The sequence below is a fragment of the Enterococcus sp. AZ171 genome, from assembly GCF_051714005.1.
In the GTDB taxonomy this organism is placed as follows: domain Bacteria; phylum Bacillota; class Bacilli; order Lactobacillales; family Enterococcaceae; genus Enterococcus_B; species Enterococcus_B pernyi.
On record NZ_JBIORA010000001.1, the window covers coordinates 1 to 57,671 of the forward strand.

Genomic DNA, 57,671 nt, shown 5'->3' on the forward strand with positions numbered 1-57,671 from the left:
ATGGTATCCCTCGATGCTTTATGGACTGAATTAAAAACGACTTATCAAAAAGAACTGTCTCCAGCAAGTTACAATACTTGGATTGAGACAGCACAACCTAAATCCTTAGAACAAAGCCAATTAGTGGTGACTGTTCCAAGCAAGATCCATAAGGAATATTGGGAAAAAAATCTCGCAACAAAGATTGTTGAGGTCGGCTACATGTTAACGGGAAAAGAAATCATTCCACGTTTTGTAACCGGTGAAGAAGCGGAACAAGAAGAAGTAGAAGAAATCAAAACAATGAAAGTTCCCCCAATCACACCAATCAAAAAAGCGATGTTGAATCCTAAGTATACCTTCGATACATTTGTAATCGGAAAAGGTAACCAGATGGCTCATGCCGCTGCCTTGGTCGTTGCTGAAGATCCTGGTTCGATTTATAATCCATTGTTCTTCTATGGTGGTGTCGGACTTGGTAAGACTCACTTGATGCACGCAATTGGTCATCAAATGTTGTTAAGTCAGCCAAATGCGAAGGTCAAATATGTAAGCAGTGAGACGTTTGCCAATGATTTTATCAATTCGATCCAAAATAAAACGGCCGAAGAATTTCGCCAAGAATATCGAAATGTCGACTTACTATTAGTCGATGATATTCAATTTTTTGCTGAAAAAGAAGCAACTCAAGAAGAATTTTTCCATACCTTCAATGCGCTCTACAATGAAGGAAAACAAATCGTCCTGACGAGTGATCGTTTACCAAACGAAATCCCAAAATTGCAGGAACGTCTCGTTTCTCGCTTTGCTTGGGGACTTTCAGTAGATATCACGCCACCTGACCTTGAAACAAGAACAGCTATTTTGAGAAAAAAAGCCGCAGCAGAACGCCTAGAAATCCCTGATGATACCTTAAGTTATATTGCGGGACAAATCGATTCCAACATTCGTGAACTAGAAGGCGCTCTTGTACGTGTTCAAGCATTTGCTACGATGAACAGTGAAGATATATCAACTAGTTTAGCTGCTGACGCTTTAAAGACATTGAAATCTGGCAAAGGTCACCCGCAACTCTCGATTTTGCAGATCCAAGAAGAAGTTGCAAAGTATTACCATATTCAATTAAAGGATCTAAAAGGAAAGAAACGCGTCAAATCGATCGTTGTTCCTCGTCAAATCGCTATGTACTTGGCTCGGGAATTAACCGATAGCTCGCTTCCTAAAATCGGCGCTGAATTTGGTGGAAAAGATCATACAACTGTCATCCATGCGCACGAAAAAATCCAGCAACTGATCGATTCAAGTGTCAGCATGCAAAATGAAGTATCAGAAATCAAAAATTTCCTATTAAACTAAAAAGATGCTTGATAGAAAGAAAAACGCCTTGTGGATAAAATTAGAAATCATTCAAAAGTTATGCACATATTTTCCACAGCTGTTTTTTCTTTTCTCTTCTAGCATTTTTATAGTTTTCCACAGTATCAACAGTACCTAATACTTTTATTACTTTATTTACTAATAATAAAATAAATATATGGCAAAGGAGATCTACAATGAAAGTAACCTTAAACCGCGCAACATTTATACAAGAATTGCAAACTGTTCAGCGTGCGATTTCAAGTAAAACGACAATTCCTATTTTGACTGGGGTTAAAATCACCCTCAATCAAGAAGGACTGACTTTAACAGGTAGTAATGCAGATATTTCAATTGAGACATTTCTATCTGTTGAAAATGAAAAAGCGCAAATGCAAATTGAAACAACAGGAGCCATTGTTCTACAAGCTCGCTTCTTCAGTGAAATCATTCGTCGATTGCCCGAAGAAACCTTTACGCTAGAAGTGTTAGAAAACAAACAAGTGGCCATTACTTCAGGGAAAGCGAATTTCTTAGTGAATGGGTTAGATGCGGATAATTACCCTCATCTTCCTGTTGTAGAAAGTCACAACCAGATGAAATTGCCTGTACATGTATTGACCAAATTGATCAATGAAACAGTGTTTGCTGTTTCTCAACATGAAAGTCGCCCAATTCTTACAGGTGTTCATTTCATTTTGAAAGACAACTCGTTATTAGCAGTAGCAACTGACTCACATCGTTTGAGTCAACGAGTGATTCCGATCGAACAATCAGCTGATCAATTCGATATCGTGATTCCTGGAAAAAGTTTGACTGAATTATCACGTTCATTGACAAATGAAGAAGAAATCGTAGAAATCAGTATTATGGAAAACCAAGTATTGTTCAAAACTGAAAATATGTATTTTTATTCACGTTTGTTAGAAGGGAATTATCCCGATACGAATCGTTTGATTCCTTCAAGTTTCAATACCGAAGTTGAATTTTCTGTCCCAAGCTTTTTAGCAGCGATTGAGCGTGCCTCTTTGCTCTCACATGAAGGACGCAACAATATCGTTCGTTTGTCGATCCAGCCTGATTCTGTTGTTCTATACGGTAATTCTCCTGAAATCGGAAAAGTAGAAGAAAGCTTGAATTATACGACTAGCACCGGAGATCCGCTGGATATTTCCTTTAATCCGGACTATATGAAAGCTGCTTTGCGTGCATTTGGCGATATGAGTATCAAAGTAAAATTCATTTCTGCCATTCGTCCATTTACGTTAGAACCAACGGAAGATGGGGTACAATTCATCCAATTGATCACTCCAGTACGCACAAACTAAAATACTAATTGAAAATAAACTGAAAAATAAACCATTTTAAACAGAAGGCCCTAAAATCAATTTTAAGGCTTTCTGTTTCTTTTTGTTCAAATCACCTTTTTTCATTTAAATCCGCTCATATGGAAAAATATATGGATAAATTTGTTTTCTTGCGAAAAAAAGGGTATAATAAAGTATACTTTTAATAATGAAAATGAGGGATGAAGAGTGAAACAACAAGTCATTCTAAAAACTGAGTTTATGACGTTGGGTCAAATGCTGAAAGAAGTCACCGTCATCGGCAGTGGTGGACAAGCAAAATGGTATTTAGCAGAAAACACGGTTTTGGTTGATGGCGAGCCAGAAAATCGTCGTGGACGAAAGCTTTATCCCGGTATGATGATCGAAGTTCCAGAAGCAGGAACTTTTTTTATGGTAAAAAAAGGGAATAACGATAATGAGGCTGAATAAGCTGCACCTCAAAAATTATCGAAACTATCAAGAATTGCAAATTGATTTTTCCAAAAACCTCGTGATTTTTTTAGGAGAAAATGCCCAAGGAAAAACGAATCTTTTGGAAAGTATTTATGTGCTTGCAATGACAAGAAGTCATCGTACAAATAGTGAACAAGAGTTGATTGGATGGAACGATGAGCAGTCGATGATCCAAGGGGAGATCACAAGAGGAACCTCTAAGATCCCGTTAGAGATCCAACTGTCTAAAAAAGGACGAAAAACAAAGATCAATCATATCGAACAAAAGAAGTTGAGTAGTTATGTTGGACAATTGAATGTCATTTTATTTGCTCCTGAAGATCTTTCTTTAGTGAAAGGAAGCCCACAGATCCGACGCAAATTTTTAGATATGGAATTAGGTCAGATCAATCCAATCTATCTTTACGATCTTGTCCAATATCAAGCAATCCTAAAGCAGAGAAATCAGTATTTGAAGCAATTGAATGAGAAAAAACAAACGGATTTACTTTATCTTGATATTTTATCTGAACAACTAGCAGAATTTGGTAGCAAAGTACTAAAGGCAAGAGCGCAGTTTATCAAGCGTTTAGAATATTGGGCAAATTCTTTACATCAACAAATCACGCATCAAAGAGAACAGTTGGCAATCGAATATGTGACCGCCCTCTCTTCTTTAGACACTATGACAGTTCAAGAAATCCAGTCACAATTTTTAACGTTGCTCGAACAAAACAAAAAGAAAGATCTCTTTCGAGGGACAACGACTGTGGGTCCCCATCGAGATGACCTTTCTTTTTTTGTCAATGAAAAAAACGTGCAAAATTTTGGTTCTCAAGGTCAACAGCGAACAACGGCATTAAGTGTCAAATTAGCAGAAATCGATTTGATCAAAGAAGAAACAGGCGAGTATCCGATCCTATTACTGGATGATGTAATGAGTGAGTTAGACGACCAACGTCAACTCCATTTACTTGAAACGATTGAAGGGAAAGTACAGACATTCTTAACTACTACCTCCCTGGATCACGTTAAAAATAAAATGACTGTTGAACCTGAGATTTTTTATGTTCAGCAGGGAGAAATAAAAGGAGAATAAACATACATGACAGAAGAAAGAAGTTTAGTCGAGCGCGCAAAAGAATATGATGCCAGTCAGATTCAAGTGCTTGAAGGTCTTGAAGCCGTTCGGAAACGTCCGGGGATGTACATTGGTTCAACAAGTTCAGAAGGACTTCACCACTTAGTATGGGAAATCGTCGATAATTCGATCGATGAAGTCTTGGCAGGATTTGCGACAAAGATCCAAGTCATCATTGAGGAAGACAACAGTATCACTGTCATCGATGATGGTCGTGGGATTCCGGTCGATATCCAAGCGAAGACTGGTCGTCCAGCTGTAGAAACAGTGTTTACTGTCTTGCATGCGGGTGGTAAATTTGGCGGAGGCGGCTACAAAGTATCCGGTGGTCTTCATGGGGTTGGTTCGTCCGTTGTGAATGCACTATCGACACTATTAGATGTCAAAGTGTACAAAGATGGCAAGATCTATTACCAAGAATATCGTCGTGGGGCGGTAGTCGATGATTTGAAAGTCATCGGTGACACTGATTTAAGTGGAACGACCGTTCACTTCATCCCAGACCCAGAAATTTTTACAGAAACGACAACTTTCGACTTTAATAAATTGGCGACTCGTATTCGTGAGCTGGCTTTCTTGAATCGTGGGATGAAAATCTCAATTGAAGATCGTCGCGAAGAAAAGCCTGTCGTGAAAGAATACCATTATGACGGTGGAATCAAAAGCTACGTCGAATATTTAAATGCGAGCAAAACAGTGATTTTCCCAGAACCTGTTTATTTAGAAGGGGAGCAACAAGAAATCACTGTCGAAGTTTCGATGCAATATACAGACGGTTATCATTCCAATATCATGAGCTTTGCCAACAATATCCATACGTACGAAGGCGGAACACATGAATCAGGATTTAAGACAGCTTTGACACGGGTCATCAATGATTATGCACGTAAGCAAAAATTGATGAAAGAAAATGATGATAATTTAACAGGTGAAGATGTGCGTGAAGGATTGACAGCAGTCATTTCGATCAAGCATCCAGATCCTCAGTTTGAAGGACAAACGAAAACAAAATTAGGAAACTCAGAAGTACGTACGGTCACTGATCGTTTGTTCAGTGAGCATTTCATGAAATTCTTATTGGAAAACCCAAGTGTGGGCCGTCAGATCGTCGAAAAAGGATTACTTGCCTCTAGAGCCCGCTTAGCGGCTAAACGCGCGCGTGAAGTGACGCGGAGAAAAGGAGCATTGGAAATCAGTAATTTACCTGGTAAATTAGCCGATTGTTCCAGCAATGATCCTGAAAAAAGTGAATTGTTCATCGTCGAAGGAGATTCAGCCGGTGGTTCAGCAAAGCAAGGACGAAGCCGTGAATTTCAAGCGATTTTACCGATCCGCGGGAAAATCTTGAACGTTGAAAAAGCAAGTATGGATAAAATTTTAGCCAACGAAGAAATTCGCTCACTGTTTACAGCGATGGGTACAGGATTTGGTGAAGATTTCGACGTGTCCAAAGCACGTTACCATAAATTAGTCATCATGACCGATGCCGATGTCGATGGTGCCCACATTCGTACGTTGCTATTGACGCTCTTTTATCGTTATATGCGCCCAATCGTGGAAGCCGGCTATGTTTATATCGCGCAACCACCGCTATATGGCGTTAAACAAGGAAAGAAAATCACATATGTCCAACCAGGGAAAAATGCCGAAGAAGAGTTGAGAAAAGTCATCGAATCACTACCAGCAACACCAAAACCAAGTGTTCAACGATACAAAGGGCTTGGTGAGATGGATGATCATCAACTATGGGAAACGACGATGGACCCAAGCAAACGTATGATGGCTCGTGTCAGTGTAGATGATGCGATTGCTGCCGATGAAGTATTTGAAATGTTGATGGGCGATCGAGTGGAACCTCGTCGTGCATTCATTGAAGAAAATGCTCACTATGTTAAAAATCTAGATATTTAATCATGAAGGAGGAAGAAAAATGAGTGAAGAAATCAGAGAAAACATCCATGATGTCAATCTAACTAGCGAAATGAAAGACTCCTTCATAGATTACGCCATGAGTGTCATTGTCGCTCGGGCTCTACCAGATGTTAGAGATGGATTAAAACCAGTTCACCGCCGTATTTTATATGGGATGAATGAACTAGGTGTCACACCAGACAAAGCACACAAGAAATCAGCCAGAATCGTGGGGGACGTCATGGGTAAATACCATCCCCATGGTGACAGTGCGATCTATGAGTCAATGGTTCGGATGGCGCAGCCTTTTAGCTATCGCTACATGTTAGTAGATGGTCATGGAAACTTTGGGTCAGTTGATGGAGATGGCGCAGCTGCGATGCGTTATACTGAAGCCAGAATGAGTAAGATTGCGACAGAAATGTTACGTGATATCAATAAAAATACGGTCGATTTCCAAAGCAACTACGATGATACGGAAAAAGAACCAGTTGTCTTACCGGCACGTTTTCCTAACTTGCTAGTCAATGGTACGACAGGGATCGCAGTCGGAATGGCGACGAATATTCCCCCACATAATCTGACAGAAGTTGTAGCAGCGATTGATCTATTGATGGAAAATCCAGATGTGACAACCAATGAATTGATGGAAGTCTTACCTGGGCCTGATTTTCCTACCGGCGGATTAGTCATGGGGAAATCCGGCATTCGTCGAGCGTATGAAACAGGAAAAGGTTCAATCACTGTTCGAGCAAAAGTAGAAATCACGGAAATGCCAAATGGAAAAGAGCGGATCTTAGTCACTGAATTGCCATATATGGTCAATAAAGCGAAATTGATTGAGCGAATTTCAGAATTGCACCGTGACAAACGAATTGAAGGGATCACAGATCTAAGAGATGAATCTTCTCGTGAAGGAATGCGTATCGTGATCGATGTGCGTCGTGACGCGAGTGCCTCTGTCATTTTGAACAATCTCTACAAATTGACATCCTTACAAAACTCATTTGGTTTCAATATGTTAGCAATCGAAAAAGGCGTACCGAAAGTTCTAAGCTTGAAGCAGATCCTTGAAAATTATATCGAACACCAACGCGAAGTTATTACACGTCGTACGGTCTTTGAAAAAGATAAAGCAGAAGCAAGAGCACATATCTTAGAAGGACTACGAATCGCCTTAGATCATATTGATGAAATCATCGCGATCATTCGTGGGTCCAAATCAGATGAAGAAGCGAAAAACGCGATGATCGAGCGCTTCGATCTTTCTGACCGACAATCGCAAGCAATCTTAGATATGCGTTTACGCCGTTTGACTGGTTTGGAAAGAGAAAAAATCGAAAATGAATACCAAGAATTATTGAAACTCATTGAAGATTTAGCTGATATTCTTGCTCGCCCTGAACGAGTAACAGAAATCATTCAAACCGAACTTGCTGAATTGAGTCAACGATTTGGCGACAAACGTCGTACAGAATTACTGGTCGGTGAAGTCTTGAGTTTAGAAGACGAAGATTTAATCGAAGAAGAAGAAATCGTGATCACATTGACGAATAATGGCTATATCAAACGTTTAGCCAACAACGAATTCCGCGCACAACGTCGTGGGGGTCGAGGCATCCAAGGAATGGGTGTTCATAACGATGATTTCGTGAAAAATCTTGTTTCTTGCTCCACACATGATACATTGCTGTTCTTTACCAATAACGGAAAAGTGTATCGTGCGAAAGGATACGAGATCCCAGAGTACGGACGTACAGCAAAAGGGATTCCGATCATCAACTTACTGGGCATTGATTCAAGTGAGAAGATCCAAGCAATCATCGCAGTAACTGGTGAAGCAGAGGAAGGACATTACTTGTTCTTTACTACACGCCAAGGAACAGTCAAACGTACGACTGTCACTGCTTTTGCCAATATCCGTAGCAATGGGTTGATTGCGATTGGTTTGAAAGAAAATGATGAATTGGTCAACGTCTTATTGACTGATGGCCAATCAAACATCATCATTGGTACACACGATGGCTATTCTGTGACTTTTGCAGAAGATGCCGTTCGTGATATGGGACGTACAGCCTCTGGGGTTCGTGGGGTTCGTTTGAGAGAAGACGATTACGTCGTTGGAGCAGCCTTGATGAATGAGGATCATGAAGTCTTGATCATCACAGAAAAAGGTTATGGAAAACGTACCAAGGTTTCTGAGTACCCTGTCAAAGGACGTGGGGGTAAAGGGATCAAAACTGCGAATATCACTGAGAAAAATGGTCCATTAGCTGGATTGACGACGGTGACAGGCGAAGAAGATATTATGTTGATCACAGACAAAGGTGTCATCATCCGCTTCAACGTTTCAACGGTTTCTCAGACAGGTCGGGCAACGCTAGGCGTGCGCTTGATCAAGATGGAAGCAGAAACGAAAGTGGTGACCATGGCAGCAGTAGAACCAGAACCTGCGGAAGAAACGACTGTCGAAGCAGAGACAGTTGATGTGGAAACAGATCATACAGAAGAATAGAAATAGGCGTAAAGCAAAAGTGAACGTCTAAAATCAAAACTCCCAAGAATAGGTAAAACTATCTTTGGGAGTTTTTGGTCGTCTCAAAAGAAAAAATTTGGAAAACAAAGAACAGCAGCTTGCTTTTTTAGTGCGTTGCGTGTATAATTGAGGATTGTGAGTAGTCTAATTTATTAGAAAACTCTCCTTGCTCTTGGGAAAGCTGAGAGCCGAAAGTCCATAGGGAGGTGAAAAATCAATGGAAAACACGAAATATGAAATCATGTATATTATTCGTCCAAACATTGATGAAGAAGCAAAAACTGCTTTAATCGAACGTTTCGATTCAATCTTGAAAGATAACGGAGCTGAAGTTATCGAATCAAAAGATTGGGAAAAACGCCGTTTAGCATACGAAATGAACGGTTACCGTGAAGGTATCTATCACATCGTTAAAGTATCTTCTCCATCATCAGCAGATGCAATCAACGAGTTTGATCGTCTTGCTAAAATCAATGACGATATCGTTCGTCACATGATCGTAAAAGAAGAAGCTTAATTATTGTTTCACATGGAACAATCAAACGATGAGAGGAGATGACCATTTTGATTAATAACGTTGTACTAGTTGGACGTCTGACAAAAGATCCAGATTTACGATATACATCAAGTGGCACTGCTGTAGCAACGTTCACTTTAGCTGTCAATCGTAACTTCACGAGCCAAAACGGCAACCGTGAGGCGGATTTTATTAATTGTGTGATTTGGCGAAAATCAGCAGAAACACTAGCAAACTATGCACATAAAGGAACTCTTTTAGGTGTAACTGGTCGTATTCAAACGCGTTCTTATGATAATCAACAAGGACAACGTGTGTACGTAACAGAAGTAGTTGCTGAAAACTTCCAATTATTGGAAAGTCGTGCAGCATCTGAAAACCGTCAACAAAGCGGTGGCTACCAAGACACTGGTCAATCGACAAATAATTTTGGCGGAAACGGCGGAAACAATAACTATAATCAAACATCTCAATCATCCAACGGTATGCCTGATTTTGATCGTGATTCTTCTGATCCATTCGGATCAAGCTCAACGATCGACATTTCAGACGATGATTTACCATTCTAAACGAATTTGATAGGAGGGAAATAGAATGGCACAACAAAGAAGAGGCGGACGTAAACGTCGTAAAGTAGACTACATCGCTGCTAACCATATTGAATATATCGATTATAAAGATATCGAATTACTAAAAAGATTTATCTCAGAACGTGGTAAAATTTTGCCACGTCGTGTAACAGGTACAGGCGCTAAAAACCAACGTAAAATTACGATTGCAATCAAACGCGCACGTATCATGGGATTACTACCATTCGTTGGCGAAGAATAATTCGCTTTAGGAATGATTCTGTAGGAATACCCAATCGTTTCAAACCATTACAGAGGAAGTTATGACTACTGTCGTGACTTCCTCTTTTTGTTCCATTTAGGTGTTTAGTCGCTTACATGACATGAGTTATGGTAAAATTAGGCTAATCAGTTACGGGAGGAAAGACATGGATAAAGAAAAAATAAAAGTAAGCCCGAGCCCTCTGCTCATTCTTTTATTGATCCTTGCAGAAGTTTTGGTTGTATTATTGATGCCATTTCGCTTGATCAGTGCGTTGTTCATCCTGATCGTGAATCTATTTTGTATTCGTTATGGTTTAAAGATGAAACGGTGGTTGACTCTAAGGAATCGTGACAAGATCCAACAAGCTTCCACAGTTGCGGAATCCAATTTGAATTATGTTTCTGAGATCATGCCAGTCGGAATCATCTCTTACCAACCAGCGACACAAACCATTGATTGGCTGAATCCTTTCGCATTGAATGTGAAAGACCAAAGCTCTTTATTGGAAGCAGACTTGTTAGAAACTTTTTTTTCAGCAAAAGAAAAAAAGAAAAATCAAGTCTATTTAGCTGACAAAACGTTTCAATTTGAATTGGATACGGTGAAAGGGGTCGTTTATTTTATTGACGTGACCCAGAACCAACTACTGAAGATCCATCAAGTGAATAGCCAGCCAATCATCGGGATTCTTTCAATCGATAACTATGCAGATACGGTCGATAAATTGGATGAAAAAGAAGTTTCTTATTTGAACTCCTTCATTACGACACTGATTTCTGACTGGATGAATGAATATCATGTGTTTTTTAAACGAATCAATTCAGAGCGCTTTTTCTTTTTTGGACAGATGAGTGACTTAAAGAAAATGATGGATAAGAAATTTGATCTCTTAGATCGCTTACGAGCAGAAGCTGAAAGACAAAACCATCCGTTGACCCTTAGTATGGGAATTGCCTATGGACAACAAACACTAGAAGAAATCGGTAGCGAAGCTCAAAATAACTTAGATATCGCTTTGGTTCGTGGTGGGGATCAGGTCGTGGTGAAAGAAGTTCGTGAAGGAGCGAAACCTACTTACTATGGTGGGAAATCAGCAACGACCATCAAACGTACGCGCGTTCGTTCACGGGCGATGAGTACTGCTTTACGCAAAATTTTTGATGAAACAGGCGATGTATTTATTATGGGGCATCGCTTCCCTGATATGGACGCTATCGGTTCAGCCGTTGGAGTCAGTTGTCTGGCGCGCTTCAATCAGAAAAAAGCCTATATCGTCATCGATGAAAAAGAAATCATTCCAGATGTGGAACGCTGTTTAACAGAAATCCATAAAGAACCAGAGTTGGAGATGCAATTGATTACGCCAGAACGCGCAATGGAGCTTAAGAAAGACAAGGATCTACTCGTAATGGTCGATTACCATAAACCATCGCTATCGATCTCTCAGAGCCTTTACGAGCAATTTGATAAGATCGTGATCATTGACCATCATCGTCGAGGCGAAGAGTTTCCAAGCAAACCGCTCTTAACGTATATTGAATCTTCTGCGTCTTCTGCCTCTGAATTAGTCACAGAATTAATCCAATACCAAAGTAGCCGAACCAATCGGATCAGCCGTTTAGAGGCGACGTTGTTGTTAGCTGGCATGACCGTTGATACGAATAACTTCAATGTGCGAACGACAGCACGTACGTTTGATGTTGCAAGCTATTTAAAGACTTGTAGTGCGGACGCATCCTTAGTACAATATTTATTGAGCTCTGATTTAGCCACTTATTTAGAAATCAGCCACTTGATCGCCCACAATGAACAAGTGACGGAGGATATTGTGGTGGCAGCAGGGACGGATGAAAAAGAGTATAATAGTGTTATCGCAGCAAAAACAGCAGATACGTTGCTCTCAATGGTCAATATCAACGGCGCTTTCGTCATTACGAAACGGACGGATGGCTTAGTTGGTATCAGTGCCCGCAGCACAGGAACGATCAATGTCCAATTGATCATGGAATCCTTAGGCGGTGGCGGACATTTCACCAATGCGGCAACACAACTGGAAAATGTGACTGTAGAAGAAGCAAAACAACAACTGCTCGCTGCTATCCAAGAAAATATGAATCAATTATATAAAAAGGAGTAGATGAGATGAAAGTCATTTTCTTACAAGATGTTAAAGGCAAAGGCAAAAAAGGCGATGTCAAGGAAGTTCCTACAGGCTATGCGCAAAATTATTTGATCAAAAACAATCTGGCAAAAGAAGCAAATAAAAGCAGCATCAGTCAGTTAGAAGGACAGAAAAAAGCCCAAGAAAAACAAGAAGCAGAAATTCTTGAAGAAGCCAAAAAATTAAAAGAATTTCTTGAAAAAGAAGAAACAGTCGTGGAATTAAAAGCCAAAGCAGGAGAAGATAGCCGTTTATTTGGCTCGATCCCATCGAAACAAATCGCTGAAGGCTTGAATAAGCAATACAAAGTAAAATTAGACAAACGTAAAATTGAGTTGAACAACCCAATTCGTACGTTAGGCTATACCAACGTACCTGTGAAACTACACCATGAAGTAACTGCAACGATCAAGGTACACGTTGTCTCTGAATAAACGAAAAGAACATGTGACGAAATCACTTCGATAAATCAGCCGCAGAGGACAAAAATCGCTTTCGATTATTTTTGACTTTTGCGGCCTATTTTCGAAGGAAGAGCTTTTGGAACAGATGTTCATTTTAGGGATGACTTTTCTGCCATTTTCTTGTAAAATGAAGCAATTGAAAGCAAGGAGCGATAGAATATGAGTGAAGTGTGGCAGGATCGAATTCCACCGCAAAATATTGAAGCTGAACAAGCGGTTCTAGGTTCTGTTTTTCTAGACGCTGAAACGATCATCGATGCCATGGAGTACATAGAACCGAAAGATTTTTATCGTCGGGGACATCAAATCATTTTTGAAATCATGATCGAATTGAATGACCGTAGTGAAGCGATTGATGTCGTGACCGTCAAAGATCGTTTGGAGCAACGAAATCTCTTGGAAGATGCTGGTGGAGTCAGTTACTTATCTGATTTAGCTTTAGCTGTACCAACGGCAGCGAACATTGTCTACTACGCAAAAATCGTGGAAGAAAAATCATTGCTCCGTAATTTGATCCAAACAGCAACAGGGATCGTGACTAGAGGATTTGAACAAGGAGAAGAAGTCCAATCCATCTTAGATGATGCGGAACGTAGCATTCTTGAAGTATCAGAAAAACGTAACCGTAGCGGGTTCTTATCTATTGCGGAAGTCTTGAATTCTACGATTGAAAATATTGACCAACTCGCGCAAAACAATGAAGAGATCACAGGTTTGCCAACTGGTTACCAAGGATTAGATAAAATGACTGCTGGCTTCCAAGCAGAAGAGCTGATTATTTTGGCTGCACGTCCGGCAGTAGGGAAAACAGCCTTTGCCTTGAATATTGCCCAAAATGTTGGTACAAAAACGGATCGTTCTGTAGCGATCTTCAGTCTAGAGATGGGGGCAGAATCACTGGTCAACCGGATGCTTTGTGCGGAAGGTTCGATTGAAGCGAGTCACTTACGTACGGGACAGCTGTCCGAAGAAGAATGGTCCAATTTGATTGTTGCGATGGGTAGTTTATCGAAAGCAAATATCTTTATTGATGATACACCAGGGATCAAAATCTCTGAGATACGAGCAAAATGTCGGAAACTTGCACAAGAAAAAGGAAATCTAGGCTTGATACTCATCGATTACTTGCAGTTGATCGAAGGAAATGGGAAAGAAAACCGTCAACAAGAAGTATCCGATATCTCACGTCAATTGAAAAAACTAGCGAAAGAATTAAAAGTTCCCGTCATTGCTCTTTCCCAGCTTTCTCGTGGAGTGGAACAACGCCAAGATAAACGGCCTGTCTTAAGTGATATCCGTGAGTCTGGTTCGATTGAGCAGGATGCGGATATCGTGGCATTCTTATATCGTGATGATTACTACGAACGTGAAGGTGGCGAAGATGGTGATGCGCCAGAACCACAAAACGATAATGTGATCGAAGTCATCATTGAAAAAAACCGGAGTGGAGCAAGGGGAACGGTCGAATTGCTCTTTATCAAAGAATACAATAAATTTTCCTCGCTTTCTCCGCGAGAAGAATATTAGGACGAATAAATCTGAATAAATCAAACATCGAGGTCGGGACAGAAGTGTTTAGCCTCGAGAAATAAGGTGCCAGCCACGAAAATTGTTCTTCAAATTTTTGTGGCTGGCGCTTTATTTTTCAAAGAGGTTATTTCTATTCCCACCGTTTATTCGATTTTTGGTGGTGCGAGAGGACGAATGTCCGGAGATGGTTTTTCAAACTCAGTCAGGTCAGGCGCCTACTTGTTAGTAACCAATGGAACATAGAAAATTATAATGTTCGCTTTTTAAACGTTTTCTCTAAAATATATTAAATATCATTCGATTTTAGTTGAATAAAGTTTGAAGTATTGTTACAATAATTCAGGATTAAATAATATTAAATGAGGTGTTCAAATGTCATCTGTAGTAGTAGTGGGTACACAATGGGGCGACGAAGGGAAAGGAAAAATTACTGACTTTCTTAGTGAAAATGCTGAAGTGATCGCACGGTACCAAGGTGGCGACAATGCGGGACACACAATTAAATTCGATGGTGTTACGTATAAACTGCACTTGATTCCTTCGGGGATTTTTTACAAAGATAAAATCAGCGTGATCGGGAATGGTGTAGTAGTCAATCCGAAATCTTTAGTCAAAGAATTGGCTTATTTACATGAAAAAAATGTGACGACAGATAATTTACGTATTTCTGATCGTGCGCATGTGATTTTACCGTATCATATCAAATTAGACCAATTGCAAGAAGATGCAAAAGGAGAAAATAAAATCGGTACGACCATCAAAGGGATTGGCCCTGCTTATATGGACAAAGCCGCTCGTGTCGGAATCCGTGTAGCCGATTTATTAGATAAAGAAATTTTTGAAGAGCGTTTACGAGTGAATCTAGACGATAAAAACCGTCAATTTGTGAAAATGTTCGATTCAGAGCCAATTGAATTTGAAGAAATCTTTGAAGAATACTACGAATATGGACAACAAATCAAACAATACGTGACGGATACATCAGTTATCTTAAATGATGCGTTAGATGCAGGAAAACGTGTTTTATTTGAAGGCGCACAAGGTGTGATGTTGGATATCGATCAAGGAACGTATCCGTTTGTTACCTCATCAAATCCAGTGGCTGGTGGTGTGACGATCGGTAGTGGTGTCGGACCTTCAAAAATCAATAAAGTGGTCGGTGTATGTAAAGCTTACACTTCACGTGTGGGAGATGGCCCATTCCCTACTGAATTGTTTGATGAAACAGGTCAACAAATTCGTGAAGTCGGTCGCGAATATGGTACAACGACTGGACGTCCACGTCGTGTCGGCTGGTTTGATACAGTCGTGATGCGTCACTCAAAACGTGTGTCAGGTATAACGAATCTATCATTGAATTCGATCGATGTCTTGAGCGGTTTGGAAACAGTGAAAATCTGTACAGCATACGAATTAGACGGTGAACGAATCTATCATTATCCAGCGAGTTTGAAAGAATTGAACCGTTGCAAACCAATCTACGAAGAATTGCCAGGTTGGTCAGAAGACATTACTGCTTGTCGCACACTAGCTGAATTACCAGAAAATGCTCGTAACTATGTAAGACGTATCTCAGAGCTTGTAGGCGTGCGTATTTCAACATTTTCAGTAGGTCCTGACCGAAACCAAACAAATATCTTAGAAAGCGTGTGGGCGCAAATCTAAGCCTTTCAGTGATGATTCGCTAACAGGAACATTCTTTAAGAATGAGTGGACCACTGAAATCACGAGAAATAAATGAAATCGGGACAGAAGTGTTTAGCCTCGAGAAATACGGCGACAACCACGAAAATTGTTTTTCTAATTTTTGTGGTTGTCGCTTTATTTCCCAAGAGATTACTCCTATTGCCATTATTTATCGGTTTTAGGGCGACACACAAAAATGAATGTGACTTTTGTTTTAGACTGATCGTGTTCATTTAAGCGTTCGCTTGATTGGCTTGTACCAAGTACAACGAATATAAGAGCTGAAGTTATTTAAAATTAAAGGAGTTTGCTATAATAGACTGCGATGAAAAGTGGAGAAAAAAAGGAGTTGGAACGAATGTATCAAATAGTCACAGATTCATGTTGCGATCTGCCCTATCAAGTGTTGGCAAATGCAAATGTTGATTTTTTATCCATGGAGATCCAGATTGGTGAGGAAATACGAATCGATGATCTGGGAAAAACATTTGATTATGAAGGGTACATCCAACAGTTACGTGAAGGAGCAATGCCTACGACCTCACAAATCAATGTGGGTCGCTATTTGGAGTTCTTCCGTAGCTATGTGGAGAAAGATATCCCAGTCTTGTACGTTGCTTTTTCGAGTGGCATGAGTGGTTCTTACAGCAGTGCCTTACAAGCAGTCGAATTATTGAAAGAAACCTATGAGGACCCGCAAGTTCATGTGTTTGATACGAAAGCCGCAAGTATCGGGGAAGGACTACTTGTATTAGAAGCTGTTCGTTTGAAAGAATCGGGTTATTCTTTGGAAGAAACATTGGCTTGGTTACAAAATAATTACCTAAAAGTTCATTCTTGGGTAACCGTTGATGATTTAAAACATTTAGAACGTGGAGGACGCATCTCTAAAGCAAGTGCTGCTATTGGTAGTCTGTTAAGCGTGAAGCCGATCATTACCGTTGAACCAAGTGGTCATTTGAAGAATGTCGATAAAGTGCGTGGTAGAAACAAATCCATTCAGAAAATCGTGGAGGAAACGGTCAAAACGATCGTAGCTCCATTGGAACAAACGGTGTATATCGCTTATGCCGGAGACCTAGAAAGTGCTGAGAAAGCCAAAAAATTATTAGAAGAAAATATCAAAACAAAAGAAATCAAACTCTATCCCTTAGGACCAACGATCGCCAGTCATACAGGCTATGGGTGTATCGCCATCTTTTCAATGGGTGTGAGTCGATAAAAAAGAAAAACAGCTGTACAACGTAAGACTACTCACGTTGTACAGCTGTTTTTATAGTTATTTTTGGAATATTTAGTTCCACAATTGTTCTAATTGTTTTTGGATGTCTTTGTTCTCTAAGAATTCATCATATGTCGTATCTGCACGATCGATCACGCCTTTATCAGAAACAGCAATGATACGATTTGCTAACGTTTGGATGAATTGGTGGTCATGAGAAGCAAATAGGATCGAACCTGAAAATGCCATCAAACCATCATTCAACGCAGTAATTGATTCTAAATCTAAATGATTCGTTGGGTCGTCTAAGACAAGGACGTTTGCTTTTGAAAGCATCAATTTAGAAAGCATGCAACGTACTTTTTCGCCCCCAGAAAGAACATTCACGGGCTTTAGTACTTCCTCTCCAGAAAACAACATACGACCTAAGAAGCTACGTAAGAACGTATTGTCGTCTTCTTCTTTACTTGCATATTGACGTAACCAATCAAGAATCGTTAAGTCCGTATCGAATTCCTTCGTTGTATCCTTTGGTAGATAAGCATTGCTAGTTGTTACACCCCAACGGACAGTACCGGTATCAGGTGTTAGATCGCCCATGATAACTTTAAATAGCGTTGTAGTTGTTATATCGTTTTCGGCAACGAATGCTACCTTGTCTTCTTTGTTTAATGTAAATGATATATCATCTAAAATCTTTTTACCATCTATTGTCACACTAACGTTTTCTACCTGTAGTAAGTCATTTCCAATTTCACGCTCTGGTTTGAATCCAACGAAAGGATAGCGACGTGAAGAAGGTTGGATATCATCCAATGTGATTTTTTCTAACATTTTTTTACGGGATGTCGCTTGTTTTGATTTTGACGCATTTGCACTGAAACGTGCGATAAAGTCTTGTAATTCTTTGATTTGTTCTTCTTTTTTCGCATTGGCGTTTGCTTGTAACTTAGTTGCTAATTGGCTTGATTCTAACCAGAAATCGTAGTTTCCTACATAAAGCTTGATTTTTCCAAAGTCTAAATCTGCCATGTGGGTACATACTTTATTCAAGAAATGACGGTCATGGGAAACAACGATCACTGTATTCTCAAATTCGATCAAAAATTCTTCTAACCAGTTGATCGATTGGATATCTAGTCCGTTTGTCGGCTCATCTAAAAGTAAAACATCTGGTTTACCGAATAGCGTTTGTGCAAGCAACACTTTCACTTTTTGGCCACCAGTTAGTTCGCTCATCAATTGATGATGCAACTCTTCAGGAATATTCAATCCTTGGAGTAAAACGGCTGCTTCTGGTTCTGCTTCCCATCCGTTTAATTCTGCAAATTCGCCTTCTAATTCTGCCGCACGAATCCCATCTTCATCTGTGAAATCTTCTTTCATATAGATGGCATCTTTTTCTTTCATTACTTCATATAAACGTTTATGACCCATGATTACTGTTTCCATCACAGTATATTCTTCATAGTCATAGTGGTTTTGTTTCAAAACAGCCATACGTTCATCTGGACCTAATGTGACAGAGCCTGTTGAAGGTTGCAAGTCACCTGATAATACTTTAAGGAATGTTGATTTACCTGCGCCATTTGCTCCAATTAAGCCATAACAATTGCCGGGAGTGAATTTTATATTAACATCATCAAATAGTTTGCGATCTGAAAAGTGCAAACTTACATCATTTACAGTAATCAATTTTTTTCCTCACTTTATGTTTATAATATTTGCCAAGTCTTCTAGAATTATATAGGGGAATGTTGAAAGTTTCAAGGAAATCAGTAATTCTTTACGTTTCACGTGAAACAATCAAAAGAAGAAAAGAGATAAACCGTTTTTTTACAACTAAAGCATTTTCATAAAGGCTAAATTTTTGAAGTTATTTAAATGGGGGCGTAAGATAGAAATAGATTAGAAGAAAGTAGGGATTAAAATGAAAGAAAGTAGAAAAATTGATTGGGGTTCACTTATTTTGGGGATACTATTTGTTTTAGTTTCCTTGATTTCTTTTCGCGATCCAGTAGGTAACTTAGTTGCTATCGTTATTGTATTTGCTATTTTTGCGATCCTAAAAGGATTATTTGAGTTATTTCTACGTAGTCGAGTAAAAGAACTGACAGGATATAAAGGGAAGATGCCGATAGTGATTGGGATCATTGATTTATTGATTGGGATCTTTTTCATTTTCAATATTGGTGCGGGGGTAGTTGCACTACCATTTGTCTTCGCTGTTTGGTTTATTATTGATTCTGTTTTGGCTTTATTTACTGCTGATTTATTCAGAGGAATAAGCGAAGGACATTATTGGTTTACAGTGGTCATCAATGTATTGGGTATCTTACTAGGTATTATTTTATTATTCAATCCTTTATCCTCTGCGTTGACGCTAAGTTTTTTAGTTGGATTTTATTTTATGGTCGTTGGGATCAATCAGATCGTTTATGCGTTTAGATGATTAGTAATAAAATAAGTGTATGAAATTTGAAAAAGATCCACCTCAAATCCTATCAATTTGAGGTGGATCTTTTCTCACTAAGTTGTGGTTTACTGGACTTTTACAACTGTTTAGAAAGATGATGCGTATATATTTCATGAAGCACCGGCATATCATGTACTTCGTATTTTTCTTTGAAGCGCTCAATTTCTTCTTCGCTATACTTTCTTGGGTCTAAGTGTAAGTCTTCGACAGGTAAGGGCCGTTTGTTGGGGATCTTGACGTCGATCACGACTGGTCGATCAGATTTCGCCGCAGCATCTAAGGCAGGGCGTAATTGTTCGTAGTGTGTGATCGTGAAGCCATCGGCACCTAAGGCTTCGCAGGCTTTCCCAAAATCAGCTTGTTCAAGGGAAACACCAAATTTTTGTTGTTCAGTATCTTCTTGTTCTGCTTCGATAAATCCGAATGAATCATTTGAGAAAACGACATTGATGATTGGCAACTGATAGCTGACTTGAGTCAAGATATCTTGCATCACCATGGCAAAACCGCCGTCTCCGCTCAAAGTAAAGACTTGTCTCTCCGGAAAGCTTAATTTAGCGGCGATTCCGCCGGGTATACCATTTCCCATCGTCGCAAACCAACCCGAAGTAGTGTGTAACTGCTCACCAGTCATGTTCAGTAAACGAATCGAATGAATGGTCGTATTTCCAACATCTGTCACAAAAATAGCATCACGTTCGGCAATTCGGTTGATTTCTTTATAGACCGCTTCTGGTCGAATCGATTTCTCCGTGGGTTCTTCAAAGGACGTTAACCAACGCCGCCAATTGCGAAGATTTTCTTGATTGGCTAGATACCAAGCATCTTCTGTGCGTTCGTTCCCCAATTCAATCAGTTTTTCTAACGTTGTTTTACCATCACCTAAAATAGCTAAATCGGTATGATGACGGCGGCCGAATTTGGCGGCATCAATATCGACTTGGATAAAAGCAGCTTCTGGATTGAAAAAGGTTCGCCCAAAAGGAAAGTCACTTCCTACAAATAAAATCAAATCGGCTTCTGCTAATGCTTCATTCGCAGGTTTTGTCGCTACCCGACCTGCAAATCCAAGAAAATTTTTGTCTTCATCTGGCACGATTCCTTTTGCTAAAACAGAGGCAACCACGGGCATTTTGAAATATTCGGTAAATTTCTTGATCTGATCATAGCCATGACGAACACCTTGACCGATGAACAAGACAGGTTTTTGAGCTTGTTCGAGATAAGGAAGGGCTGCTTTCACGTCTTCAATCTCAGGGAGGATCACCCCTGTTTTGTACGTAGAAGCATTAGAAACATCCTGCCACTCGATTTCTTCAAAACCAAAATCAACTGGGATCGTCACAACAGCGACTCCTTGATGTGCATAAGCTGCCTTGATCGCTTCATCAACGACATAAGGTAAACTTTCAGGTGTCATGACTGTCCGATTATAAACACTAACATCAGCGAAAATTGGATTTTCATTTAATTCTTGAAAGGCAGTATAATTCATAGAAGTCGAAGCCACTTGCCCTAAAAGGGCGACAACTGGGACGTGATCCATTTGAGCATCGTAAAGTCCGTTGATCAAATGAGTGGCTCCAGGACCAGCTGAGCCAAAGACAGCTCCGACTTTTCCTGTTAATTTGGCATCCGCTGCGGCAGCTAACGCGCCTACTTCTTCATGACGTACTTGGATATAATCGATTTGGTCTTTTTCATGGTACAACGCATCTATAATGGAATTGAACGAACCACCCGGAATCCCATAAATATGATCAACTCCCCAGCTTTCAAGCACTTTTACCATGGCAATACCGGCATTTATCGTTGACATTTTGATCCACTCCCTAAAAAAACAAATTATATTTATTGTCTAAAGTATAAATCTTCCTTATCAAAAGCCCAACTAAAGCGACTTTCAACCAAGTAGAGTGAAGTGCCAGTAATGTGTGAAACTATGTTATAGTGGATTCAAAATGTTAGGAGGAAGAGTATGCTGAAAATCGGTATTATGAGCGGTGCTTCGATCGTGCCACGTGTTGTGGAGGGGATCAAAGAAAGTGGCGTGGCACAAGCTGTAGCGATTGCGACACGTCGCTTAGAAAAGGCGCAACAGTTAGCCACAGAGTTAGGCATTCCAAAAGCGTATGGCAGTTACGAAGCGTTACTTTCTGACAACGAGATAGAACTGATTTATATTCCATTGATCAATCACTTGCATTTTTCAGCCGCGAAAGCCGCGATCCAAGCAAAGAAACATGTGCTTTTAGAGAAGCCTTTTACGCTACATTCGGAGCAAGCACAAGAACTCTATGCCTTGGCTAAGGAGCACAAGGTTTTTCTCATGGAAGCACAAAAAGCCCTATTTCTACCTGCGATCGAAGACGTAAAAAAAACCATTGGATCAGGAAAAATCGGTCAAGTAAAATTAGTCGATATTCGTGATGCTCGACCGGGTTCTGAAAAAATCCCTTGGTTTTGGAAGATGGAACAAGGAGGTGGCGTATTGATTTCCAACGCCTCTTACCCATTAAGTGTCAGTCAATATTTATTTGGTACAGGATTTGATGAATATAACGGCTTATGTGTAGAACATGGAGAAGGTCTGACGGATGAAGAGTGTATGGTCAACCTGAAGAAGAAAGACCTTTTCATCAGTTTATTCCTTACGACAAAAATGGATTTTACTAGTACGTATACCATCGTTGGAGAAAAAGGCACGATCATCATCCCTAACTATTGGAAAACAGACCATTATACGATCCAGATGAACAACGGAGAAGTGTTAACAAAAGATTTTCCAATGGATAGTGAATTTGTCTTTGAGATCCGTCATGTCGCCGATTTACTTTCCTCAGGTAAGAAGCAAGATACGGTGGTCGATCCAAACATGACGATTACAAATGTTCAAGTCGTTGATGATCTTTACCATAAGTGGTTTGGGAATGATTGGAAAAACGTGAGGGGATAACCGCTTAGAATAAAGGATCATCAGATTAATAGTAGAATAGTAGTCACATTTTTGGCAATATGCTAGAGTAAGAATAAAAAGGTGAAAGGGGAATTGTATGGTTGATTGGTTACTGAAGCTAGAACCTTGGCAGCAAGCGTTGACGGGTACGGCGTTTACTTATTTTATGACTGCGCTTGGGGCTGGCTTAGTTTTTTTCTTTAAAGAAATCAAAAAAGATGTACTCAATTTGATGTTAGGTTTCGCTTCGGGTGTGATGATCGCCGCCAGTTTTTGGTCTTTATTAGATCCGGCAATCACAAAAGCAGAAGAAAATGGTGATATTGCTTGGCTTGTGGTGAGTATTGGTTTTGGGCTAGGGGGATTATTTTTATACATTGCCGACAAAACCTTACCACACATGCATTTTGGTCCAGCACACGAAAAAGAAGGCTTACCAACACATTTAAAACGCACGATTTTGCTTGTCTTTTCCATTACCTTGCATAATATTCCAGAAGGTTTAGCAGTAGGTGTTGCATTTGGTGCAGCGGCAACTGCAGATAATCAAACGACTGCGGTGCTAGCAGCGATCTCTGTTGCGTTAGGGATTGGTATTCAAAACTTTCCAGAAGGTGCGGCTGTTTCGATTCCTCTCCGACAAGAAGGATTAAGTCGAACAAAAGCCTTTGTCTATGGGCAAGCTTCAGGAGTGGTTGAACCGATTGCTGGAGTCATCGGGGCAATCTTAGTGACAAAAGTTGCAGTCTTACTGCCTTATGCCTTAGCTTTTGCTGCGGGTGCAATGATTTACGTCGTCGTGGAAGAACTGATTCCTGAAGCGCAGCAAACACTTTCAAGTAAACGACACTATGCAGTTTTTGGTGTTATGACTGGTTTTATTATAATGATGATCTTAGATGTAGCATTAGGTTGAATGATATATCATTTAAAAGAAGTAAAAAAAGAGGCAGAAATTTTCTGCCTCTTTTTGTTTTTCATTTAGGAAAATAGTATTAGTAGTATTTTCTTTGTTGCGTGGTGCGAGTGATCCAACGGACTAACCAAATCGCAATGGCTACTGGAATCAACAATTTAATACCTAACCATAATAAACCACTGATCACGCCAACGAATAGATTGAGGACAAAGCTAGCTACGACGAAACCTACCACCCAGAGCCCGATTTCTACTTGCTACTTTGGTGTGAAAAGGTTGCTTTTTTGCCCTTATTACGAATAAAATGAAGCGAAAGGAGAGGAAAGTCATGCCGAAAAATCGACTAGAGGCCTTTACAGACGCCGTGATCGCTATTATTATGACTATTTTAGTGTTGGAGCTACATGAACCACACTCAGATACCTTGGAAGCGTTAGTTGCACTTGCGCCACGTTTTTTTATTTATATCATTAGTTTCTTTACCCTGGGCATTTATTGGAATAACCACCATCATTTGTTTCAAGCCGTCCACAAAGTGAATGGGCGAGTGCTCTGGGTGAATAGCTTTTTTATTTTTTTCCTGTCGCTGTTTCCATTCGTTACTTCATGGATCAGCGAATACAGTAACAGTCTTGTTCCTGAAATGACCTATGGTATAGTGATATTAGGAGCTAATCTCACGTATTATTTGTTAGCAAGGACATTAGTTGCCTCAGAGGAAGACGAGAATGCATCTATCAAAGAGTTGTTTGGCAATTATCGTAAATCCTACGTATCTATTGGTTTGAATGTCGTGGGATTGATTCTCGGATATTTGATCGCGCCCATCGCAGTATTAATAGTCAATGTCTTGATTTTGGTTACTTGGTTGATCCCAAGTCGTAAAATTGAAGCATACTATCGCTAGATACTTGAATAACATAGTCAATCAAAAGACACAGAATAGTTAGGAAATACTCCTTTCCTGTTCTGTGTTTTTTTGTATGCTTTTGACTCGTTTAACGATTATAAAAAAATTTAACAGAAACATAAGTAAAAAATAAAAAAACAATCGAATTTTTTAGGCACAATGATAGTTAAAGAGGGATGCATATGAGAAAACGAAAAAAATTTTATCCAGCAATCATTACAAGTTTTATTACCGTACTTATTTATGTAGAGCAATCGAGGTGTAATTTGCTCGTTCTCCTGTTGTCAGTTTTACTTACTGTCATCGTCACGTTTAAAGGATAGACGATACAAAGAAGTAAACAAACTTGAGCTCGATCGGTCACAAGGTCAAAGATGACGGATTTTGTGGACAAATAGAAAGAGCTAATGAGTTATCCACTGTGGATAACTCATTATTAAATCAAAAATTTAGATAACAAGCACATTTATTTTTTGTTGTTATTTTAAATAACATAGATAAAACGATACTAAAGGATGGACAGATATTCGTTGGATCTCAAAAAAAATGCAAACTGAAAGGAAGAGGAATTTCTTCGTTTCAGTTTGCTTTTTTGTAGTATAAATATAAATCTATATTTACCCCCACAGGGTATGTCAGCGTGTGTTGTAAGGTTCTCCTTCAATGGATACATTGTTTTTATAGGCAAAGTAGCGATCATTTTTTTTCGCAATGCCAAATGTATCAGAAACATGAATGTTTTGTGGAGAGAATTTTATTGCTGGAATCGAGAACGATTGCTCTTTTGGATCAGTTACTCTGATTTCAAACGATAGTTCATTTTCATCTTCTTTTGTTAGTACGATATGAGGTGTATCATTAAAATTGATTTCTGTTACTTCGTAGATGCCTAAAAAATCGACCGAGTCACCAATGCTTTTCAATAACTGATTTTTTGTAGGAACATATTCCATTTTAATTTCGTCTGTTTGGATCATTTCAGCTTTGGAGGTAACATCTCGAACAGGAGAATTCAAAAAATGAATAAAAGAAAATAAACCGACACATGCAAACAAGCTACTGATAATTAAAATAATTTTCTTCATTTTCCTTACTTTTTGTCCTTTCTGTGTTCTCCAACGTATATGTCTGATGTTAAAATCAAAAAAACTTTATGTAACAATAAATTTTTTTTTTTTGTTATTAAAAATGATTTCTTTCATAGTATAAATTTAAAATACAAAAAAATAAAGCAGATTTCACAAATTCTTTGACTAGATGAAAAGCTTTTAATTTTAGATAGCTAAAACTATCTATATTATTACAAATAATGGTGGTTATTATTAATTAATTATAATATTTAATTAGTTATTTAATGATTGATGGGAATTTCTGTCTGTTTAAGCGATGAAAATTGGTGTTATACTAGATAAAGTAAATTCGTTTAAATTTTTCTCTGGAAAACTCTCCTTTTACTTCTAATAGTTGATTTCTTTGATACTTCTTATAATAGACAAGACATCCTTAAGGCGAAAACGATTTTTATATACATTTCAAAATAAGGAGGTTTTTTATGGTTAAATCTTATTTTACATTTAACAAAATTCAAGAAAATCCATTTCGTATCATGAATCTGATGGTGCTGATCTTTCTCGTTTTATGGATCGGTTACATCAATCATAATTTTTTGATTTCAAGTTTCTCTTCTCTAGGTATCTTTACCTTCTTTTACTATCAGAACATTCCGATGAAGCAATTACTAAAGCGCCTATTTTTGATTGGTTGCGGTCTATTACTGGCTTTTACATTAGGGCTATTGTCGACGTATGTCATCTGGCTTGAACCATTTGCTGTTGGAGCAGTTGCTTTTTTCAGTCGGTTTATTTTGCGTTTGTTCCATATTTCTAAACCAGGGGGCTTATTCTTTGCGATGTTAGCGGCTATGGGAACGAGTATGTCCGTTCCATTTTCTCATTTGCCGACAGTAGCTTCTTTTTTCTTTATGGGTGTTGTGTTTGCTTTGATTGCTGCATTTCTAACGAAAAAAATGGATTCGCGCCCGGAACAGGAAGTGATAAAGGTATCTTTGAAGGAGCGTTTTCACCAAGAACCTTTAGTGATCATTGATTCGATTTTTTACAGCGCTGCATTATTCCTTTCCGTTTATGTGAGCCATGGCTTGAACATGAAAAATCCTTATTGGCTTACACTGTCTTGTGCCTCGATTTTATTAGCTGAGAATTTAGATGCGATGAAACATCGGCAAGTGCAATATTTGATTGGTTCGATGTTAGGGTTGTGTTTATCGGCTGTCTTATCACTGATTCCTTTTTCCCAACTTGAAACGATTTTTTTAATTACGTTTCTTTATGGTATTTCTCAGTTTTTAGTTGCCCGAAATTATGCAGTGGCGAATATTTTCTTGAACCCCATGGCATTGATGCTTTCGACATTGGTCAGGAACACGTACTTGATCTCATTGATCGAGTATCGTTTTATTGGTATCGTCATCGGTAGTTTCATTGGTCTAGGTGTAGCCTGGGTAATGAATATCGGTCTGCAACATTACTTAGCAGTTGTGAAAGAAAAATATGAAACATAACAAAGAAAGGCGGTCACGACAATGAAGTCGGATCGCCTTTCTTTGTTCGTTACTAAAGCTGTTCCCCATTGGTTTCAATCACTTGTTGGTACCAAGCAAAGGAATCTTTTTTCAAACGTTGTAAGGTTCCTTTACCGGTATTATCCTTATCGACATAGATCATGCCATAGCGTTTTTCCATTTCACCACTTCCAAAGCTGACGATATCGATGATTCCCCAAGGTGTGTAACCAATTAATGGTACGCCATCTTCAACTACTGCTTTTTTCATTTGTTCGATGTGTTCTCTTAAATAATTGATCCGGTAGTCATCATGGATCTCATTTGAATCAGTTAACTGATCGTAGGCACCAAAACCATTTTCAACGATAAACAGGGGGAGATCATAACGCTGGTACACCGTATTCAATACATAACGTAACCCAACAGGATCAATCGGCCAGCCCCAGTCAGAAGCAGTAATATAAGGATTTTTAACTAGTTTTGCTGAAGGAATATCTTCTGTTTGTCTGCCCTCAACATCGGGAAGAGTTGTGATCGTTCCCGACATATAATAGCTAAAACCGATATAGTCAACAGTTCCTTGACGTAAAATTTGTTGTTCTTTCTCGCTAATATCGATTGTGAGCCCTTTTTGTTCCCAATACTTTTCTGTGTAGGTAGGGATTTCTCCGCGTACATGGACATCACTGTAGAAGAAACGACGTTCATTTGCTTTGACTGAAGCAATCATATCTTCTGGCGCACAGGAGTAGGGATAGATTGGAACGTAAGCCATCATACAACCAAACTGAAAATTGGGATTGATCTTTTTCCCTTCATTGACAGCCCAAGCACTGGCAATCAGTTCGTTGACCCCTGCTTGGAATACTAAGGCCTCTTTATCTTGGTCATCTTCAATGATCATGGCTGAATTGGTCCAAACATGAACGGGCTCTTGTCCGTCCGCCTGATTATTGATTTCATTGAAGGTCATCCAGTAAGTTACTTTGTCTTTGTAACGGTCAAATACGCACTGAGCAAATTTAACAAATAAAGGAATGACCGCTTTATTGGCAAAGCCACCAAAATCTTCATAAATGGCATAAGGAATCTCAAAATGAGACAACGTAACTACCGGTTCGATCGCGTTTTTTAAGCATTCATCAAAAAGATCATCGTAAAATTTTAATCCTTGTTCATTCGGTGTTTCTTCTTGACCAGTAGGAAAGATCCGACTCCATGAAATGGAAGTGCGTAGACATTTTAAGCCTAGTTCTTTAAATAATTGGATGTCTTCTTTGTAACGATGGTAAAAATCAATGGCCTCGTGATTTGGGTAATATTCCCCTTCGATGATGCCTTTAGTGATCTTCCGCGGAATCCCATTTCCGCCAGCAGTCATAACATCAGCGATACTTGGACCTCGTCCATCAATATTCCAAGCACCTTCTGCTTGATGAGCAGCAATTGCGCCTCCCCATAAAAAATCTTTGGGTAACTCTCTATTCATACAAATTCCTCCTAAGTTTCAGTGATTCTCAAGTTATATCTCTGTGCGTTGTGCGCGGTTGGAAGCCATGACAAAAGGTAGGTAAATCAAAACGGAAATCGCTAAACAAAGTACGCCTATTACAATTCCCATGATATTCCCACCAGTTCCTAAAAACAAATTGATGATCCCTGGGGTGGTCCAAGGTAAACCAATCGCTGGTGATGGCATGATTGGCCAGACGACTGTGACGAAGTAACCGACCAGAATATTGACCATCGGTGTTAAAACAAAAGGAATGATCATAATTGGATTTAAGACGATCGGTAGTCCAAAAATCATCGGTTCATTGATTTGGAAAATACCTGGTACAAAAGATAGTTTGGCGATTTCGCGATATTCAGGTCGTCGTGAAGCAATAAAAATCGCAATGATCAAGCCTAAGGTCATACCCGTTCCACCCATGTTTGCAAACATATCATTCAAGATGCCCCAAGTTTCCTTGTAAGGGACATCCCACAGCGAACCACCATCATTGATGAATTGGAGATTGGCTAAGTCTTGCTCGGTAAAAATCGCTGAACGAACAGCATTCAATGTGTTTGGACCATGAATACCAATAGAAAATAGCAGTGTCTGAATAAAAGCTAAGAGTAGGACACCAAACACATTCCCACCTAAGTCACGTAAAGGTGCTTGGATACCGGCATAAATCAACTCGTTGATTCCTTCAGGCGCGATCATCAAGACGAAGAAGTTGATCAAAGCTGACATAGAAACAACGATAATGATTGGGATCATCCCAGAAAAAGAGCGAGAAACAGCTGGTGGAACGAGTTCAGGCATCTTGATTTGTAATTTCTTGACTTTGAATAATTTCGGTAAGAATTCGCCAACCAAGCAAGCGACAATCATCGCAACGAATAAACCTTGAGCACCCAAATATTGCGTCGAGATGACATTCATTTCATCGACTGCAAAAGAAGTAGGGTAAAAAATCATAAAGCAAGCGACACTAGTTAGCCCAACTAAGGTTGCATCAGCTTCGAAATGTTTTGCCAAAAGCTGAGCAACTAAAAAAGCAATAAACAAACTCATGATATTGATTGTGCGATTTGCTACAGAAGCAAGGACTTGTTGCGCACTTTCTAAATTTGGAAAAATACGTGAAAGTTGAAATAATTGCACGATAAAACTGTCTTTTGAAAATAAAATATTATTGACTAGGATGACTAATGAAGAAGAAATCGTCAATGGAAAAATAAGCATGAATGCATCTCGAACGGCTGCAATATGTCGTTGGTTGTTTAACCGTGTTGCAATAGGAACAAGACTTCGATCTAATAAATCATTGAATTTTTGCATAAGAATAACACCTTTCGCTATATGATGGATTCATTATAGCGAAAGGTGTGAAAGAAAAGTAAGCGCATTCTTATTTAGGATAAAAATTTGGAACAATGAAAATTATTTCGTGGTAGGAACATAGTGTTCCAAATTGAGTGGTGAATCATTCATCCTCTAAATAACCGATCAGTGTTTCAAGAATCGCCATGGAAGGTAGCTGACTAGTCAAATCAAGAAAGATGTCTTTCCGTTCTTCTTTAATGGCATAGTCAATTGAGTAATCACACAATTGGGCCAATGAACTTTCTTTATGAGCGGTAATACAATACTTATGCACGCTATCCGCATGAGCTAAACCTGAAATTACTTCGATCAGTTCTTTTGTTTCACCTGAAACACTCAAAAAGACTAACGCATTTTTTTGATCTGGACGCAAAAAGCTACGAATCGGATAAGTCAGTTCATCTAAGCTAATACAAAAGTAACCGATATTCGCTAATTTTCGTGCCACATATTGCGCTAATGCTCCCGAAGCCCCCATGCCCATAAATAGGATAAAATCAGCTTGACGCAATGTTTTTGCCATTTTTTTGATTTGATATTCAATATCGGGATGAAAAATCGTCATGTTCAACTGATTGATTCGTTCTTCTAACATTAATTGCTTGTCATCTGTTTCATAATGGGCTTTTTCCAAATGGTTTTTAATATAAAAACGAAATTCCGGAAATGAATCAAAGCCGACTTTTTGGATAAAACGAAAGACAGAGGTTGACGAAACATGCGCATCCGTCGCAATATCTCGTACCCGCATATAAGGTATTTTCTCAAGGTTATTAACGATAAAGCGGTAAATCTCTTGTTCAACGGCAGACAATTTATTTAAGTTAAGACTTTCAAAGATAGCCATGTGTTTACCTCAAGATTCTTTTTCTTTAGAGTATAGCACGATGGAAAGGGTTTTTCTAAAAAAATTGGAAATGGCATCGTGAGAAGACTACATATTGAACCGCTTCTCTAGTTTTTGTTTGTGGTGATGAATGATTTCTTCGAAGGATAGGTCATATTTATCAGCAAGAATCAGAACATTATCTAAGACATCACCCAATTCCTCCATCAGATTTTCCTTGTAAAAATCAATTGTTTGTATAGATTCATCCGGACGATCACGACCGATTTCGAGACTTCGAACCGCTCTTGAAACTTCGCCAACTTCTTCAGTTAAAAAGCCGATACGGATAAATGGATCGTAGTCGTACCACTTTCTTTTTTTATAAAAATCAACCACCCAGTCGTTGTATTCTTTTATGTTCATGTTGAGGTTAACCACCTTTCAATTATATAATAGCATAAGCTGAAAAAAAATTTGGAAGGGGTTTCGGAAATAAAGATTGCAGTCTATTGCGGAGCAAGTAAAGGGAATTCTCCAGAATTTGAACGAGTAACGAGAAGCTTAGGTGAGTGGATCGGAAAGAATGAGTATCAGTTGGTTTATGGTGGTGGAAACGCTGGTTTGAAGGGGATTATTGCTGATTCAGTACTAGGATCTGGAGGGAAAGTGACAGGTATCTTGCCTGACTTTTTGGCAAAACGAGAACTAGCAAAAAAGATGTCACCTCTTTGATGATCGTGTCGTAGATGCACGAACGGAAACAAAAAATGATTGAATTATCAGATGTCTATATTGCGTTACCAGGTGGCCCAGGAACCATCGAAGAAATTACTGAAGTAATCTCTTGGGGGAGGATCGGGCAACATGTCAATCCGTGCGTGTTAATGAATTACAAAGGATTTTTCGATCCTTTAAAGCAGCAGTATCAAGCCATGGTCAATCAAGGCTTTTTAACAAGAGAAGAGTTCGATAAAATTTTGTTTGCGGATGCGCTGACAGAAATTCAACCTTTTGTAGATCAGTATATCCCGCCTAAAATCAGGGAGTATAAATAAAATCAATTACATGAATGCTCCTCTTTCACAACGACTAAAATAGTTGGCTGCGCCATCCAGGAATATTTCTCCCGTTTAGAAAAAATTACTTTGATGTCCCATTATTTTATAGGTATGCTTCTTTTACGATCGTTTTATATTTACCAGAGAAAAATTGACAATTACTGGTATGTCCTATAAAACGAAACTATAAATTTAACAGAAAAAGGTGATGAATCCGGCATATCAGATGTTATATAATCAGTAACATGGGTATGACTGGAAGCGAGTAAATAAAATCAATTCAATAGGTAAAAAATTTAGCTGAGACACAGCTTTATTTAGCGTACCTATGTATTTGATTTTATTTTACTCGCATCTTCGCCTTATGCAGGGAAGCCGTAGAGTAAAATCTACGGCTTCAGACTGTAGACAAAAAGGAGTGGCTTAATTGCCAACTCCTTTTTATTAGTCTTTGTAGAAATTTGAAATAAAAAGCCATAGGCTTTTTTGCTTTCCATAGCCATGAGGCTAGTTTTTTTAAATTCATGGCAGCAAACGTAAGCATCGTGTGCGTGGCGACTTTTTCGAGACCTCGATATTTTGTCCAACGCATACCATGCTTTTCTTTTGCATCTGCAAATATTCGTTCAATAGTTTGTTTTCTCTTTTTATAAATTTCTCTATTCAACGCCGTATGGCGTTGGTGTTCAAGTTCATCCATAAGATCCGCCCAAACATGTCGAGTTACTATTTTTTGATGTTTTGTACTCAAAGTACAGTTTTTAAGTAATGGACAACTCCTACAGAATTTTGGATTTGATTTATAGGTTCGATAACCATCACGAGTGATAGTTGAAAATAACAACGGTTGATTATTGGGACATAAATAGCAGTCAAAATAGGCATCATAAACAAAGTCTTTTTTACGAAACATTCCTTTTACTCCATGAGGTACAGTATATGGAAGAATCGGGTAGAGTTTCAAGTGTGACAGAAAATGAACAAATTTAGGCGTCTTATATCCTGCATCAGCGACAACACGCTTTATATTTGGAAAAGCTCTTTTCGACTGTTTGACCAGATCGATTGCGACTTGGCTGTCATGTACATTTCCTGGTGTGATTAATGTAGATAAGATAAAACCATTATCTTCACAGGAAGTATGCGCGGAATAAGCAAATTGTTTTTCTCGTTCACCTTTAACATAGTAACCACTTTCTGGATCTGAATGACTTATTTTTTGAAGACTCAACTCACTTTCTGTGTCCCATGTAAAAGGACGTTTTCCTACAGCAATACGTTCTTTATTTATTTCATCTTCTAATTCATCTTGATAAGCTTTAGCTTGACCGTAGGTCATTTCTTTTGTGAACTTATGTTTATTGGCATTTGCCTTAATATGAGTAGAATCAATATAAAGGTTGTCTTCCGTAACGAAGCCAGCTTTTACAGCTTGTTCTAGAATATGAGAGAAAATGTCTTCAAATAAAGTTGTTTCTCTAAATCTTCGAACATAGTTTTTACCAAAAGTAGAGAAATGCGGGATAGGATCCTCGAATGAATAACCTAAAAACCAACGATAAGCAACATTTGTTTCAACGTCTTTAATGGTCTGTCTCATCGAACGGATACCAAATAAATATTGGATAAATACTAATTTAATTAAGACCACTGGATCAATACTGGGACGACCATGGGTCGAATACGTAGATTCTACAATGGGATAAATGAAATCAAACTGAATCGCAGCATCAATCTTTCGAACTAAGTGATCTTTAGGTACAAGATCATCAATTGTTAACATAGCAAATTGATTTCTACCTTCAATCGATTGTTTTCTCATCATTAGAATCACTCCCAGAATAGTTTATACAATGAGTATAAAACAAAAAAACTGCAAACAACACTCCAAATTTAGGAGTTTGTCTACAGTCTGAAGCCGTAGAGTAAAATCTACGGCTTTTTTCTTTTGTTCAAATTTATAAAAAAAATGAGGAGATGGAAAACAATGATTGAAACACTTTTAAACAAACCAACACTTTATCAACAAACGAAAGGCGCATTTTGGGATGATCGTCACATCTCAAAACAAATGTTACAAGCACATCTTGACCCTGAATTTGAAGGCGCAAGTCGAAAAGCTGGGTTTATTGATGAATCTGCTCGTTGGATCAATACAGTAATCCCGCCGAAAGCCTATCCAACGTTATTAGATATTGGCTGTGGTCCGGGAATCTATGCAGAAAAATTTAGTCAATTAGGGTATGAAGTAACGGGGCTTGATTTTTCTAAGCGTTCGATAGCATATGCCAAAAAATCTGCGGAAGACCAACAGTTACCGATTACGTACCATTATGCAGATTATCTGACAATGGATTTAGATAAACAATACGATATCATCACAATGATCTATTGTGACTTTGGAGCGTTATCTGCGAGTGATAGAAAAAGATTATTAGAAAATATTTATCAGCATCTAAAACCGACGGGGAAAGTTTTATTGGATGTTTTTTCGATGGCAAGTTATCAATCATTTGAAGAAAAGCGAGTTTGGGATACTTGTCCAGACGGAAGATTCTGGACAGATGAACCTCATGTAGCATTACAATATAATACAAAATACAACGAACATGTAACTTTAGAACAAACGACGATCCTTACCGATTATGAAAACAAAAATTATTATCTATGGATGACGTATTTTACAAAAGAAACTCTGCAAAAAGAAATGTAAGCTGCTGGTTTTGTTGTTAGTGGGTTTTACGGGGATGTAAAAGGAAGTCCTTATGATGAGAACTCGCCGACACTAGCAGTAGTGTTAGAAAAGAAAGAATAACAATTTTACTATTAGTCCAAAAGGAAAATATCTAGCGTAGATAAAAGCAGGAATCCACAAAAGTCGTTCATCGGATTTTTGTGGATTCTTACTTGTTTTTTGAAGAGGACGGAGGATAGATCTATACAATCGTTTCTACACGAGAAGAGATTTGAATGAACTTATTGGCAAAATTTTTATTTTTCTTGTCATGAGAGGTGAATAAAATGATTTTATTTTGTCTTACGTTCATGAGTGTGTCAAAGATGGCATCCGCAGAGTCTTTGTCGATACTACTCGTACTTTCATCTAGAATCCATATCCTACTGTCTTGGAGTATCATACGGGCAATGAACACGCGTTGTTTTTCGCCCCCCGACAGGTTTGCGCCATTATCAATGATTAAAGAATCCCAGTCTTTGTTTTTAAAAATCGGAGCAAGAAGTGTTGAATTTCTCAGCGCTTCTTTTTTTTCTTCTGAAATCGGTTGACCAAGAGTGATATTGTATTCAAGTGTATTTGAAAAGAGCAAAGTTGTTTGAGAAAGATAAGTGATTTGTTCTCTGACTTGCTTTCCATTCAACTGATCAAGAGGGAAGTCGTTGATATAGATACCATTACTTGCATAAAAGCTCAAGATGGCTTTTATCAGCGTCGATTTTCCAGAACCTGAAGGGCCTTCGATATAACAAATATCTCCTAAATTCAGTGTTTCAGTCAATGACAAATGGATTCTTTTCGCATTTAATGGCATCGTGATTTGCGGATCGGTAAATTTGATGCTAGTGATTGGATCAATTGGTGTGCCGAATAAATCTTCTTGATGAAGTTCTAAGTTTTCTTGAACAAATTGTTGGTTTGCTACGACTGTTCGATAATCGACATTGATTTTGGATAAATCAGAAAGGGAAGTGAAGAAAATGGGCATTAATATACTAACTACCATCATATTATTCAACTGGAGCTGTTGGTTATACACCAAGTAGCTGATCGTTATAAAAATAATATTTTGAGAAAGTTGGTTGATGAATGAGACAGTATAACTAGTGATTTGAGCAAATTTATTTGTTGCTGCCAAACTTGTGTACATTTTTTTGAGTGTTTTTGAAGTTAGTTGTTTGACAGTATCAAAGCTAGGTAACATTTTAAATTGTTCTGGATTACCCAAGAGCAAAATCAAATCTTTTTGAGCATTGGCATTTTCGTCTTGCATCGTTTTGATTCTTTGATTGAGTGTTTTATTGATAAAAAGATAAGAGAAGATGTTAATAGGGATCAAAAGAAGCGTAATCAGGAAAATAGTTGAATCGAGGGTTAAAAATATACCTAACACGATAAGAATAGAGATGGCTGATTTCAGTACTAAAAAGAAGCTGGTCGTCATAAACATATAGGAGGTATCCACAATTCTGAAAATTCGAGTGACTAGATTACCAGATTCTAAATTGATATATTTCTCAAATTTCAAAGTATATATTTTGGCTAACAAATCGGAAATTGAGTTCAAATTGAATTTTTTTGCAAAATTTTCTCGGTAAATGATCAAACAAACCTGAAAAAGATAAGAGAGTGACATGGCACCAATTATTAGGAAGATAATAGGAAAAATAGTGGTTGACTGATAACTATTGATACTATTAAGGATAAAGGGAGCAATCAAGGTGGTTAGTACGGTTACTAAAACTAATAACATAGATATAAATAGATATATGTAGCCTTTCTTTGAAAAAAAATTCATTTTCCATTACACTCCTTAAGTACGTGGTTGACAAATCATTATAAAGAATATTATACTTTTATTAGGAAAAAATGGAAAGGTTATTTTTCTCTTTTTTTCATAAAATTGTGAGTGTGTAAAGACAGAAAAATTAGGTAGTTACTTAACAGAATTTATGTTGTTTCGTATGCTCATGCTGATTTTTTGATATGGTTTGAAAACGTAAAGGAGGAATAGTAATGTTCAAAAAACCTGAATTGAAAAGAATTACAGGTACATACGCAGTTCCATGCGACTGTGGGATTATTTCTGGTCAAGGATCGTAAATAGAGATGAGACGATGACAACATGTCTTACCTCAAGAAATAAGCTGAAGATTACGGAAATTGTTCATGCGATTTTTGTGACTTTCAGCTTGTTTTTGAAAGGGATTTCAAATGTTTGCTACTTATTTTTGGTGCAGAAAGTGGGCGCTCCCTTCGGTTTACCCTGCGAAAATGAACTTGTGGTTTAAAAAATGAGGTGATTTTATCCGAATCAAAGAGAATCTTCATGCCTATCGATTCAATGAACAATTTATTGTACATAATGTCCTACGTAGTACATGGATATTAGTTGATCAAGAAGAATTAAACAAAATAAAAAAGCAAGATTACAAACATCTACCAATGGCAACCAAGAAAAAGATGGATCTGTTTCAAATCCTTTTAGAAGACCCGATTGAAGTAGAAAAAACGGAGCATGGAATACCAGAGACAGCTTATTTGGTTATGACCCATCAATGTAATTTGAAGTGTGTTTACTGCTATGCAGAAGCCAGTCCTGAAAAGGAATATGAGGATAGTTTAAATTTTGTCGAATGGATCGACGTTCTCAATCAATTGAAGGATTGCGGTGTAAAGAAAATTATCTTTACTGGCGGTGAGGTTGGGTTAAGTAAGGATGCGCTAAAATATATCGATTATGCCAAAAAAATTGGTCTAACTATTGGTTTGATCACGAATGGGACTTTAGTGCGGAATGCAAAAGATGCAGCGTTTCTAGCTGAAAGATGTGCTTCGATCACCATCAGCTTAGATTCGATCGACCAAGTCGCAAATGATAAAAATAGAGGAAAAGGCTGTTATCGCATAGCAATGAGAGGGATTCAAAATCTATTAGACTTGAATTATCCAAATATTGCAGTCAATACGATCATTACCAATAATAATTTCAATAATATTGACGAAACGGTGGAATTTTTAAAGAAGAATAACATCAATTATAAATTAGGCGGATTCAGTGAACTAGGACGTGCAAAAATGGCAGAGATTTCTTTAACTGAGAGTGAGAGAACGGAAATCGAGTTAAAACAAAAGAACAAAAATCGTTCACCATTTTTAAAACCTTTCACCATCAAAGAATCCTGTGGACTTGGCGTTGGAGAATTTGCAATCAATCCTGTTGGTGATATATTTGCCTGTAAACTGTTAGAAACTGCTGACTACAAACTGGGAAATATTAGAGAAAAGCAACTTAGCGAGGTTTTTGGCGAAGAGAATATTGCTTTTATTCGCTCTCAAAGCATCAATCATTTAACAAAATGTAATGATTGTTCATTCCGTTACTTATGCGGTGGAGGATGTCGTGCACATCATTATTATGCAACCAATGATACCCAAGGTGTAGACGAAGCAGAGTGTAATTTGATCAAGGAAATCCTAAAGCATCAAATGGTTCGTAGCTGTACAAATGAATAACGAAAAGAGTGGAAGACATGAAACTCAATGAGCACATCACTTATGAAAAAATGGGTAATGACTTATACATCATGGTCGAGGATGAACGTTTTGTTTTAGACAATGACGTAGCAATTGATATATTTAATTTGTTAAAGGCTGAATCGACGAAAGAAAACATAAAAGCCTTTGTGCGAGACAAATATCGTTTAGATCAAGAATTTACAGATGATGAAAAAGATAGTTATGTAGAGGAATTTTTGACCGTACTTAAAATTAATGGAATTATGATTGGATCTTGAAGATCGTTGAATCTAGCAAAATAAGCAGCAACCGATCAAATTTGATGGGTTGCTGCTTATTTTTTCGAGAGGAGACCGATTTGTTCTACTCTCGTTTTTAGTGATGCTGAAAGTAGCACGCCATTGACACGTATGGACGAAAAGTACTAAAAACTACTTCCTCAAACAATTTTTAGTCCCGATTGTTTCATCCACAATAATTGTATTCAGGATAGCAGTCCTTCGTTCGTTTATCAATAATCTAATTTTTGATACAATATAAGATAACGAACCAATCTATATTGTATTACTGAGCTATCCATTATCCAAAGTATAACATCTTTTTCCTTCCGCTCTATTTATTATTTTTTCTCAAATTAAAAAAATAGTATACTAAATCAATTTGTTTTTAGATTTGATAAATTATTGAGTTCACTCATAAAAAAATATATTTCAATCTCAAGATAGACTGGTCGAAAATGAATAACCAAGCTATCTTTTCTAAAACTACTAGTACAGAAATAAAAACAGTGTATATTTATCTGTGAGTAAAAAAGTTGCTTTTTCCTTTCTTTTAATGGATTATAAAAATAGATGTTTTTGTACTTTATTTACTCTTTTAAAAATTCAGATAAATCTTTTATTAGCAATAAAATTAATACAGTTTTTTTCTTTGTGTTATTCTTTTAATTGCATGTATAGACTGGAGGAAAAATGTGATCGAGCTAGTAAATGTGTCGAAGCAGTATGAAAAGACCAAGTCGTTGCATAAGATTAGTTTTACTGTAAAACAAGGGGAAGTGATCGGGATCGTTGGGAAAAGTGGTTCTGGGAAATCGACCTTGTTACGTTTATTGAATTTGATGGAAACGCCTACTGAAGGCACAATCAAACTAAATGGTGTAGATGTTCAGTCATTATCAAAAAAAGAGCGCCGGCAGCAACAACAAAAAATAGGCATGATTTTTCAACATCATAACCTACTTGAAAATTTACGTGTTTATGAAAATGTTGCATTACCATTGAAGTTACAAAGGAAAAAAGAGCCTAAAAAAATCAATGATCTACTCGATTTTGTTGGCATGAGTCATAAAGCAGAAAGCTATCCAGTCAAACTTTCTGGCGGAGAAAGACAACGGGTTTCTATTGCAAGAGCGTTAAGTAGAGATCCGCATTTGTTACTTTGTGATGAAGCAACGAGTTCTTTAGATGAAGAAAATACAGAAAGTGTGGTTCGCTTATTACATAAAACACATGCCGAGTTTCAACCGACTATTTTTTTTGTTAGTCATGAACTGGAAACGGTCAAACGCTTATGTAAACGGATCTTAGTCATGGAAAATGGGCATCTGATCGGTGAATTGATGAATGACCCAAAACAGTACGAGGAAGAGGAACTAACTTATTTTGAAAAAATAAAAAGGAGTTTGACTGATGAACTTGCCCACAGCATTGATTGAATATTGGCCGTCTCTAATCAATAGTTTGAAAGAAACGGGCATCATGATGGCGATTTCCATGTTCGTTTGTGTGTTGGGAGGTTTGCCAGTAGGATTAGGTCTATATTTGACAAATCCCAAGGTCAGAGGGACACACCCTTGGTTATACTGGTTACTCAACTTCATTGTGACAGTCGTTCGCTCGTTTCCTTATCTTTTATTAGTGATTGCGTTGATCCCAGTGACGCGATCAATTTTAGGAAAGGCCTTTGGACCTGTTCCTTCATCTATACCACTTAGTATTGTAGCAGTCGCGATTTTTGCTCGTTTAGTGGAGCAAGTGTTGTTAGATGTCCCTGAAGAGATCTATGCCTTATCGAATTCATTAGGCGCTTCCAGATTTCAATACATCTGGCACTTCTTATTTGTTGAAGCGCGAAGCGGCTTAGTGTTGGCTTATACTACGACAACAGTTAGTATGATCTCTTATTCCACCGTCATGGGTGTCGTAGGTGGTGGCGGGATCGGTGATTTTGCTGTCCGTGTCGGCTATCAACGGTATGAGTATGGTGTCATGTATGTTGCTATTGTGATCATGATCGCTTTGGTCTTCATTTTACAAATGTTTGGAAATTTTGTTGCACAATCATTAGATAAACGAAAGTAGGAGAAAAGTTATGAAAAAGTTTTATTTATTTGCGTTTGCTTTAGTTGGAGTTCTAGTTTTAGCAGCCTGTGGTGGAAGCAATGAAAGCGCAGAAAGCAAAAAAGAAATCACTGTAGCGGTTCAATTGGAATCCTCAAAAGATATTCTAGAAATTGCCAAAAAAGAAGTAGAAAAATCAGGCTACACAATCAATATCATGGAAGTCAGTGATAATGTTGCTTATAATGATGCCGTCCAACATAAGGAAGCAGATGCAAACTTTGCGCAACACGAACCCTTTATGGAACGATTCAATCAAGAAAAAGACGCTGATTTAGTAGCTGTCCAACCAATCTATTATTTTGCTGGCGGATTTTATTCAAAAGAATATGATGATGTCAATGATTTGCCAGAAAACGCAAAAGTCGGTATTCCTAGCGATCCAACAAATGAAGGTCGTGCGTTAGCGATTTTGAATGAGAATGGGATCATTCAATTGAAAGATGGAGTTGGTTTTGATGGTACAGTCGCAGATATTGTAGAGAATCCTAAAAATCTTACCTTTGAAAGTATTGATCTTTTGAATCTAGTAAAAGCTTATGATGAAAGTGATATTGCGATGGTCTTTTGTTACCCAGCATATTTGGAACCAGCAAACTTGACGACAGAAGATGCCTTGTTACTTGAAGATGAAGCAGCAAGCAAACATTATGCGTTGCAATTAGTTACTCGAGAGGAAGAAAAAGATAGCGAGAAAATCAAGGTGTTGAAAGAAGCGATGACTACACCAGAAGTCGCTGACTACATCAAAAATAATTCAAAAGGCTCAAATATCCCAGCTTTTTAAACAACGTGCTCACCATAACGAAAAATGTTGTGAGTGATATCTTTAGGTGTTATGTTTTGATAGATTGATTTTTTTGGATGATTTCTAAAATAAAATAAAAAATACAGCCATGTGCTGTATTTTTTATTTTATCCAAGAAAAGGAATAATTGAAATCATTTGATAAACTTAGTGGACTGTTGATTTTTTACGGTTGTTGTCCATTACTTATTTTTGTCCAGTGTTATGTTTCCATAAAAATATTTTTTTAGAAAAAAGTGTTTTCTTGTTGAGATATTTATCAGTTATTCTTTTTAAAGAGCGAGATAGATTATGTTTTATGGTTTACTGTATAACGAACTATCCGCTAAAAAAAATCAATAAGGAGCTTGAGATGAAAAAAACCAACTTGAAAAAAATTGCAGCAACAAGCATGTTACTTCTTTCGTTAGGAGGACCAGTCGTGACATCTGCGGCAAGTCAATCAACAGGTGATTCGGCGAATATCAGTAATCAGGTAGAAGAACAGTTGACGATCAAAAACGGTGATTTCAATGAGGGTTTGAACCATTGGATCGTTTCTAGTCCAGGTACACAGAATCCAACAATCGAAGAGTTAAGCGGGAATAAATATGCAGTTGCTACTTATGGAGAAAACATTCATCAATATTTGGCACTGAAACCAAACACGACCTATACATTTGGCTATGATGTAGCAGGTAGTGCTGATTTTCCAGCAAAAGTTGAATTTGGTACGATGAATCATGATGAAGGTTTTATTTCGTTAGAAGAAACATCACACAACAATGAAAACTGGACACGTAGAGAATTTACATTTACTACACCTGAAACAGACAATACATACATTATTCGTTTCTCTTCAACAGGAAATGGCTGGGCGAAATTTGACAATATTCAAGTAGAACCAGAAAAAACAGAAACGAGTTTATTGACTGTAGGAACACAAGATCGTGAAGCTTATGCGTATTTAAATCTAGATGCAGAACGTTTCAACAGTTCAGAACGATTGATGGTCTATGTTGATGGTCGTTATCATTTTGAAACCTATAAAGGTAAAGCTTACTATTCATTTACAAGCAAAACCGATGAAGGTACTCAAGTACGTCGTAGCATTTCCGGTGTCAAAGGACAAGTAATCGAAGTCTATACCGCACCAAATTCACCTGGTCACAGCTCAACAGGCAAGCGCTTGTTAGAATCGATCACATTAGAAGAAGATTTAGCAGTGGACACTTCTTTATTAGAACATGCGGTGAAGAATATTCAATTATCAGGAAACAGATTAGACGTTGATTTTGATCGTGCAAGTTTCGAAGGGAACAACCGAATGATCATTCGTAAAAATGGTGCCTATGTCGCAGAAATCCATAAAGGCAAAGTTTATTATGCATCGGTACGTGAAAGAGCAGAGGACAGCGTAAAAGTTAGTAAAACAATTGATTATAAAGCTGGCGATGTAATCTCAGTTGAATTAAGCAGTGGAACACCTGGTGGTTCATCGAATTCGTTGCAAGTATTAGCAACGTATGAAGTAGAATAAATCGATCATAAGAAAAAAGATCAAAAACTTAAAAAGTTTTTGATCTTTTTTTTTGATACGATAAACGGTATTATGTCTCAAGGAGCTAATCCATTGCCTGATAAATCCCCTAGAATATCTTGGTTTTGATGTTTTTTCTTTTAAGAAAAAACATGTTGCAATAGTATACAAATAGTATTTATCAATACAAACGAGATGGGAAAGAAAAAATGAAATTAGTGTAAAATTTTTATTAGGTGCAGCGGCATGTGCAAGTTTCGGCTTATTCTCCGGAGGTAATGATGTAGATGCAGGTACTGTATCAGCTAATGGTAGAATTGACTATAGAGAACTATTTGATAACAGAGAAATAAAAATTAAAAGTGTAGATGATCCTTCTTATGCTCTCACGTGGATATGGGAGACAAATTGGGATGAAGTTAAAATGACTAAGGATACTGAACATGATAGACGAAAATGAATCTTGAAGTATGATGATGCGTCAGGTACCCACATAGTTCAAAGTAAACTACCTTATGTAAATGTTAATGGGATTCAATATGGAAATTTACATTCTTTGTCCGGTTGTGATCAAAATAGTGATAGACTGGTAGGAGCGAGACCATTAGCTAATCCAATTGAAGGACGACAATGGAAAATTCGTCATATGATGACAGATCCACAAAAAGGGGATGCCTATCGATTGATCAATAATCATGAACAGCGAGTATTAAGCCACAGAGGACTTTAATTTGGAGGTAGAAATATTGAGTTACTCAAGAATTTACTAATGCTTCATACCAATACTTTATTATTGAATAAACTAAATCCTTTGGGCCTTTGTATCTTTTCTGATTATGACGATTGTACAAAATGAGGTCTTTTTTCAACTATACGACTTATCAAATGATATTCCAGTGTCCTCAGGAGCTAGAGATGCTTGGAAGCTTCAACAGGTAGAAAAAAACGATTACGAAGATTTGATATCTGAAAAGTACTTTGATTTCAAAAAAGCTAAAGTCGAATTCGAGGAATCGATGCTAATTTAAAGTTAATCAATCGAAGTAGAAGTAAACTTCGATTGATTATTTTTTGTTCTGAATTGATTTTGGCAAACTAAGCCCTAGATCAAGGAAAATATTCATGGTAATTTAGAAAGTTATGATAACCATAAGCGACTCGTTGCATGCTTTTTTTATTACAGTAGTCATTTTTACAGTTAAGTCATTGTATAATTGGCTCTACTCATATCTATTCTATAAATATATTATTGATAATTATGAGTTTTTTATTAGATAACTTATTGGAGGAATTATATGACTAGAAAAATTTACGGCTATGCTCGAGTTTCAACTAAACAACAAGATCTTTCGCGACAGTTAGATCTATTAGAAACTTATCATTGCGAAAAAATATATACTGAAAAAATCAGTGGTGTCCGTGCAAGTCGTCCAGAACTAAATAAACTAAAAAAACGTGTAAAGACCGGTGATCAAATAGTCATTGAAAGCTTCTCACGATTTGGACGTAGCACAAAAGATTTAATTAACCTTGTTTATTTTTTTGAAAAAAAAGGAGTTAAAATAATCAGTATAAAAGAAAATTTTGATACTCAAACTCCTCAGGGAAAATTAATGATCACTGTTTTCCAAGCTTTTAGTCAATTTGAACGAGATATTATTGTTGAAAGGACCCTTGAAGGATTAAACTCTGCACGTGCAAGAGGTAAGGTTGGTGGCCGGCCAAAGGTAGATCAAGACGTTCTTCAAGAATCACTCTCATTACACCTTACAAAAGGATTATCTGTCTCAGAAGTTTGTAAAAAAACTGGGATTAAACAATCAACTTTTTATCGCTATTTAAAACTAGAGAGGAATCTTTCTGAATTGAGTTAGTTCTTATGGCCCAGTATTTTTTAAGTGACCAAAGAAATATATCACTTTATTTGGAAAAATATTTCTGGTATAGTATGATGTAAGTATAAGTCATGTATAATAGTTATTGGCTTAACTTTTAATTCTCAAAAACCTTCGTTTTTAGTAATTTAAATTCGTTATTTATCATTATAAATAGGGAACCTAATCTAATCACTTTTTCAAGACATCTGATGGTATCAGATGTCTTTTTTTTGTGCTGTCCTTAAAACGAAGATTTTTGAGACATCTAAGAATATAGGAGGAGGGGTATGAAACACTTAAAAAGATGCATATTAAGTATAGGTGTAGTATTGATTCAAGTTTATGCACCACTAGTTGTTCATGGGACAGAAGTACACTCGGTGGAAACTGAAGGAACAATTGGTTTTACTGGGGTATATGAAACACCAGGAATACCAGAGCCAGCACCAGAAGTTGAGGTAAAACCAAGCTTTCCCAAAGAAATTGTTCAATCACCATCAGAAGTGCGAAAGAGTGAACATAAAAAATTACCTCAAACGAACGAGAGTCAGATGAGTGCTTGGAAAATATTGGGCATTCTGATCATCGTAGTCATACTTGGCTTTTGGTTTTGGAAAAAACAAAAAGAAAAAAACAATCAAAGAAAGTAGGATTTAAATATATGAAATTCGTTAGATTAGCAACCATTGCAACATTATCAACTACTATTTTCGCCGGAGGAGCGATTTCTGCGTTTGCCGACGAGACTCGTCAAGTGACGACCAACGGAAATATCGAATTTACACCTAGTACAGACGAACCAGAAATCGTTGTTCCACCAGTAGAAGAACCAGATGTAGAGATTGAACCAGAAGTACCCGGAACCACGGGTCCTTTGTCAATTGTAAAGGCTGCGACAATGAATTTTGGTTCACAAGTGATTTCAAATCAAGATCAAACGTACAATATGATTGCAGAAAGACAACAGAAGACCGGGACGACTGGTGAGGAAAATAAAGTTCCTTTTGCCAGTTTTGCACAAGTTTCTGATACTAGAGGAAGCAATGCAGGCTGGGATTTGAAAGTCAGTCTAAGTGACTTTCAAGCGGGAAATACGCAAAACGCTATCTTGAGAGGAGCCAAAGTCACTTTAAAGGATCCACAAATTCGATACATGGGGAACAATCAAGAGTTAGCTCCAGCTGCACATGCAAATACTTTGGAATTGGAGCCTAATAGTGGCGCAGTTTCAGTTATGACCGCTGAGTCAAGTAAAGGAGCAGGGCGTTCATCTGTTGTTTGGGGAAATCAACCAGACTTAGATGCCCAATTTGAGGCAGATCCAAGTGCAACTGTGACAAACAATGCCATTCAATTATTTGTACCTGGCGCGTCAGCCAAAGACGCGACCACTTATACCTCAACATTGACATGGGAATTAACGACTACACCAGGTAGCGATGTAGGAGCCTAATAGATTGGTGTATCTAATGATGGATTAGGGTCATGACTAAAGTAGCGTTACATAATATGTAGCGCTGCTTTTTTGAATGAAACATCGAAGGAGTGTGTTTGATGATAAAAAGTACGATATATCAAATAAAGAGGAGGATTCAATGGAGTGGACGATTACTTATTATGTTAGCGTTTTTGTTCTCTCCAATTCTTGTTTCTGCAGAAGAAAATTTAAGTTTTTATGTCACACCAGAGTTTCCAGAGAGTCAAGTAGAAGGAAGTGGCCGTTACTTCGACCTTAACAGTGAACCTGGAAGTACAGAGGAATTGACACTGAAAATTCAAAATGCTAATGATCAAGCAAAGACGATTGAAATCACGGCTCATACGGCATTTACTAATGTCCAAGGAGTGGTGGAATATGGTAAAGATGCCGAAAAAGCAGACCCAACCTTACCCTATTCTTTGGCAGACTTAATTGAACCCCCAGTCCCTATTGAGCTTGCAGGAAACGAAACAAAGACTGTCAAAGTAATGCTAAACATGCCTAAAGAAGCTTTTTCAGGGTTTTTAGCGGGAGGCTTAAGAATTGCAGAGGTGAAAGAAAAGCCACAGGAAACAGAAACAAGTGGAGAAGGAGTGGCGATCAAAAATGAATTTGCCTATGTCATAGGTGTAGTGGTGAGTAATGATCGCTCTGCCGTAAAACCTGATTTAGATTTATTGGATGTCTTTGCCGATCAACTCAACTATCGCAATGTTATCAGTGCGAACTTACAGAACTTTACACCTACCTTTGTCAATCATTTAGAAGTAGAAGCAACGGTACAAAAAGAAGGGGAGAACGATATTCTCTATCGAGCTAAGCAAGAACAGATGCAAATGGCACCTAATTCTAATTTCAACTTCCCCATCTCTTTAGAAGGGGATCGCTTTCGAAGTGGCGACTACGTGTTGAAAATGACGGCACGTTCAGGAGAAGAGGAATGGCAATGGGAACGGAAATTTACCATTGAAGCAGATACAGCCCGAGCATTGAATCAGCAAGATGTCACAATTGATACGAGTATTAATTGGTGGCTCGTTGCCGCGGTCATCCTGATTCTTTTCTTATTGTTGATTATTGTTTGGTTACTTATTAAGAAGCAAAGAGCTAAAAATAAGGAGGACCAGTGAGATGAAAATTAAAAAAGTCTTGGTCGTGGCAAGTGTTAGTCTTCTTTGTTTCCCTTTGCTCTTTTTCTCAGTGATTTCTGTGTTTGCCATTGAGAATTCTGTGGAACTATCGAGAGAATCAGAATTGATGGATCCACTGACCAATACAACAGAAACAAAAGCGCCCATTTTTTCATTCAAAGAAAATCAAGAGCCATCTATAGCAAATAAACAGTTTCAATTAGTCGTACGTTCCAGTCAAGATGTTTCCGAGTTTGTGTTGAATCTCCCAGAGGGAGTCAGTATCGTAGAAGACAAATCTGCTGATAGTAAGTTCACTAATATAGAAGGAGGCCAGTGGCAAGTACGGACGAATTCTCCACAAATGATCTTTTCCATTCCACTAGTTGTAGAAAAAGCAGGAGCCTATGAGATAGCTGTCGGAGAATCAAAAATGACGCTTAACATTCAATCAGAGGAGAGTCAACAACCCAGTGAACAAGAAGTCACTTCCTCGGAAGAAAAAGAAACAGCGAAGACCGAAGAATCAACAGTCGAAGAAGAAGCGAGTGTATCAAGTGATGAAAAATCATCAACCACAGATACTTCGCAAAATGATCCAGAACAAGTAACAGAAAGCGCTCGGTCAACAAAAGAAGCGAGTGTTCAAGATGTGGCGAATTGGGAAGAGTTTATCCGTGCATTTGTAGATCCGTCAATAACAACGATTAATGTTGTTTCTGATTTTCAAACACCAGATAATCCTCGACTCAATCTAACGGATATTACAACAGGTGGAACGAATAATCCTAATGGTGGGACAGCATTTGTTTATCTTAATGTAGCTAATATCTCTAGAAATCTAATGGTCGAAGGAAATGGCCATCAAATTGATTTTCGCGCAATCACTTTATGTTTTAACAATATTACGGCTAATTCTTCAACTCCTTGGAATATCGCGTTAAAAGATTTAGAGATATACCACGGAAACTATTATGGACCGTTGACTTTCAATGATTTGAACGTGACGAATCAAACTGCTAGTCAGATCACTTACCATAATATTACGAACTACGGAAATCAACTGATTCATTCACCTTACAGTAGTATTAAAATCTCAGGTAAATCAAGTAGTAAACAAGTATCAGAGTATACTTCCTCTTTTGGTACGTGGCGCATCAATGCACTAGATCAAACGAATATCTATGCTTCAAATTTAACGATAGTTGAAGATGCTGAGGTTGAATTAGAAACAATTAGCGCAGGTAATTTAGATTTAGGAGGAGTAGTACACCCCAATAACAACTTTAGAATGGAAAAAAATTCATCTTTAAATGCTGTATCAAAAGGAAATGCTGGCGAAGCTGATGGAACAAGTTTACTCGTTCGAAGAGGCAGTGTTGAAATAGATGAGGGTGCAAAGCTGAACTTAGTACCACAAAATCTAAGATCAGCAATTTCTTTACGTACTGCCAACTCATCGCTCAGAATAAAAGAAAAAGGCGTCCTTACCATCGATTCTCAAGGAACAAAGGCGAATACCAATGGTGCCCTATATAATATTATTTGGATGGCGGCAGGAAGTAATCTACTAGTAGAAAGCGGGAGTACATTGAATATTGTTGCCACTGAAATGGCTGCCTCACCATCGAATATTTTACATGTTAATGGGAATGCAACGGTATCCATCGGCAAAGATGCCACCTTGAATATAAAAAGTGACAGCACCTCAAATGATCAAAATTTGATGTACTTCGCTTCTGCTGGGTCAACTTTTGAATTTTCTGATGCTCAAGAAGTCAATTTGGAACGAACTGGAACGATTGCCGGAACGTCGACCGCCAACGGATTGATTAATATCGCAGGAAGTACCGGTCTATTAGATATCGATGTCCAATCAGTGAAACAATGGGCAAGAGGAAATTTTGAAGAGATACCTGATCATTCATGGACACCTATCTTCAATTTGAATCTACGCTATACAGGAATTGTACCTAGGATTAACGATGATGTTTCTTCTATTCCACAAGAAACAGCGGATAGTTTTAAACAATATTTCACTACGCAAAATGTCCAACGGGTTTTATTTGAAAAAATTCCAGATGTCGAAGTCACGATTGATCCGTTAACAGAAGATCCGAATGAAGTGAATTCTCATACGATTACTGGAAAGGCGAATCCTAATAGTGTGATCCGCTTCTCAGGCGATCCAGCGATTCCTTCAGGCTCTATTCCTTCACCTGATATTTCTGAAAGTGAAAAATATCATACAACGGCAGATGAGAATGGGGATTATCGCTATGAATTACCGGAAGATCGACGATTCACTGCTGGAAATACCGTGACAGCCTATGCTTTTTTGAATGGGAAAAATGATACCGCTAGTACAATGGTAGAGGAAAAAATTGTGGTGGTACCTGTGGATCCATTAGATCCTGAAACGGAAGTTGAACCGGAGAATAAACCAGAAATCCCAGAAGATCAAGGACGTTTGAGTCTAGATTTTGTGTCCCAATTTAACTTTGAGACACAAAAAATATCTGTTAGTGATCAAACGTATTACGCCCAACCACAACGGTTATTAAATGAAGATGGAACGGTTAACGAGACGAAAGAGCGTCCAAACTATGTGCAGATCAGTGACCGTCGTGCCGCCAATGAGCGCAATGGATGGCAATTATCAGTTACTCAGAACGGACAATTCCGTAATGAAAGCGGACATGAATTGATTGGGTCTGAAATCCAGTTATTCAATCAAGAACTAGTGACTGCACAAGGCGGGACTAAACCTGAACTACAGGAAGAACCTGTACAAAGAATCGTACCAAATACAAGGAAAGTACTCATACAAGCAAACGGAGAATCTGGTACAGGAACGTGGATCTATCGTTTTGGGGATCAACAAACGGCAGATAAAAGTGTCAGTCTCTATGTCCCTGGAGGGACAAATCCAGAAGCAACTAGTTATTCGACCAAGCTGACATGGGAATTAAGTGCAGTTCCTGGTAATTAAAGGAAAGAGAATCGTTCTCTTTCCTTTCTTTGTATAGGAGTAAATTCAGGGAAACTCGTTTTAGTTTGTTTAGAAGGTTCAAGTTTGAACTTACATAAATCATCAATATATATAATTTATCCTTAGTAGGATAATTCATATTTAATGAATAAAATTTTGAGTAAAATACGATTATGCTCTAAAAAGAACACTTTATGAAAAAAATAACTTATCCTTTTATATTCATATTATAATTTTCTTAAAGAAAGGAATGAAGGATATGAAGAGAATAAAGTAAATATTGTGAATAAGTTAAAAGAAATATATATCATTTAACCGCTGAAGTTTCTACTCAATAAAGATAAGATGATGAAAAAAAGTTGATAGAAAGTGATTAAATAATAGAAAGGAATTTTCTCAAACATGAATTATTTAAAAGATTATCGTTTATGGTTATGTCTTGTAGGAATCGTTGGGTTAGGATTTTTATCAAGTATTTTTAGTGGCAACCCAGGAGACTATTATTATTCTTTACAGTTACCGCCATTTGCACCGCCTAGCTGGATATTCGGACCGATGTGGACCCTTCTATATATTATGATGGGAGGCGCGTTGTATTTAATAATCAATCTACCTTCTACAAAAATGAAGGGCAGATTATTAATCCTATTTGCGATTCAGTTTATTTGTAATTTTTTATGGACGATATTATTCTTTAATTTGAAGAATAGCTTTATTGCAGCTATTGATATCAGCTTACTTTTAGTTTTCTTAACGATTTTACTCTATCAATTGTGGATGAATAGTCGGAAAGCTATGCTATTGATGATTCCCTATTATCTATGGGTAATATTTGCTACTATATTAAATTATTCAATTTATTTTTTGAATTAATTCACGTGGAAATATATCAATATTAGTCTCTAAATAATAAAATTTTTTATTGAATAAAGTATCTTTTGTTGAAATTACTAATACCACACAGACTGAACGATCACTTCAGTTTGTGTGGTATTTTATATAAATAGTCAATTGAATTTAATTTTCAAGTAATTAGTTTTTTCAGACCACGAATGGATACTGGAATAATGTCCCCGTTTTCTAAAGTAACTTCCCGTATTTTTTTATTAATCATTTGAATATTCTGGGTATTTACTACAAATGATTTATGGCAACGAATAAAGTGATGGTTTCTATCTTCAATCTCTTTTATGTTGCCATAGAACTGGAATTGACTATAAGGGAGATGTACCTCTAATTTATGAGGTATACCAGGAGAAGTAGAAAAGTATTGGATATCTTTAACAGGTAAAAATTTGATTTCATCGTTGAATTCGATTTTAAACATCTCTTTTTCTAAAGGAGTTATTTGAAGATCTTTAAATAGCTTACTTAAAATACGTTCGATATTATCTTTCAAATGTAAAATATCTTCCTTGATAATATAATCAGTGGGTTCAATATTATTTTTCAAAATAATCAACGAAAGATCAGTATAAGAAGTGACATAAATTATTTTACCAGATGGATCAAGATCACGAATTTTTTTACCGAGTTCAATCCCATTCAATTCACTGTCCTTCAATTCGATATCTAAAAAATAAATACCAAAAGGAGATGTATTTATTTGAACACTTGTGAGTAAATCTTGGGGATTTGAAGTAACGAAATGGATATAGTAGCCTAAATTTTCAATCATGATTCGATTCTTTATGACAGTAGTTATCATCTCCAGTTGTTTCGGATCATCTTCACATATATATATTGGAATCATTAAAAAAGCTCCTTTTAATGTGTTTGTATATAAATTGTTTGAGAAAAACGCTGATTTTCAATTGAAGTTTCAATCAATAGATAAGGGTTCGTTTTTGCCAAATTATCCAGGATATGCAGACCCAGTCCTTCATTTTTAGGATTGCTCTTCGTAGAAAAACCCTTTTGTTTTAATTGGTTAAGTGGTAGTGTATTGATAGTTGTATTAACTACTCGAATAACTAACGAATTTTTCTTCTTTAAAATTAACAATTCGATTTTTTTCTTTTTTGTCACAGCAGCTCCTTCTGTTGCGTTATCTAAGACAATACCAAGTATACGAACTAAATTAACCGTATGCTTGGAATCAATTTTTACTTCTTCAGGTATGGTTATCTGTAGAGAGATACTTTTCTCTATTGCCATCATTAATTTTAATGACAATAAACTTCTTATTTCCGGTACATTTATTTTATCTAATAAACTAAGATTTACTGGGGTAAGATTCATTATCTCACGTGTAGGAAGTATATTTTGATCGTAATATTTTTGTAGTCCTTCCAGATCCTCTTCAATAATATAACTATTCATCGAAAATAATAGATTCTGATAGTCATGCTTGAATTCCCTAAGTTCTTGATAATTTTTCTCAATATCTCTTATATAATCTTGTTGTAGCTGGATTCGTTGTTCTAATAATTGTTCTTCCATTTTTGCATTTGAAATTTTCCAATAATAAATAAAAATAATTAAACCAATACATAGATATAGAATAAAAAAAGTAGTATTTAATGCAAGAACTTCCGGATTTCCTCCCGAAAAACGAGTATATAAGATAATAATATAATAAGTTGAAAGAATAAATACACCGATTGTACCGATTATTTGGTAATCAATTACATAAGACCAATTATCAAGAGATTTTCTAAAACTATAAGCAAGGATAAAAGACAAAAGAGCTGAAAGCGCAATATGAAAGTATTGCGAGCTGTCTCCGGGTTCGATCACTGGAGAACCAAATACTATAAAATCTCCTATACTTGCTAGATGATCTCCTAGTAGGGAAGATAATAATCCCAAAGTTAAAGCATATACTAAGGGTCGATGTGATGAAGATAAACAATGGAATATCATAGCTAACATAAAAATTGCTATTAGTGTAGAAAAAATCCCAAATAGTGGGTACAAGACACTTAATAAGATAGCATTTAAACAAGTAACAATTAGAAAAAGAGATTTATGTACTATTTGATAATCGATGAGTAATATACAAATTGTATATATGAAATATTGTAAGGCTATAGGCCATAAAAACATAGAATACATCTCCTAATGTGTTTTCTAAAATTATAACATAAAGCTTATAATATAATTTTTTAGTAATTAATTTAACCTTTTTAATTGTATAGAAAATTACGTTTTCTATACAGTTGGATATTTTACAAGTTATATTAAGTTTAATAAGAGTTTTTCTTTTAGTCAGGGTATGTTTTATTGTGATGGTTTATCAATATATATAGAAATGTACTAAAATGAGATTTTCAGTTAGGGTATGATATTTATGCTGTCTGCTACCCTGGCCTATTCTGGCAAGGGGAGGAGGTTGTATTATGAATTACCTTTTCGATATGTTTTTTGCAATCGTAGCAGAAGTAACCGCGCATTACATCTGTAAATGGCTTGATTGCAAAATTATTGCCAAAAAAGACAGTAAGCCTACCTTTAATCTGAATAGAACGTAAAAGAAAACCACTAGCCCGCCAGCTAGTGGTTTTTGGTGTATCATGAATTACCTTTTCGTTAAAACAACTATACCATATCTACTAAAAAATACAATTAGTAGATAATAGACGAATTATCATTACCACTTTGATGAAAAAATGAATAATCATTTACCAACAAGATATTGAAAGGCAGGATCGTACTCTGTTGATGCTTGAGATATTAATACATCCATCTCATCAGTTAAGCTTTGTTTTTTTGAATTGCTGCTTGAAGTTTTTCCTTATCTAAAAATCTAAAAAATTATATCTTCAGGATGTAACCCGTTTTCTTTGAGAAACGCCTTTGAAATTGTTCATACTACTTAATTCTCCAAATTTTCTTTCTTCAATTGCCATATTCTTCACCCTCCCCTTTTCTCTTTGTATATACCGTATATACGCTTGTTGATATTAAATCAATTGTATTGTCTCTTATGTCTAATTATATAGAAAGATAAATTTTCCTTTACATTATTGTTTTCAGCTCAGTTCGCAAAGTAAGTGAAATACAAAGTCGCCTATTCCGTGAGTGGAATATAGCTGATACGATAAGAAAATCTTTCAAATTAGCGAAACAAGATGAATTAGGTTCTATTGATAATGAAAGTAAGAAGAGTTGACGAATAAATCAAAGATATCGCCTATACAAGATGTTATTGTTTTAGAATAGATCCTTTCTCGTAACCATTGTTCAACTAAAGAATTAAGCGCAAAAATCAGTGATTTTTTGCGTTTTTTTTTCGATAACCTGTCGGAGTCATTTGCGTTTCACGTTTAAACAGGCTAGTGAAGTAATTAGGGTCTTCAAAACCAGCTTCCAAGGCAATATCGATGATTTTCAACTCTGTATGCAATAACAGGTATTCGGCTTTTTTGATGCGCATTTGATTTAGATACGTAAAAAAAGTCATACGGAAATGTTTTTTAAAGAAACGACAGAAATGCTCTTTGCTATAGCCAATATGACGACTGATTGCTTCAAGAGTGATGGTGTTTTGGTAATTTTCTTCAAGGTATAGAATGATTTTTTTACAGCGATAGGTGTTGAGTTTGTTTTTACTAGCAACTAATTTTGTAGGATTTACCTGAGTACTGCAGCGCGAAAAATGTTTGAGCAGTAAGAATAATTGTGCTTTGATCGTCAGTTCAAAGCGAGATTCTTTCAAGGCAAATGTATCAATGATCGTGATAACAAGTTGTTGGATCTCCAAAATATCTGAGCAATCATTTGTAAAATGGATCGCTACTTGTTCTGGTGAATGGAGCAATGGATCAAGATAAGTTTGCTGAATATGATCAGAAACGCGACTTTCAATGAATGAAGCATCAAATACGATGGCAAAAAATGCACAGGCATTCATTTGATGATTGAGTGCTTCATGTAATTGATTCGCAGGAATAAACATAACCTCTCCTTCGTGAACAACGTAAGTTACTCCTTCTATTTTGACTTCCATGAGTCCTTGATAGACATAAAGAATCTCTAGTTCTCGATGCCAATGGGGGTGGATCATATTTTCCTGATGGGTTGGGTGATTCGTATAGTGAACGGCAATTGGAAACAAACTATCCCCATGTTCGGTCATTTCCTTTAGCGTGGTATCAATATCTTGTTGACTAGGATTGGGGGTAAAAATATCGTTTGGTCTAAACATCACATTTCCTCCATTTTGATCAATATTACAAGGTATTTTGATTAAGATAGCGATTACATACCGTTGTAAATATCAATATAATCAATTTGTTAATAAGAGGAGGAGGAATAATCATGAAGAAACAACGAGGATTTTTAATACTTGCTTTTATCATGGTGTTAGGAATTACTGGCTGCGGGACGGCACAAAGCGGGTCTTCAGATGATGGTAGTGTAACATTAGAGATTTTCAATATCAAGACAGAAACAGCCGAGCAAATGGATGCCTTAGTGGAGGATTTCGAGAAAGACCATCCGCAAATCAAGATCAACTTGACGACGGTTGGCGGAGGAACTGATGCGACGGCAGCGTTACAATCAAAGTTTTCCTCAGGAGATGAACCGGATATCTTTATGTTAGGTGGCTTAGCAGATACGCAGATTTGGCAACATAAACTCTATGATCTTGGGGAAACGACATTAGCAAAACAAGCAATTGAGGGGACATTAGAGGGGGCTACACTCGACGAGACGGTCTATGGGGTACCGATGAATATCGAAGGATATGGCTGGTTGATCAACCAGGATATTTTTAAACAAGCTGGCATCGATAGTGGATCGATCAACTCATTTGAGGCATTTGAAGAAGCCGTTCAATTATTGGATAGTAAAAAAGACGAACTTGGGCTACAAGGCGTATTTGGTTTTAGTGGGGCAGAAACGTGGGTATCCAGTCAATATAGTTCGAATTTTCTTGCTCCGGAGTTTGAGAACAGCTTAGAAAAGACTTATCAAGCGTCTGAATTAAGCGTAGATTATGCCGAGCAAATGAAAAACTACACCGACTTGGTCATTAAGTACAATGCACAACCAATGGAGGCAATGGATTATAGTACATCTGTTGAAGAATTATTTGCCAGTGAAAAGGTGGCTATCATCCATCAAGGAAATTGGATCGTACCAACATTAGATAGCTTAGATGAGACGTTCACGAAAGAAAAACTAGGGATTCTTCCTATGCAAATCGAAGCATCGGGAGAAAGCAACATCGTGGCAGGGCCAGCTTGGTATTGGGGGGTCAATAAGGATAAAGATCAAGCAGTCATTGATGCGTCGATCGAATTTTTAACGTGGATGTATACGGATGAGCAGGCGATGACAGCAATCGTTGATGAGTTTCAATTTATTCCGGCGTATACCAACTTTTCGAGCGAAGCGATCAATGATCCGTTATCCAAGGAAATCTATACGTATTTAAGCGAAGGTAAAACCGTTCCATGGGTCCATAATTCCTATCCAGATGGATTTGGACAAAATATATTTGGTGTCCAGATCCAAGCGTATGCAGCCGATCGAATCTCTTGGGAGGAATTTATTGATACCTTGCAGACCAGTTGGACACAAGAAAGGAAGTAAGCGGTGATCGGTTGATTTTTATCTAGCGAGATACAAGGAGGGTTCTCATGTTAACAAATCGCACAAAAGCTTTTTGGTTATTACTTGCACCAGCGTTATTGGCGTTAGCGATCGTTTTGTTCATTCCATTAATGACAGGGGGGTATTACTCACTCACAAACTGGAATGGCAATACAGTAGGTGAATTCGTTGGATTTGAAAACTATCTTCGGGCATTTAATGATCAAGGATTTATCGACAGTTTACTGTTTACCGCAAAATTCTCATTTTTAAGTGTGATTTTGATCAACATCGTGGCTTTAGGTCTAGCGATGTTCGTGACACAAAAATTAGGTAGATGGACGACTTTTTTCCGAACGATCTTTTTCATGCCAAATCTGATTGGAGGGATCATCCTAGGATTTATTTGGCAGTTTATTTTCAATAAAGCATTTGAAAGTCTAGCAACTATGACGGGTATCAATTTTTTTGCCGGTTGGCTGAACACGCCAGAAACGGGGTTTTGGGGGCTCATTATTTTATTTGTTTGGCAAATGAGTGGCTATATGATGCTGATCTATATCTCATTTCTCAACAATATTCCAGAAGAGATTCTGGAAGCGGCAGATATGGATGGGGCAAATCCTTTGCAAGTCTTTTTCCGTATCAAATTACCCATGTTGATGCCAGCTTTCACCGTCACTTTGTTCTTGACGTTGTCCAACGCATTTAAAATCTATGATCAAAACTTAGCCCTGACACAAGGTGGTCCGTTCAATTCCACCCAAATGGTGGCGATGAATATCTACAATGAAGCATTTGGAATGCGAAACATGGGGTATGCACAGGCGAAAGCGATGATTTTTCTGGTCATTATCGTGATTATCTCAGTGGTTCAAATCTCACTGACACGGAAAAAGGAGGTCAGCGCATGAAGCAATCAAAAGTGAAACATCCACGAC

The 57,671-nt window shown here is 37.5% G+C and carries 49 protein-coding genes and 1 pseudogene (1 of these 50 running past the window's edge); 37 read left to right on the top strand and 13 right to left on the bottom strand.

The genetic code is table 11. The annotated features are described in order from the left end of the window. From dnaA to IGJ49_RS00070, 14 genes are all read left to right on the top strand, one after another. Window positions 1–1,335: chromosomal replication initiator protein DnaA (dnaA, locus tag IGJ49_RS00005; RefSeq protein WP_023518857.1), on the top strand; the 1,335-nt coding region annotated here is incomplete at its 5' end. A 197-nt stretch (window positions 1,336–1,532) separates the two neighbouring features. After that, window positions 1,533–2,663 carry a DNA polymerase III subunit beta gene (gene dnaN / locus IGJ49_RS00010; protein WP_438722162.1) on the top strand — a complete coding sequence of 377 codons (1,131 nt, stop codon included), beginning with the start codon at window positions 1,533–1,535 and terminating at the stop codon, window positions 2,661–2,663. Between the two features lie 207 nt (window positions 2,664–2,870). After that, window positions 2,871–3,113: a S4 domain-containing protein YaaA gene (yaaA, locus tag IGJ49_RS00015; RefSeq protein WP_019723041.1), complete on the top strand. Its 243-nt coding sequence runs from the start codon at window positions 2,871–2,873 to the stop codon at window positions 3,111–3,113. Continuing rightward, complete coding sequence (gene recF, locus IGJ49_RS00020; RefSeq protein ID WP_010734560.1) at window positions 3,100–4,215, top strand: DNA replication/repair protein RecF; 1,116 nt, start codon at window positions 3,100–3,102, stop codon at window positions 4,213–4,215. Before yaaA ends, recF begins: the two co-directional genes overlap by 14 nt. 6 nt (window positions 4,216–4,221) lie before the next feature. After that, window positions 4,222–6,168: a DNA topoisomerase (ATP-hydrolyzing) subunit B gene (gene gyrB, locus IGJ49_RS00025; protein ID WP_010734559.1), complete on the top strand. Its 1,947-nt coding sequence runs from the start codon at window positions 4,222–4,224 to the stop codon at window positions 6,166–6,168. 19 nt (window positions 6,169–6,187) lie between these two features. Beyond that, entirely contained in the window at window positions 6,188–8,683 is a 2,496-nt protein-coding gene (gene gyrA, locus IGJ49_RS00030) for a DNA gyrase subunit A (RefSeq protein ID WP_023518859.1), read from the top strand. A 238-nt stretch (window positions 8,684–8,921) separates the two neighbouring features. Next, window positions 8,922–9,221: a 30S ribosomal protein S6 gene (gene rpsF, locus IGJ49_RS00035; protein ID WP_019723039.1), complete on the top strand. Its 300-nt coding sequence runs from the start codon at window positions 8,922–8,924 to the stop codon at window positions 9,219–9,221. Window positions 9,222–9,268: 47 nt separating this feature from the next. Continuing rightward, complete coding sequence (gene ssb, locus IGJ49_RS00040) at window positions 9,269–9,790, top strand: single-stranded DNA-binding protein (protein ID WP_010734556.1); 522 nt, start codon at window positions 9,269–9,271, stop codon at window positions 9,788–9,790. A 25-nt stretch (window positions 9,791–9,815) separates the two neighbouring features. Further along, entirely contained in the window at window positions 9,816–10,052 is a 237-nt protein-coding gene (gene rpsR, locus IGJ49_RS00045; protein WP_010734555.1) for a 30S ribosomal protein S18, read from the top strand. A 166-nt stretch (window positions 10,053–10,218) separates the two neighbouring features. Then, window positions 10,219–12,192 (top strand): DHH family phosphoesterase, encoded by a 1,974-nt coding sequence (locus IGJ49_RS00050; protein ID WP_010734554.1) that lies wholly within the window; start codon window positions 10,219–10,221, stop codon window positions 12,190–12,192. A gap of 5 nt (window positions 12,193–12,197) precedes the next feature. Further along, window positions 12,198–12,650 carry a 50S ribosomal protein L9 gene (gene rplI, locus IGJ49_RS00055; protein ID WP_010734553.1) on the top strand — a complete coding sequence of 151 codons (453 nt, stop codon included), beginning with the start codon at window positions 12,198–12,200 and terminating at the stop codon, window positions 12,648–12,650. 189 nt (window positions 12,651–12,839) lie between these two features. Beyond that, entirely contained in the window at window positions 12,840–14,207 is a 1,368-nt protein-coding gene (gene dnaB, locus IGJ49_RS00060; protein ID WP_010734552.1) for a replicative DNA helicase, read from the top strand. A gap of 375 nt (window positions 14,208–14,582) precedes the next feature. Continuing rightward, window positions 14,583–15,875, top strand: coding sequence for an adenylosuccinate synthase (locus IGJ49_RS00065; RefSeq protein WP_010734551.1), 1,293 nt, complete (start codon window positions 14,583–14,585; stop codon window positions 15,873–15,875). A gap of 379 nt (window positions 15,876–16,254) precedes the next feature. Next, entirely contained in the window at window positions 16,255–17,118 is an 864-nt protein-coding gene (locus IGJ49_RS00070; RefSeq protein ID WP_062806266.1) for a DegV family protein, read from the top strand. Between the two features lie 72 nt (window positions 17,119–17,190). Here IGJ49_RS00070 and IGJ49_RS00075 read toward each other — a convergent pair whose 3' ends face one another. Beyond that, window positions 17,191–18,813, bottom strand: coding sequence for an ABC-F family ATP-binding cassette domain-containing protein (locus tag IGJ49_RS00075; protein WP_010734549.1), 1,623 nt, complete (start codon window positions 18,811–18,813; stop codon window positions 17,191–17,193). A 235-nt stretch (window positions 18,814–19,048) separates the two neighbouring features. Between IGJ49_RS00075 and IGJ49_RS00080 the strand changes: the two genes are divergently transcribed. Next, the gene (locus IGJ49_RS00080) at window positions 19,049–19,570 is read left to right on the top strand and encodes an HdeD family acid-resistance protein (protein WP_010734548.1); all 522 of its coding nucleotides are present in this window, start codon (window positions 19,049–19,051) and stop codon (window positions 19,568–19,570) included. A 100-nt stretch (window positions 19,571–19,670) separates the two neighbouring features. Here the strand turns inward: IGJ49_RS00080 and spxB are convergent, their stop codons facing one another. After that, window positions 19,671–21,413, bottom strand: a complete 1,743-nt coding sequence (gene spxB / locus IGJ49_RS00085) for a pyruvate oxidase (protein WP_077152057.1) — start codon at window positions 21,411–21,413, stop codon at window positions 19,671–19,673. Window positions 21,414–21,572: 159 nt separating this feature from the next. On the opposite strand from spxB, the gene IGJ49_RS00090 reads away from it, so the two are divergent. Together IGJ49_RS00090 and IGJ49_RS00095 are read left to right on the top strand one after the other, a co-directional pair. Next, window positions 21,573–22,550 (top strand): Gfo/Idh/MocA family protein, encoded by a 978-nt coding sequence (locus IGJ49_RS00090; protein WP_062805926.1) that lies wholly within the window; start codon window positions 21,573–21,575, stop codon window positions 22,548–22,550. Window positions 22,551–22,647: 97 nt separating this feature from the next. Next, on the top strand, window positions 22,648–23,466 hold the full coding sequence (locus tag IGJ49_RS00095) for a ZIP family metal transporter (protein ID WP_010734545.1): 819 nt from the start codon (window positions 22,648–22,650) through the stop codon (window positions 23,464–23,466). Between the two features lie 79 nt (window positions 23,467–23,545). Here IGJ49_RS00095 and IGJ49_RS00100 read toward each other — a convergent pair whose 3' ends face one another. Then, on the bottom strand, window positions 23,546–23,704 hold the full coding sequence (locus tag IGJ49_RS00100) for a hypothetical protein (protein WP_438722163.1): 159 nt from the start codon (window positions 23,702–23,704) through the stop codon (window positions 23,546–23,548). Between the two features lie 92 nt (window positions 23,705–23,796). Here IGJ49_RS00100 and IGJ49_RS00105 point away from each other — a divergent pair, with 92 nt between their 5' ends. Continuing rightward, a complete protein-coding gene (locus tag IGJ49_RS00105) occupies window positions 23,797–24,375 on the top strand; it encodes a TMEM175 family protein (protein WP_023518863.1) in 579 nt (192 codons plus the stop codon). 638 nt (window positions 24,376–25,013) lie between these two features. On the opposite strand, the gene IGJ49_RS00110 is transcribed toward IGJ49_RS00105, so the two are convergent. Continuing rightward, complete coding sequence (locus IGJ49_RS00110) at window positions 25,014–25,463, bottom strand: hypothetical protein (protein WP_019722679.1); 450 nt, start codon at window positions 25,461–25,463, stop codon at window positions 25,014–25,016. 467 nt (window positions 25,464–25,930) lie between these two features. On the opposite strand from IGJ49_RS00110, the gene IGJ49_RS00115 reads away from it, so the two are divergent. Next, entirely contained in the window at window positions 25,931–26,959 is a 1,029-nt protein-coding gene (locus tag IGJ49_RS00115) for an FUSC family protein (protein ID WP_023518865.1), read from the top strand. A gap of 52 nt (window positions 26,960–27,011) precedes the next feature. Here the strand turns inward: IGJ49_RS00115 and IGJ49_RS00120 are convergent, their stop codons facing one another. The 4 genes from IGJ49_RS00120 to IGJ49_RS00135 form a co-directional block, all read right to left on the bottom strand. Beyond that, window positions 27,012–28,451, bottom strand: a complete 1,440-nt coding sequence (locus IGJ49_RS00120) for a 6-phospho-beta-glucosidase (RefSeq protein WP_438722164.1) — start codon at window positions 28,449–28,451, stop codon at window positions 27,012–27,014. Between the two features lie 33 nt (window positions 28,452–28,484). Next, entirely contained in the window at window positions 28,485–29,795 is a 1,311-nt protein-coding gene (locus IGJ49_RS00125) for a PTS sugar transporter subunit IIC (RefSeq protein WP_438722165.1), read from the bottom strand. A gap of 145 nt (window positions 29,796–29,940) precedes the next feature. Continuing rightward, window positions 29,941–30,687 carry a MurR/RpiR family transcriptional regulator gene (locus IGJ49_RS00130; protein ID WP_019722675.1) on the bottom strand — a complete coding sequence of 249 codons (747 nt, stop codon included), beginning with the start codon at window positions 30,685–30,687 and terminating at the stop codon, window positions 29,941–29,943. Window positions 30,688–30,774: 87 nt separating this feature from the next. Next, window positions 30,775–31,092, bottom strand: a complete 318-nt coding sequence (locus tag IGJ49_RS00135; RefSeq protein ID WP_010734535.1) for a MazG nucleotide pyrophosphohydrolase domain-containing protein — start codon at window positions 31,090–31,092, stop codon at window positions 30,775–30,777. A gap of 69 nt (window positions 31,093–31,161) precedes the next feature. Here IGJ49_RS00135 and IGJ49_RS00140 point away from each other — a divergent pair. Beyond that, window positions 31,162–31,724: pseudogene (locus IGJ49_RS00140) on the top strand (TIGR00730 family Rossman fold protein). 400 nt (window positions 31,725–32,124) lie between these two features. Here IGJ49_RS00140 and IGJ49_RS00145 read toward each other — a convergent pair. Next, entirely contained in the window at window positions 32,125–33,552 is a 1,428-nt protein-coding gene (locus IGJ49_RS00145) for an IS1182 family transposase (RefSeq protein ID WP_371740615.1), read from the bottom strand. A 162-nt stretch (window positions 33,553–33,714) separates the two neighbouring features. Between IGJ49_RS00145 and IGJ49_RS00150 the strand changes: the two genes are divergently transcribed. After that, window positions 33,715–34,440 (top strand): class I SAM-dependent methyltransferase, encoded by a 726-nt coding sequence (locus tag IGJ49_RS00150; RefSeq protein WP_438722166.1) that lies wholly within the window; start codon window positions 33,715–33,717, stop codon window positions 34,438–34,440. A 223-nt stretch (window positions 34,441–34,663) separates the two neighbouring features. Here the strand turns inward: IGJ49_RS00150 and IGJ49_RS00155 are convergent, their stop codons facing one another. After that, window positions 34,664–36,259 carry an ABC transporter ATP-binding protein gene (locus IGJ49_RS00155; protein ID WP_062805924.1) on the bottom strand — a complete coding sequence of 532 codons (1,596 nt, stop codon included), beginning with the start codon at window positions 36,257–36,259 and terminating at the stop codon, window positions 34,664–34,666. Between the two features lie 665 nt (window positions 36,260–36,924). Between IGJ49_RS00155 and IGJ49_RS00160 the strand changes: the two genes are divergently transcribed. The 13 genes from IGJ49_RS00160 (at window position 36,925) to IGJ49_RS00220 (ending at window position 51,060) form a co-directional block, all read left to right on the top strand. Beyond that, on the top strand, window positions 36,925–37,977 hold the full coding sequence (locus IGJ49_RS00160; RefSeq protein WP_438752471.1) for a radical SAM protein: 1,053 nt from the start codon (window positions 36,925–36,927) through the stop codon (window positions 37,975–37,977). Window positions 37,978–37,994: 17 nt separating this feature from the next. Beyond that, the gene (locus IGJ49_RS00165; protein WP_019722664.1) at window positions 37,995–38,258 is read left to right on the top strand and encodes a hypothetical protein; all 264 of its coding nucleotides are present in this window, start codon (window positions 37,995–37,997) and stop codon (window positions 38,256–38,258) included. Between the two features lie 695 nt (window positions 38,259–38,953). After that, a complete protein-coding gene (locus tag IGJ49_RS00170) occupies window positions 38,954–39,697 on the top strand; it encodes an ATP-binding cassette domain-containing protein (RefSeq protein WP_010734527.1) in 744 nt (247 codons plus the stop codon). After that, complete coding sequence (locus IGJ49_RS00175) at window positions 39,672–40,343, top strand: methionine ABC transporter permease (protein ID WP_062805922.1); 672 nt, start codon at window positions 39,672–39,674, stop codon at window positions 40,341–40,343. The genes IGJ49_RS00170 and IGJ49_RS00175 overlap by 26 nt, the downstream gene beginning before the upstream one ends. A gap of 10 nt (window positions 40,344–40,353) precedes the next feature. Further along, window positions 40,354–41,169: a MetQ/NlpA family ABC transporter substrate-binding protein gene (locus tag IGJ49_RS00180; protein ID WP_062805921.1), complete on the top strand. Its 816-nt coding sequence runs from the start codon at window positions 40,354–40,356 to the stop codon at window positions 41,167–41,169. A gap of 372 nt (window positions 41,170–41,541) precedes the next feature. Continuing rightward, window positions 41,542–42,708 carry a carbohydrate binding domain-containing protein gene (locus IGJ49_RS00185; RefSeq protein ID WP_349520975.1) on the top strand — a complete coding sequence of 389 codons (1,167 nt, stop codon included), beginning with the start codon at window positions 41,542–41,544 and terminating at the stop codon, window positions 42,706–42,708. Window positions 42,709–43,264: 556 nt separating this feature from the next. Beyond that, window positions 43,265–43,438 (top strand): hypothetical protein, encoded by a 174-nt coding sequence (locus IGJ49_RS00190; protein ID WP_153830001.1) that lies wholly within the window; start codon window positions 43,265–43,267, stop codon window positions 43,436–43,438. A 565-nt stretch (window positions 43,439–44,003) separates the two neighbouring features. Beyond that, window positions 44,004–44,582, top strand: a complete 579-nt coding sequence (locus IGJ49_RS00195) for a recombinase family protein (RefSeq protein ID WP_010734523.1) — start codon at window positions 44,004–44,006, stop codon at window positions 44,580–44,582. A gap of 290 nt (window positions 44,583–44,872) precedes the next feature. Beyond that, window positions 44,873–45,235 carry an LPXTG cell wall anchor domain-containing protein gene (locus IGJ49_RS00200; RefSeq protein WP_023518874.1) on the top strand — a complete coding sequence of 121 codons (363 nt, stop codon included), beginning with the start codon at window positions 44,873–44,875 and terminating at the stop codon, window positions 45,233–45,235. An 11-nt stretch (window positions 45,236–45,246) separates the two neighbouring features. Continuing rightward, window positions 45,247–46,038, top strand: coding sequence for a WxL domain-containing protein (locus IGJ49_RS00205; protein WP_349520973.1), 792 nt, complete (start codon window positions 45,247–45,249; stop codon window positions 46,036–46,038). A 101-nt stretch (window positions 46,039–46,139) separates the two neighbouring features. Continuing rightward, window positions 46,140–47,195 carry a DUF916 and DUF3324 domain-containing protein gene (locus IGJ49_RS00210; protein WP_153829999.1) on the top strand — a complete coding sequence of 352 codons (1,056 nt, stop codon included), beginning with the start codon at window positions 46,140–46,142 and terminating at the stop codon, window positions 47,193–47,195. A 1-nt stretch (window position 47,196) separates the two neighbouring features. Then, the gene (locus IGJ49_RS00215; RefSeq protein WP_438722167.1) at window positions 47,197–50,187 is read left to right on the top strand and encodes a WxL domain-containing protein; all 2,991 of its coding nucleotides are present in this window, start codon (window positions 47,197–47,199) and stop codon (window positions 50,185–50,187) included. A gap of 402 nt (window positions 50,188–50,589) precedes the next feature. Next, on the top strand, window positions 50,590–51,060 hold the full coding sequence (locus IGJ49_RS00220) for a TspO/MBR family protein (RefSeq protein ID WP_010734518.1): 471 nt from the start codon (window positions 50,590–50,592) through the stop codon (window positions 51,058–51,060). Between the two features lie 151 nt (window positions 51,061–51,211). Here the strand turns inward: IGJ49_RS00220 and IGJ49_RS00225 are convergent, their stop codons facing one another. The 3 genes from IGJ49_RS00225 to IGJ49_RS00235 all read right to left on the bottom strand — a co-directional run bounded on the left by IGJ49_RS00225 (window position 51,212) and on the right by IGJ49_RS00235 (window position 55,336). Beyond that, window positions 51,212–51,940 (bottom strand): LytR/AlgR family response regulator transcription factor, encoded by a 729-nt coding sequence (locus IGJ49_RS00225; RefSeq protein WP_062805906.1) that lies wholly within the window; start codon window positions 51,938–51,940, stop codon window positions 51,212–51,214. A gap of 14 nt (window positions 51,941–51,954) precedes the next feature. Next, complete coding sequence (locus IGJ49_RS00230; protein WP_023518879.1) at window positions 51,955–53,235, bottom strand: GHKL domain-containing protein; 1,281 nt, start codon at window positions 53,233–53,235, stop codon at window positions 51,955–51,957. 1,162 nt (window positions 53,236–54,397) lie between these two features. Then, a complete protein-coding gene (locus IGJ49_RS00235; RefSeq protein ID WP_062805904.1) occupies window positions 54,398–55,336 on the bottom strand; it encodes an AraC family transcriptional regulator in 939 nt (312 codons plus the stop codon). Between the two features lie 113 nt (window positions 55,337–55,449). On the opposite strand from IGJ49_RS00235, the gene IGJ49_RS00240 reads away from it, so the two are divergent. The 3 genes in view from IGJ49_RS00240 to IGJ49_RS00250 are tightly spaced (at most 47 nt apart) and all read left to right on the top strand, a layout consistent with a single transcriptional unit that may run on beyond the window. Continuing rightward, window positions 55,450–56,730 (top strand): ABC transporter substrate-binding protein, encoded by a 1,281-nt coding sequence (locus tag IGJ49_RS00240; protein WP_062805903.1) that lies wholly within the window; start codon window positions 55,450–55,452, stop codon window positions 56,728–56,730. Window positions 56,731–56,777: 47 nt separating this feature from the next. Then, window positions 56,778–57,644 carry a carbohydrate ABC transporter permease gene (locus tag IGJ49_RS00245; protein ID WP_438722168.1) on the top strand — a complete coding sequence of 289 codons (867 nt, stop codon included), beginning with the start codon at window positions 56,778–56,780 and terminating at the stop codon, window positions 57,642–57,644. After that, window positions 57,641–57,671 carry the start of a carbohydrate ABC transporter permease gene (locus IGJ49_RS00250; protein WP_019722785.1) on the top strand. 809 nt of this gene lie beyond the right edge of the window, so the window shows 31 of its 840 coding nt (coding positions 1–31); its start codon is at window positions 57,641–57,643; its stop codon lies beyond the right edge, outside the window. The genes IGJ49_RS00245 and IGJ49_RS00250 overlap by 4 nt, the downstream gene beginning before the upstream one ends.

What these genes read in the sequence shown, in the direction of transcription:
- dnaN (WP_438722162.1), top strand. Translation starts at nt 1,533, where the DNA reads ATGAAAGTAACCTTAAACCGCGCAACATTTATACAAGAATTGCAAACT.
- recF (WP_010734560.1), top strand. Translation starts at nt 3,100, where the DNA reads ATGAGGCTGAATAAGCTGCACCTCAAAAATTATCGAAACTATCAAGAA.
- gyrB (WP_010734559.1), top strand. Translation starts at nt 4,222, where the DNA reads ATGACAGAAGAAAGAAGTTTAGTCGAGCGCGCAAAAGAATATGATGCC.
- gyrA (WP_023518859.1), top strand. Translation starts at nt 6,188, where the DNA reads ATGAGTGAAGAAATCAGAGAAAACATCCATGATGTCAATCTAACTAGC.
- rpsF (WP_019723039.1), top strand. Translation starts at nt 8,922, where the DNA reads ATGGAAAACACGAAATATGAAATCATGTATATTATTCGTCCAAACATT.
- rpsR (WP_010734555.1), top strand. Translation starts at nt 9,816, where the DNA reads ATGGCACAACAAAGAAGAGGCGGACGTAAACGTCGTAAAGTAGACTAC.
- IGJ49_RS00050 (WP_010734554.1), top strand. Translation starts at nt 10,219, where the DNA reads ATGGATAAAGAAAAAATAAAAGTAAGCCCGAGCCCTCTGCTCATTCTT.
- rplI (WP_010734553.1), top strand. Translation starts at nt 12,198, where the DNA reads ATGAAAGTCATTTTCTTACAAGATGTTAAAGGCAAAGGCAAAAAAGGC.
- dnaB (WP_010734552.1), top strand. Translation starts at nt 12,840, where the DNA reads ATGAGTGAAGTGTGGCAGGATCGAATTCCACCGCAAAATATTGAAGCT.
- IGJ49_RS00065 (WP_010734551.1), top strand. Translation starts at nt 14,583, where the DNA reads ATGTCATCTGTAGTAGTAGTGGGTACACAATGGGGCGACGAAGGGAAA.
- IGJ49_RS00070 (WP_062806266.1), top strand. Translation starts at nt 16,255, where the DNA reads ATGTATCAAATAGTCACAGATTCATGTTGCGATCTGCCCTATCAAGTG.
- IGJ49_RS00080 (WP_010734548.1), top strand. Translation starts at nt 19,049, where the DNA reads ATGAAAGAAAGTAGAAAAATTGATTGGGGTTCACTTATTTTGGGGATA.
- spxB (WP_077152057.1), bottom strand. Translation starts at nt 21,413, where the DNA reads ATGTCAACGATAAATGCCGGTATTGCCATGGTAAAAGTGCTTGAAAGC.
- IGJ49_RS00090 (WP_062805926.1), top strand. Translation starts at nt 21,573, where the DNA reads ATGCTGAAAATCGGTATTATGAGCGGTGCTTCGATCGTGCCACGTGTT.
- IGJ49_RS00095 (WP_010734545.1), top strand. Translation starts at nt 22,648, where the DNA reads ATGGTTGATTGGTTACTGAAGCTAGAACCTTGGCAGCAAGCGTTGACG.
- IGJ49_RS00105 (WP_023518863.1), top strand. Translation starts at nt 23,797, where the DNA reads ATGCCGAAAAATCGACTAGAGGCCTTTACAGACGCCGTGATCGCTATT.
- IGJ49_RS00110 (WP_019722679.1), bottom strand. Translation starts at nt 25,463, where the DNA reads ATGAAGAAAATTATTTTAATTATCAGTAGCTTGTTTGCATGTGTCGGT.
- IGJ49_RS00115 (WP_023518865.1), top strand. Translation starts at nt 25,931, where the DNA reads ATGGTTAAATCTTATTTTACATTTAACAAAATTCAAGAAAATCCATTT.
- IGJ49_RS00120 (WP_438722164.1), bottom strand. Translation starts at nt 28,451, where the DNA reads ATGAATAGAGAGTTACCCAAAGATTTTTTATGGGGAGGCGCAATTGCT.
- IGJ49_RS00125 (WP_438722165.1), bottom strand. Translation starts at nt 29,795, where the DNA reads ATGCAAAAATTCAATGATTTATTAGATCGAAGTCTTGTTCCTATTGCA.
- IGJ49_RS00130 (WP_019722675.1), bottom strand. Translation starts at nt 30,687, where the DNA reads ATGGCTATCTTTGAAAGTCTTAACTTAAATAAATTGTCTGCCGTTGAA.
- IGJ49_RS00135 (WP_010734535.1), bottom strand. Translation starts at nt 31,092, where the DNA reads ATGAACATAAAAGAATACAACGACTGGGTGGTTGATTTTTATAAAAAA.
- IGJ49_RS00145 (WP_371740615.1), bottom strand. Translation starts at nt 33,552, where the DNA reads ATGATGAGAAAACAATCGATTGAAGGTAGAAATCAATTTGCTATGTTA.
- IGJ49_RS00150 (WP_438722166.1), top strand. Translation starts at nt 33,715, where the DNA reads ATGATTGAAACACTTTTAAACAAACCAACACTTTATCAACAAACGAAA.
- IGJ49_RS00155 (WP_062805924.1), bottom strand. Translation starts at nt 36,259, where the DNA reads ATGAATTTTTTTTCAAAGAAAGGCTACATATATCTATTTATATCTATG.
- IGJ49_RS00160 (WP_438752471.1), top strand. Translation starts at nt 36,925, where the DNA reads ATGGATCTGTTTCAAATCCTTTTAGAAGACCCGATTGAAGTAGAAAAA.
- IGJ49_RS00165 (WP_019722664.1), top strand. Translation starts at nt 37,995, where the DNA reads ATGAAACTCAATGAGCACATCACTTATGAAAAAATGGGTAATGACTTA.
- IGJ49_RS00175 (WP_062805922.1), top strand. Translation starts at nt 39,672, where the DNA reads ATGAACTTGCCCACAGCATTGATTGAATATTGGCCGTCTCTAATCAAT.
- IGJ49_RS00180 (WP_062805921.1), top strand. Translation starts at nt 40,354, where the DNA reads ATGAAAAAGTTTTATTTATTTGCGTTTGCTTTAGTTGGAGTTCTAGTT.
- IGJ49_RS00185 (WP_349520975.1), top strand. Translation starts at nt 41,542, where the DNA reads ATGAAAAAAACCAACTTGAAAAAAATTGCAGCAACAAGCATGTTACTT.
- IGJ49_RS00195 (WP_010734523.1), top strand. Translation starts at nt 44,004, where the DNA reads ATGACTAGAAAAATTTACGGCTATGCTCGAGTTTCAACTAAACAACAA.
- IGJ49_RS00200 (WP_023518874.1), top strand. Translation starts at nt 44,873, where the DNA reads ATGAAACACTTAAAAAGATGCATATTAAGTATAGGTGTAGTATTGATT.
- IGJ49_RS00205 (WP_349520973.1), top strand. Translation starts at nt 45,247, where the DNA reads ATGAAATTCGTTAGATTAGCAACCATTGCAACATTATCAACTACTATT.
- IGJ49_RS00210 (WP_153829999.1), top strand. Translation starts at nt 46,140, where the DNA reads ATGATAAAAAGTACGATATATCAAATAAAGAGGAGGATTCAATGGAGT.
- IGJ49_RS00215 (WP_438722167.1), top strand. Translation starts at nt 47,197, where the DNA reads ATGAAAATTAAAAAAGTCTTGGTCGTGGCAAGTGTTAGTCTTCTTTGT.
- IGJ49_RS00220 (WP_010734518.1), top strand. Translation starts at nt 50,590, where the DNA reads ATGAATTATTTAAAAGATTATCGTTTATGGTTATGTCTTGTAGGAATC.
- IGJ49_RS00225 (WP_062805906.1), bottom strand. Translation starts at nt 51,940, where the DNA reads ATGATTCCAATATATATATGTGAAGATGATCCGAAACAACTGGAGATG.
- IGJ49_RS00230 (WP_023518879.1), bottom strand. Translation starts at nt 53,235, where the DNA reads ATGTTTTTATGGCCTATAGCCTTACAATATTTCATATATACAATTTGT.
- IGJ49_RS00235 (WP_062805904.1), bottom strand. Translation starts at nt 55,336, where the DNA reads ATGTTTAGACCAAACGATATTTTTACCCCCAATCCTAGTCAACAAGAT.
- IGJ49_RS00240 (WP_062805903.1), top strand. Translation starts at nt 55,450, where the DNA reads ATGAAGAAACAACGAGGATTTTTAATACTTGCTTTTATCATGGTGTTA.
- IGJ49_RS00245 (WP_438722168.1), top strand. Translation starts at nt 56,778, where the DNA reads ATGTTAACAAATCGCACAAAAGCTTTTTGGTTATTACTTGCACCAGCG.